This window comes from Paenibacillus sp. FSL R10-2736, assembly GCF_038000245.1.
In the GTDB taxonomy this organism is placed as follows: Bacteria; Bacillota; Bacilli; order Paenibacillales; family Paenibacillaceae; genus Paenibacillus_AQ; species Paenibacillus_AQ phytohabitans.
In genome coordinates this window covers 1,092,986-1,148,559 of record NZ_JBBOBN010000002.1, presented here as the reverse complement: position 1 = coordinate 1,148,559, position 55,574 = coordinate 1,092,986, and the positions used below count along the sequence as shown (strand labels likewise).

The window sequence follows — 55,574 nt, the reverse complement described above, 5'->3', positions numbered from 1 at the left end:
CTCCAAATGCCCTCCCACCAACCAATTTAAAGGGATTTTTCCCTCTATCTCCCCAAACAGCAAAAAGCACAGGCGAATTTAGCTCGCCTGCACTCGTCTGCATTAACCTGCACCCTTCTCGTGTGCACCTGCCTGCACCCTTCTCGTATGCACCCGCCTGCACTCTTCAATGACCGCCCGCTCTCCACGCTCTCCATGACTCCCGTTACATAGCACGCTTGCTTCAGCGCGCATACCTCTCCCGCAGCACACGCGCCGCCTCCAGCACACGCGGATCGCCGTACTGAAGGTTGAAGCCGGTCTCCTGCTGCAGGCGGTCCGCCGGCTTCAGCAGGGTGCCCCGGCGGGCAACCGCCTCCCGTATGCCTGCGGTGAAGACTGCTACCGAATCCGGGCCGCCAAGCTCCCCGAGCGCGGCGATCGTCTCCGGACGCACGCGGGGATAATCCAGCGATTCGTCCCCGTCCGCTGCCGCTGCATAGAAGCTGCGGATGAGTTCTCCGCGTGCAAGCCCGGAGCCGGACACGACAACAAACGCGTGGACGAAATACGCGTTGCTCTGTCTCCGCTGGGCGATGCCGCAGAACTTGCGGCCGCCGATGGCCAGATCGAAGTCACCGGGGCAATACGACCCGGTGACTTCTTCGGCACGGATCAGCGCCGCCGCCTGCGGATGGCTCACAGCTACGGCTTCGGCAATCAGCGAAGCCAGCAGCCGGAAATCATCGTGAAAGTCCAGCTTGCCCGGACTTTTGGGCAGCAGCAGGGACACGTTGACAATTCCGGCATCCAGCGGCACCGCAGCGCCGCCTGAATGCCGGACCGCCGTGCGGATTCCCTGCTCCTCAAGCGCCTGCATCGCCGCCCCCGCACGGGGCAGCTTGCTGTCCCGCAGCCCCAGCGCCACACCGCCCGGGTGGCTCCAAAGATGAAGTACCGGCGGAACCGCTCCGCTTCCGACATCACGGCACAGCATTTCTTCGAAGGCAAACGGAAGCAGCATATCCTGCCCGGATTCTTTTCCCTCCGCATCCCCGCTCAAATGCGTGAAGAGCACCATCTCTTCAGGCAGCCTGCCCGCCACTCCATTTTCCAGCACATCATAAGGTTCACTTCTCATTCGGATTGCCTGCGAGTCCCACTGACTACCTCTTTCCCGGATACGGCAGGCCGGACACCGCCCTAATCCCGCAAGTCACGCTGCGTATTCCGCTGTGTTGTAATTACACTTTCTTAATTAGTCCTATTGTAACCGATCTGCACACTGGCCGCGAAGCCTGGAGCCTATAAACTCTGTATTTGAAATGGCGGCTGGAACCCGTTATCCTTAGAGGATAAGAAGATAATCCCAGCCATAAGAATCGCGTTGAAGCTCATGCTATACACAACCCTTAGGAGTGATGCCGCATGACAACCGAACAACTGACAAAGGACAGGCAACTAAGCAAGGCCAGACAATGGGAGCAGGCAATGAACAAGCTGTATATCAACTTCCGGGACTACAGCCAAGATGTGCTGAAGGGCTTCGGAGATGAAGATATTCATCAGGCCAGAGTCAACAGCCGCAAGCTGCTGACGCTCCTGTCCATTCTTGATCCGGGCCATTCGGCTACGGAAGAGTTGTACAGCACATTCAAGCAGGCACAGAAGAAGCTCGGCAAGGTAAGGGACGCAGATGTACTGATTGCATCGTTCAAGGAACGGCGCAAGGCCGCCAAAGAGGCGGGCGATGTCAAAACCGCCGAACTGCTCACAGCAGTAATCAAACACCAGAAGGCCAAGCGGAAGACATTCCGCAAGAAGCTGGAGGATGCGCTTCCCAAGCTGACCGGCAAGGCCCTAGACGCGCAGTGGACCCCTTTTATCGATACACAGCTGGAGCCGCTCGCCGCCAAGAAAGATGCCAATGTGGTCATGCGCGAGCTTGAAGTCGCTTTTGAACAGAAGAAAAAAGCCTGCAAGACTCTGTTCAAGGGGCCTGAGGCTGAATCGAAGGAAGCCTTCGAAGCGCTTCATGAGCTGCGGATTGCCGCCAAGCATCTGCGCTATACCGCTAATGCGGCCGCTTTTGCGCTGAATCAGAAATTCCATGCCCACGAGGCCATCTACAAGGATATTCAAGAGCAGCTCGGGGTGATTAATGATAAGCGCGTGTGGCTCGAAACACTGAATTCCATTGGACGTGAAGAGCTGGATGTCGGTAAAAAAACATGGGCGGCGTTCACCGAAAGTCTGCGCGCAGAGGTACTGGAAGCATTGCACCAGAATGAGGTTGTCCCTGTAGTTCCTGGAGCAGAGAGCACGAAATAGCGGCATTATATATATTCCCGAAAATACAAAGGCAGGACGCTGCATGATCCTCATGCGGCATCCTGCCTTAATTCTTGGGCTGCGAGTGCCAGGAAACGCTGCCTGGGAAGAATCGCGGGCCTGTGCTCCACGATATCCGCGGCAAGCGGCGCTCCCGCCCCTCCCCGTTACAATACCTTAAAGAGTACCGCGTACCACTCCGGCAACTTTGTTTAACACACCCTGATATACGGATTTCGGCCGCAGGCCGACCAGCTTCTCCACAGGTTGGCCTCCGCTGTATACGATCACTGTAGGCATGCTCATCACACCGGCTTCCGATGCAAGCTCCGGCAGTTCATCGCAGTCCACCTTAATCATACTCACGTCTTCCCCGTATTCGGCATTCAGCTCTTCCAGAATCGGCAGCAGGGTTCTGCAAGGCGGACACCAGGACGCACCGTAATCCACCAGCACGGTTCCGCCAGCCTTCAGCTGTTCACGCACAGCTCCGGCGTTATCGGCAATTATCATAGCCATCTCAAGCCCTCCTTCAACTCTCAAATGATTAACCTCAATTATATAAGCTGAACTTAAGATACTAACTTAAAGCTTAGTCGTCACTACGGTGAATATTTGGACTTCCGGCTGCTGTCGCTCCTACAGTTCCAGAATCCCCCTTCGATCCTTATAGCTTCTTGTTATTTTCTTCTATTCATCTTATCGATCCGCCTTATTCAGCTTCATTCTGCTGCTCTTGCAGAATTGAAGCCATCCGGTCCTGCAGGTTCAGCTTGATCTGATTCAGCTCAATCAGCTGGCGTTCAATCTCCTCCAGCTTGCTCCGGTACAGCGGCATTACTTCTGCACAGAACGCCTCTTTATTCTTGAGGACACAGTTCAGGAATCCGGCAATCTCTTCTGTCGACAAGCCAAGATTCAAATACAGCTTAATCGTCTCCACCGTATCCACGGCAAGCGGAGAGTATTCACGGTACCCGTTGTCCTGGCGCAGCGGTTTGATCAGTCCCTGACGCTCATAATATCGCAATGAACGGACGCTTACGCCCGTAAGTGTGGCTAATTCACCTATTTTCATGGCATTCTCCCCGGGGTTCATGAGAAATGGTCTGCACTCAGTATAAACCCTGACACTAGTGTCAGGGTCAAGGTGTTTTTTCAGAACAAACAAAAAAACCAGCCTAAGCATAACTTAAGCTGGTCTCCACATTATCTTACAGCAGTCCCGTTGCCCATAACCCGCCTCTGCGGATCATCTGCCGGAACGGCTCTACCGAGAAGGAAGGCAGATGATGGCCAGGCATCAGGTAGACTACCCGCCCTTGTCCGAATTCATGGCACCAGGCCGCCTGCCGCATAGCCCCTCCATGGGGATATTCTGCGAGAATGGTTGATTCGAAATATGGCAGCTGCTCAAAATAGTACGGCTCATCCTCAATTACAAAGTCATTGATGCCCTGCATAATCGGATGCTCCCGGCTGGGAATCGTCATATGAAGCGCGGTATAGTCCGGATGGTGGGTGAAATGGGCGCCCAGCATTACGCCGAGCTCCTGATTGCGCTGCAGGGAGATCCCGTTATGCACTACGAGCAGACCGCCGCCCCCAGCCACATAAGACAGCAGTGCACCGCTCTGCGCAGCGGATAATTTCTCATCAGAGAATTCAGTATAGGAGACCACCAGCTTGCAGTCCGACAATTGTTCCTTGTTCATCAGCCCGTAATCCTCAGTCGATACGACCTGAAGCTCCGGCTCCAGCAGCTGCTCGATCTCGCGGTCTACTCCCGTGAACGGATGATATTTAACCTCGGTATAGCTGCCAAACGCAAGTGCTTTGAAGGAAGTCATTGCATTCACACCTCTCTTGTGCAAAGTTGATCATCTATTATTGCTTAATCCATTATCCCACAAAAGTCCGCTGCTGTTACCAGGGCCAGAGATTGCCGTCCAGATCGATGTACACCGGTTCCTCACCCAGATATTTCTTATGATCCTGTACGATATTCATGATCTTATACGCTGATTCCTCCGGGGGAATCGGTGCTTCCATATTCTTCTCTCCGCTCATATAAGACTGCAGCCAGCCGGGATGAAAGACCATCACCTGTCCGCCCAGCTTACGCAGATGATTGTGCATCAGCGAGGACTGCATATTCAGCGCCGCCTTCGACATGCAGTAGCCGTACATATTAATTCTTTTGTTCCGGCTGATACTGCCTGCCTCTGAGGAGATGTTAATAATTAGCCGCTGCTTGCCCTGCAGAAGCAATCCCATCAACGCGTTGCTCACCCGGAGTGCGCCGAGCGCATTCACATTATAGAGCTGCGCCATAGCCTCATCATCCATATCCACGAGCATTGTAGCATTGTCCGCCTGGTGGATAATACCGGCATTGTTGATAATAATATCGATGTGTCCTGTACTGCCGGCAATACTCCGCGCTGCCTCTTTCACGCTCTCTGCGCTGCCGATATCAAGAGGGACCAGCATCAGCGTGTCCTGGTATTGCGCTTTCAAAGCCTCCAGTGCCTCCACTTCCGGTAAATACCGGCCGGCAAACACTGTGTATTTATTCTCAAGAAGAAAGCGTACCAGATAAAACCCGAGCCCGCGGTCGGCACCGGTTACAAAAGCGACCCTTTTCATGAATTGCACACCCCCTCATACCTGCTTATTTATGCGCAGAGCGTTGCTGCATCACTCTCACATTAGCATGGCAATAGGGCTTAATCAACATCCCGTAAGGGAGGGGGATAAGCCTGCTGAACATTCTTTTGCTTTAATTTTGAACTATGTTACAATCAAGAATAATAGTTGTTAACAACACAATTGTTGACAAGATGCTTTCTAAATTCTATTCCAGGAAGGTGATCCTCTGATGTCTATTCAACAAATCCATACACTGGATGAACTGCAACAATACGTAGGGCAACCCGGCAAAAAATTGCTCTTCAAGCACAGCACCACCTGCCCGATCAGTGCCAAAGCAAATGAGGAGTTCCAGGCCTATACACAGAATTCTGACACGCCTGCCGCCATTGTACATGTCATCGAAGACCGTCCGGTCTCAAATCAGATTGCCGAGGATTTCGGGATTAAGCATGAGTCGCCGCAGATTTTCCTGCTGGAGGATGGTGAGGTCCGCTGGAACACTTCCCACTGGAAAATCACCCGTGGCGCCATCAAGGAAGCTGTGGAGCAATGAGCCAGAACGTAATCATCTATTCCACATCCGGCTGCAGCGACTGCAATCAGGTGAAGCAGCTGCTTGAGAGCAAGGGCATTCCCTTCGAAGTCAGAGATGTGATGACCAGTACCGTCTATCAGGAAGAAGTCGAGAAGCTGGGCTTCATGGGTGTTCCAGTCACCGTATCCGGAGACCGGGCTGTCAAGGGCTTCAATCTTCCTGAGCTTCAGGAGCTTATTGAGGCAGCTGTACAGTAAGGATTCAGTCAGTTATGCAAAATGGTGCCGCCCTCTTTACAGGGCCGGCACCATTTTTGTCGTTCAGATCTGTCAGGCCGGGAATGTAACCCCCGTCATAGCTTCACTCAGCTCCCACAGCGTCAGAGCGTTGCCCGGATCAATCGCCCAGTCCTGCACCCCAGGCTGGTGCGAATCCCCGGACTCCGCTACAGGAGCGATGTCAGCATCCTCGCAATACACGCCGCCCTTGCCGTCGAGCAGCGGACTCACCGCGCACCAGACACTGGTCGCGGCTCCCTGCTGGACCGTCTTCATATGACTTGTACGCCCGGCCGGAATGCGGTTGCCCGCTTCATCCAGCGCCCCCATGCCGCGCAGCTCGTCATCCGACAGATGCCGGGCCAGATCGGTCAGGATGCTGCCGGGATGCACGGAGAATGCCCGGACACCATGTGCTTGCCCGCGTTTGTCCAGTTCAAGGGCGAACAGCACATTGGCGGTCTTCGACTGGCCGTAGGCTGTCCATTTCTCATAGGCTCTACGCTCAAAATTCACGTCTGCGAAATCAACACCGGCAATGCGATGGCCGCGTGAAGATACGGAGACTACCCGCGTGCCTCCGCCCTGCACCAGCGCCGGCCAGAGCCGGGCCGCCAGCTGGAAATGCCCCAAATGGTTGGTCGCGAACTGCGCTTCGTACCCGCGGCTGTCGCGGGCCAGCGGCGAGGCCATGATGCCTGCGCTGTGAATCAGCATATGCAGCGGCCGGCCGGAGTCCAGGAACCGCTGCGCGAAGGCATCCACAGATGCCGGGTCCAGCAAATCCAGCGCCTCCAGCTCGACACCGGGAATCCCGGCAAGGGCAAGCCGGGCCTTCTCCGGTGTCCGAACGGGAACTATCACAGTGGCCCCCGCGGCAGCCAGGACACGTGTGGTCTCCAGGCCCAGGCCGGAGTAGCCGCCGGTCACGACCGCTATTTTACCGCTCAGATTATGGCCTTGGATTACTTGCTCTGCCGTAGTGTCCGGACCATATCCGGAAAGAATCGGTTGCTGCTTAGCTTTCGCGTTATATAACCCGCTGTTCGTCTCTTGATTCATCCCAGTATTCATTCCTCGTTCCTCCTCTGTTCCATTTCCGCGATGAACCTGCCGTCCTTAAGCTCCCGGAAGTTCTTCAGCTTGTATTGCATAAGCTCCAGTGCCGCCGTAAGTTCCGTGAGCTGCTCTTCAATCAACGTTTTATGCCCGTCCAGCACACTGTAGCATTCCTCGTAGTCCTCTTCCGCTGAAGCCCGGATATATTCTTGAATGGTGCGCAGCGGCATATGGGTTCTTTTGAGAATAGCGACGAAGTGCACCCTGTCCAGCTCACGCCTGCTGTATGCCCGCTGGCCGTTCTCCTTGCGGCTTGCCGGGGGGAGCAGCTTGATTTTCTCATAATAGCGGATGGTATCCTGGCTGAGTCCTGTCCGCTCTGCTACCTCGGCAATCGTAAAAGCAGTCTCCATTTGCTGCCGGCCTCCTTCTTAGTCTGGCTTTCAGGCTTGGTACTTTATTGACAGTCTGCCCTTACAGAATCAAATGATAATCCCTGGAGTATGGTCCAAGTCAAGCGTTCGGGAAACGGGGGATTAGGCCCTCCGGGATGTATCGTTTGCAGGGCTAGAACGGAAGCATTTTCGTAGAATCAGGCTCTAATTCAGGGGCAATTTGTAAACCGCCATAATTACCCTAATAACACAATCACGAATCTATTTGCCTTACGGGTAACGCATACAATAACATCGATCTCCCATTATCTCCCGATTACTCACTAATACACCATTTTTCAAAAATCCATTATTGACGGTATTTCCGTCTAACGCATTAATATTTCCGGAGTTCTCCTGCCGCTGCCTCTCAAAAATAAAAAACGGCGATTGAGCGAGATAAACGGATGATAATCGGCCACATATATGGTTTTAGTCTCCAATATTCCTCGCAAAGCAGCAATTTATTGCAAATCCGGCGCAGAAGCACTCTTTTCCATTTTTACAAAGACAACCCTGAAAGGGTATGATTCGTGTTGAAAGTTACCAGTGAAAATGTGAATGCACGCTGAATTTCCGCTAAGCGGAAAACGGGGGAACCATCAGGCCACAGGCCTACTTGGGGTGAATCCGAAGGAGACTTCAATTACGCAGTCTCAAAAGGTAGGGCGACTCTCACCGTCCGAATCCGACAGCTAACCCCGTAAGCGTAAAGAGAGAGATCTTGATCCGCCACGATTTTGCCCCAGGCTTCTTACGCCTGCAACAAAACCGCAGCAGAGGTCCTCCTCTGTCTGCGGTTTTTTGCGCACTTATTCCGGCGGATCAGCATTTCGGCAAACCAATCAGCTACATATCCAAACTATAAATCGCCCACATTCAGGAAGGAACGTGTCCACATGCCAGACCCATTATCGTCCGAAGCAGCTGCCGCTGCCGGATTCACCGGCTATATTGAACAATACAGCGGAACCATCTATGCGCTAAGCTGTCTGCTGCTGGAGAAGGGCGCCCGCGCCGATCAAGCCACAACTGCCACATTCGCGGCACTCTATGAGCCGTGGCTGAAGGGCAGCATCCCATCGGACTTCTCCCTTGCCGCCTACAGGGAATGCATCCGGCAATGCTCGCTGGTTGCTCAAGACCGCGGCCGCTGCTCTTCTGCCCTGCTCACCTGGGAGGATCAGATCGCCAGCGCCTTATGGTACGGCATCCAGCTGCCGCTGCCCGAGATCAGCCTCATCCTGCAGCGAAGCGTCCCTGAGCTGAAAGCGCAGCTCAGAGGGATTCGCGAACAGATGGCTGCTGCGCGGCCAGCTGTCCCGCGTCCGTCGGCGGGATAGGGAGCTGCTGGGTGGGGTCTGACTTATTAAGGCCAGAATGATTACAGTAGCTTGGTTATGGTAGATCGTGGATTCATTTTGGTGGATTGATTAGGATCAATGTGGTTAAGGACGTGTGTTTGCTCCTGCATCAATAGCTTTAATCATGCCACTGCGATCCATGCGGACTGTAGATCCGTTATTTCGCCCAATCAGGCGAATCAGCGATCCATGCGGACTCAGAGGACCTTAACTAACCAGTTTCGCCTCATTTTGAGCTCCCTTGAACAATATAAGCGCTCCTGAGTCCGCAACAGGCAAAAAAGCAGACTTTTTCACAAAATAAGGTCCTCTCAGTCCGCGTAGCAAGCGCTGCATAGAGTAAATCCGCAGACGTCGTACATATTAATAAAAGCCGTAGCATCCGCCACGGCTCTCCATTTGCTATGCTATCCGTTCCAGTGCCAGAAATCAGCGCTTGCCCTTGCCGCCCTTGGCGAACCGCCAAAAAGCCATGCAGCATCCGAGCAGCCCGACGCCCAGCAAGATGGTCTGCAGTGCTCCCAGCCAGGTCGATTTGTCTGACGGGATCAGGCTGCTGATAATGATCAGCAGGATGGAGAGCACGACCAGCACGGGGGTCTGTCTACTTTTTTTCACAAAAAATCACCACTCCTAATTACTAATATTACTAAGGTACACTATCTGCTGGGTTTTAACCAGTTTGGGGTGGTTTGTACTCACTCTATAGAACAGCATTATTCATAAGCCCGTTTCGCGATCAATCATCCGATGCATATTCAATCCACTTATAGATATCATTGAAATCATCCAGATAGCTCACTACCACACTGTTCAGCTCCAGATCATCACTTAGCTTCTGCTGCTTAATCGTTCTAAATCCATCTAACATAATATCCGCCCGCTTCACAAAAGTCTATCTGTTTAGATACGAGGATTAACAATAACATTGCTAATCGGTTTTATTGTAGATATAATGTGTCTGTAATAACTATCTGGTGAAATTAAAGGAGATCGGGCTATGACGGAGTTCTGGGAAGCAAGCTTCATAGAAAAACAAACGATGTGGGGATTTGAACCTTCTGACTCGGCCATCCTAACCAAGGACTTTTTCCTTGAAAAGAATGTTAAAGACATCCTGATTCCCGGCATTGGATATGGCAGAAATGCAAAGGTTTTTACGGACAATGGAATAGACGTTACTGGTATTGAAATTTCGCAAACAGCGATTGACCTGGCGAGGCAGAGCGGACTGAATATGAATGTTTACCACGGCTCGGTAACCGATATGCCATTTGACAACAAACTCTATGACGGTATATTCTGCTATGCCCTGATTCACTTATTGGATCAGCGTGAGCGGGAGAAGTTCATTCAGGATTGTTATAATCAGCTGAAGCCTGGTGGATATATGGTCTTTACAACGGTATCCAAAAAAGTACCAATGTACGGTAAAGGCGTCCAACTGGATACAGACTATTTCGAAATCATGGACCGAGTGAAAATGTTTTTTTATGATGCTGACTCCATTCAACAAGACTTTGCCAACTATGGTCTGGTCGAGATATCAGAAATAGATGAGCCCGGTAAGAATATGAAAAACAAACCTTCCTTAAACTTCTTAATTATAAAATGTAAAAAGGAAGGATAGCGCTCCAAGCGCACTGTCTGCATAAGTAGAAAAAGCCCACCCGCCTCCCCCGGCGAATGGGCTTTGATCTATGTTTACTGGCTGCGCTTCTGATATCTGCCAAAAGCTATGATGGTCACCACCATACCCACAATGCCTATACCCGTTAGCATCCCTTGCGTGAAATCTATCAGGTTGCTTCCGTTAGAATGAATAATCCGGCTCGCTGTTAGTGAAAGAAAAGAAGCTGCAAACAACAATCCGGCGTTTTGCTGATGCTTTTTATCCATAACTCCCACTCCTTAGATCTTATAAGCCTTCATCGCTTTTCTAATCTCCTTGATGCTAGGACGCTTGCCGTACATCAGGACGCCGGTGCGGTAGATCTTGGCGGCGAGCCAGCCGAAGACGAAGGTCGTTGCCAGCAGGATTGCCAGTGAGACCATGATCTCCCAGAAGGCCACATGGCCAACGCCGATCCGCAGCAGCAAGCTGAGTGAAGAGGTGAATGGAACGAAGCTCGCTACCTTAACCAGCAGGGTATCCGGGTTCGAGATGCTGAACAGCGGCAGGTAGAAGCTGACGAAGCCCACCATCATCACAGGCATAACTGCCTGCCCCAGATCCTCTGTCCGGCTGACAATCGAACCTACAGCTGCATACATCAGGGCATACAGGAAGTAACCCAGGATATACAGGATAAATCCATACACCAGAATGCTGGCATTCAGCTGTCCCAGATCCAGGTCGAAATCAGTCAGGATGCCGGAATTGTGCGGCAGCATCAGGTTAACAGCGATGCTGGCAGATATAATGGCGATCTGCAGCAGGCCGACGAGGAAGATCCCGATGACCTTGCCGAACATCTGTGTTAATGGTGATGCGCTGGTGATCAGAATCTCCATGATACGCGAGCTTTTCTCCGAGGTAATCTCAGCGGCGATCATGTTGCCGGTCATCATCACCGACATGAAGAATAGCATCAGCAGGACGTAGACGACAACATAGTTAATGACCGGCTTGGCATCCCCTTCTTCTGAACCCGAGGCTGCTGCATCTGCATTCAGCTGCTCTGTACCAATTGAAACTGGAGCGAATATCGCTGCTACCTGGCTCTCCGTCAGCTTATCGCCGACAATAAGTCCGGTATTCACCTGCTGCAAAGCAGTTTGAAGATAACTCTGCACTTTGTCGCTGATATCCCCGTCTTTACTGTGATACGTTACCGGAGGTACCCCCTCACTGCCCTCTGAAGCAAAGGTGAGATAACCCTCAATCTTCTCGTCCTCCAGCCCTTGCTTCAGCGCAGCATCATCTGCGGAGGTATAAGCTGTGAATTCGACTTGGGCATCTGTTTCAGCCGGTGGTGTATACGCCAGAAGCAGTTCGGCAGGCCGGAAGCCCTGCTCGGCAACCACTCCGATTTGCGTAGCTTCCTTAGCACCGTCTTCTCCCTTAAACACCTTGATCAGATAAGGAATATTCATCCCGATACTCAGCAGGAGCACCAGAATTAATGTTGTAATCATGAAGGACTTGGTTCTTACCTTGTTCTTGAATGTGAAGTTGATAATGCTCCCCATCTTATTCATTAGATTCACCCACCGCTCTGATAAAGATTTGGTTTAGCGTCGGTTCCTTAATCTCGAAATGCTCTACCTCGCCCTGGGCCATGGCCAGCTGCAGAATGCGCTGCGCTGCACCAATCTCGCTGATGGACAGCAGATATCCGCGTTCCTGGCGCTCCACTGCAGTAACTCCGGCAATCTCCGCAAGCCCGTTCACTTCCCCCGCTGTACGCAGGACGACTGCTTCCCGCGGATACCCCTTCTTGATCTCACGGATATCCCCCTGAACTACGGTATTCGAGCGGTCGAGAATCGTAATATTGCGGCATAACTCCTCCACATGCTCCATCCGGTGGGTGGAGAAAAGAATACTCGTGCCCTGATCCCGCATCTCTCTGACTGTATCCTTCAGCAGCTCCACATTCACCGGATCGAGGCCGCTGAAGGCTTCATCCAGAATCAGAATCTTCGGCTTATGGACGACGGCAGCGACGAAGCCCATCTTCTGCTGATTGCCCTTGGACAATTCTTCAATCTTCTTATTGTAGTATTCCGGAACGTCGAACCGGTCCAGCCAGTAACGCAGGCTCTTATCCGCCTCACTTGCCGGCATGCCGCGAAGCCGGGCCAGATAGATAATCTGATCGCTTACTTTGACCTTCGGGTAGAGCCCCCGCTCCTCTGGAAGATAACCCATCAGATGCTGAAGCTCCGTACTATACGGCTTGCCGTTATAAAGAATCCGGCCTTCATCTGGATAGATCAGACCCAGCACCATGCGCATAGTCGTCGTTTTGCCGGCGCCGTTTGCACCCAGCAGACCGTAAATTTCGCCTTGTTCTACCTTCAGACTGATTCCGTTGACTGCTGTCTTATCACCGTACTGCTTCACTACCTGTTCCAAATGCAAAGCTTCCATTCCTTATTCCCCTCTCTTCTGGTCAATCAGAACCGGACGATGTCCCCGGCTCCATAAGCTTAGGATTTCATCAAGCTCCAGGCTGCGGCTCTTGATAACCTTTACGCCCAAATCATGAATGCGTTTCTCATATTGATAGATTTGCTGGGTCAAAAATGAAGCCACTCCCGGCGTCTCCAGCTTAAGCTCCAGCGCCTGTGGCAGCTCTGCTGCCAGTTCCTCCAGCGCCTGTCCGCCTTCTGCCTGAACCCATATTTCACTCCAGGAGCCGAACAAGCTGTCCTTCTCGGCCATTCCCAGCAGCTGCCCCTGATGCATCAGGACAATGTAATCCGCCAGCCGCCGCACCTCTTCCACAATGTGGGTCGAGATCACGATGGTAGCCTCATGCTCATCCATGTACCGCTGGAGAGTCTCAATCATAATCTTCCAGGCAAAAGGGTCAAGGCCGGAAGACGGCTCATCCAGCAGCAGCAGCCGGGGCTTCGCAGCCAGGGCCGCGGCAATCTCGAATTTGCGGCGTTCACCCTTGGACATCTTGCCCAGCCTGGCATTCTCCGGCACCTCCAGCTTCAGGAGCAGCTCCTCGTAATAGCCTTGGTCCCAGGCAGGATACCAGTGTCGGCGGAATCCGGCAGCCTCGCTGGCTGTCCAGAGATTCTCTTCATTCTGCGAGATCTCCGGTACATAAGCGATAGTCTGGCGGAGCTGCAGCGGCAGCCCGTCACGATAGGCTTCCTCAAACCAGCGGATCTCGCCTTCCTCTGGAAAAGTCAGCTGCAGCAGCATGTGCAGCAGCGTGCTTTTGCCGGAGCCGTTCTGGCCCACCAGCGCAGTAATGTATCCCTGCGGCAGATTAACATTCAGCGGCCCTACCGTCTTGCCCCTCCGCTTCTTGCACACATTCCGTAGTTCTATGGCTTGCTGTACCATGAGATCCCCGTCCTTCATTTCTGTTTCCCGTATTTGTCCTGCACAATTTCCTTGAACAGCTGTGTCAGCTCATCTTCACTGCAATGTACGGACAGCCCCACATCCACTGCACTCTCCAGCGCTTTGCGGATGGCGTCCTGCTTATAGCCTGCCATGGTTCCGTCTCCTACATGGGAGACGAAGGTGCCCGTTCCCTGTCTTGTGCGCAGCAGCCCTTCATTCTCCAGATCCTGATAGACCCGCCGGACGGTGATCACACTGCACTTCAGGTCACCCGCAAATTCACGGATGGAAGGAAGCAGGGTGCCCTCCGTGATCGTGCCAGAGATAATCAGCGATTTCAGCTGGGTTTCGATCTGATGATACAGCGGCTCTGCACTGTTCTCATTAATTTGTATGGGTATCCACATGATACGCACCTGCCTTCCACGCTCCGGCATGCCGGACTAACACTTTGCCCCGTTTCATACGAGATCACGGCTCTTCAGCCGGTGAATCGTCCACCTGGAGAACAGCTGCACCGATACAATGCCGAGCAGCAGCGAACCCCACATCAGAGGAGACAACAGCCCCCACTCCTTGGAGACAGCCACACTTGCAATCAGCAGATTCCCTCCGGCCAGATAGACCAGTCCAGCAATACCCATGGACAGAAATATGACGATGATCATAATCAGGAAATATGCTTTGCCGCTGAACGAGAACTCGATAAAAATGTATATTCCGGCAATAACCAGACCGCATCCAATCCAGGTAAGGGCAAATGCGAGATACGCGGTGACCGGCAGTTCGCTGCGTATATTGGCGCCGATCGTATAGATTAAACCAAAGTACAGTGTGCTGTTCAGGATAAAGGCAAACAGCGTATTCAGTTTTCTTTTGCAGAGAATGACCTCAGCAGGTACCGGCAGGGACCGCATATAAGCCAGCATTCGGGTATAGGTATCCTCCGCCAAATACTTCATATTTCTCCGGGAGAAGGTAATACCCAGCATAGAAATAATAGTGACCAGCAAAACATCGCTCAGCAGCCTCCCCTCGCCCCGGTCCATCGCATCATCCAATACCATTCCGGCCAGTGCGGCCATATACCCCATGAATACGACGGCGAACAGCAGTGCCCACAGCAGCTTCAGCCTGTCACCGCGGAAATCGCTGCGCACGATGAACCATGCATTCTTTAATGTTGTCATAACCGTTAACCTCGCTTTGTGATTTCATCATCGGCAGTCGGCAGCAGATTCACACAGTTCAGTGTGCTTCTCTCTGTGCTTACTGTATATATCTATATACACAGTATATGACCTGTATTTTCCAGTGTCAAGGGTTTTCAACAAAAGTAATTGGGCGCATTATTATAGAGCCCGGAAACACGCCTTCCCGGTTCACTGTGCTATTATGGAATAATATGGGCCCGATGCCGCACATGCACCTGCTTCCTGCGGATCAGTAAGAACTCAGCATAATTAACGGATCACCGGGAAATATCGCACAAGGCATGGTGTGGAATTCAAATCCGATAGGGGAATTGGAGCATTGTGGTTAATGTATTGGATGTTTATATATTGGAGGTGCGTATAGTTGGATCTGCATAGATTGGATGATCCTTGGTTTACTGTAGAGTCTATAGATGAAACCACCTTCGCCATCAGCGAATACGGGCATTGGGAGCAGGTACATTCCTTCCTGCTAATCGGGGAAGACCGGGCGGCGCTGATTGATACGGGGCTAGGCATCGGCAATATCCGCAGCATAACCGGCCAGCTGACGAATCTCCCGGTTGATGTGCTTACCACTCATGTGCATACCGACCATATCGGCAGCCATGGGCAATTCGAACGGATCTATGTACATGAAGGTGACCGGGACTGGCTGGTCCACGGTATTCAGGGCTTGACTCTGGAGCAGATCCGGCGGGATATCGGCAGGGACATTACGCGCAAGGTTCCGGAGGGCTTCGATCCGGCGGCCTATACTCCTTATCAGGGGGAACCGGCGGGGCTGCTCAGGGATGGAGATCTGTTTGATTTGGGCGGAGGACGGATAATAACTGTGTATCATACTCCCGGGCACTCACCGGGCCATTTATGCTTCGGGGACGACAGCCGGGGACTCCTGTTCACCGGTGATCTGCTCTACGACACAACACCGGTCTATGCGTTCTATCCTTCGACAAGTCCTGCCGGCCTGGTGCGTTCACTGGCAAGGATTGCACAAATTGACGGCGTCCGCAAAGTGTACGGCTCGCATAATACGCTGGGGCTCAATCCGGAGATTCTCCGGGAAGCCGGGCGGGCGGCCCAATATCTGCAGGAACAGGAGCTGGATCATTTTGGAACGGGGATACATAGGTTTAAGGGGTTCAGCGTGCAGTTCTGAGCCACCGCTCCCCACTCCTGCACCACAAACAAAAAGCCCATACACCCGCCCCGCATAAGCGGAACAGCAGATGTACAGGCTTGTCTTCAATTACAGCTAACCGCCCATAATGACTTTCCAGACCGGCAGCGTATGTCCGCCCGGATAGAAGATGTAGAGCAGCACATAAACGGCAACACCCGTAATAGCGGTGACAAACCAGATGACAGCCGTCACTCTTCCCCACTTGCGGTGTTTGGCATACTTGGCCTTGAAGCCCAGCGTCAGCGTAGTGATGCCGAATACAGCAGCTACGGTAGCCAGCACAATGTGGAAGATCAGGAAGACATGGTACAGCGTCGACAGATCATCCGGTCCGCCCCAGGTCGTATTCCCCACGAATATCGTTCTTGACGAGTACACCAGGAAAAAAAGAATTGCCGCCACAGCAGCTGCAATCATTGTCTTCTTGTGCGCTTCGCGTTTGCCTTGAATGATTTGTCTCCAGCCGATAGCCACCAGCACCGCGCTAATGACGATGAACGATGTACTGATCGTTGGAAACAATGTGAAAATATCCATGATTATCCCCCTCGGCACTTACCAGCCCTTATAGTTCAGACCCTCCTCCGCAAGTTCAGAGGCAGGTGCGGACAACTCCGTGTCCTCTTGTCCGTTCTCTTTTTTATACCAATGATAGAACACATAAGCAAGCATCGAGGCAAAAATAAATTCCTGAATGAACTTCATCACGATGCCGCCGACCTGCTGATCTACCTTGGGGGACAGGGATCCGAAGAAGCCGGGACCGCCAAAAGCCTGCAGCAAAGCAGCCGGACTCTGCGGTACACAGTAGCCCATGGCCATCGCCCAGGTATTGGGGTCACTATACGTAGCATACAGGGGAGAACCGGCAAAAATAATCAGCCCGCAGGCCGGTGTCAGCAGGACCATGTTCAGAAAGATGAACCCCACCTGACCAAGGCCGCCCAGCGCCCGGTATTCCGGCAGGGGATTAATCAGATTCCACCACATGAGCCCTGAAGTCAGGAATAATACGGCGTAATACAGGCGGTGAACCGCGAAATGCAGCATGACATAATCATGAATCGCCGGGATATGGTAGAGCGAGAATAATCCGTTGAAGAGCAGTGCGGCAACGATGGGCTTAGCCAGAAAAGCAAGGCCGCGCAGCGGATTCACCCGGAGCAGCGCACGCCAGCACCAGTCAGGAATCCCCAGCATAATCAGCGGGACTGCGACAAGATAAGACAAGGCCATACTGACCATATGGAACGAAAAAAGGATATGCCCCAGCAGACTGACAGGACCGCCCTGCGCCAGATAGAGGGCCAGCATTCCGCATAAGAACAGCCCCCTCCGCCAGAAGGGGACTGCAGTACTGCCCTCAAACCGGGAGGCCAGCGGACCTATCAGCACAAAATACCCGGCAGTCAGCAGGAGCATCAGGGCCAGAAACAGCGGACTCCACAGTTCAGTAAAGCTGAAGTATTGTAATCCCGGCATCATGGCAAGCCCTCCCCCCGTACAGTCTTAATCCCACCATACCCAGTAGAGCGACATTATAATGCAAGTGCCCGCGATAAAAAATCCGCCCAGCATGAAGATGATCGGCATCATATGCCCTTTGTCCTTCAGATGCATCCAGAAGCCCATCTGCAGAATTACCTGCAGCACAGCCATCACCAGCAGCAGAATAACGGCGAAGGTGGGATTTACCCCTCCGGCAGCTACTGCGGCAAAGGCGATCAGCGTCAGTACAATGGAGAAGACAAAGACTACAATATGCCGCTGCGGTCCTTCCGGGCGGTGACGGTGCTTCACCGGAGAGTCCGGAGAATGCTGCTTCGTCGCCATGGCTTCATCCCACCTTTCCGAGGAGGTATACTACCGTGAAGATAAAGACCCACACCACATCAATGAAATGCCAGTACATCGCCGACACATAGATTTTCGGTGCAGTTACCACCGTCAGCCCCTTATGCATTAACTGGCCGATCAGTACTGATATCCACAGAATACCGAAGGCCACATGGGCACCGTGAAAGCCGACCAGGGTATAAAAAGCCGAGCTGAATGCACTGGTGGTCATTCCGAATTCCTCATGCCTGATGTATACGCTGAATTCGTAAATCTCCAGGACCAGGAAGCATAGTCCGAGCAGTACCGTGACCAGCAGCCAGTTCCGCAGCATGGTGACGCGGCCCCGGTGCATCGCCTGGATCGCGAAGACACTGGTCAGACTGCTGACCAGCAGAAGAAAGGTAGCCGCCGCGACCAGCGGAAGATGAAACAGCTCATTCGCAGACGGGCCTTCATTGGTCTGATTGCGCAGCGCCAGGAAGGTTGCGAAGAGGGTGCCGAAGAGCACCGCTTCCCCACCAAGGAACAGCCAGAAGGCCAGCACCTTGTTGCGTCCTTCGAGTGTTGCTTTTTCCGGTTCATGCGGGAGTGTCCCATTCGCTGCTTCAGCATGTGCTGTAGTCATATCCGCTCACCTTCCTTCCAGCTCTTCGGGTTCAATATGCCAGCCCGGATCATCGAACAGCGACCGCATCAGCATGGACCCGAAGGTAATAAGCAGTCCCAGTGCCGTAACGATATAGTTATTGAACAGAAAGCTCATTATACTGCTGCTGAACTCATCACGGCTGAACATGAAGCCCAGTCCCGCTATGAAAATCCCGACCGACATCAGGAACGGCAGGATCGTTGCCGAAGGCATATGAATCGAGCCCACCGGTTCGGACGGGGTCATCGCCTTGTGTCCGGCCATTTTTTCCTTCCAGAAGGCATCCAGGCCCCGCACCAGCGGCGTCTGCTTAAAGTTATATTCCGGCGGCGGTGAAGGAATCGTCCATTCGAGTGTCCGCCCGTCTTCCCACGGATCATCGGCTGCATCAGCCGGCCGTCTCGAAGTCAGGAAGATATTCGTAAGGAAGATCAGCATGCCGACCCCCATCAGCATCGCACCAATAGTACTGACCAGGTTAAGCAGATCAAACTGCTGATTCGGCAAATAGGTGAATACACGGCGCTGCATGCCCATCAGTCCCAGGAAATGCTGCACGAAGAACGTCAGGTGGAAGCCGATAATGAACGTCCAGAAGGTCCACTTGCCTAACGTCTCGCTGAGCATCCGCCCGAACATTTTCGGCCACCAGTAGTGCAGTCCGGCAAACAGCCCGAGCACCAGACCGCCGACAATAACATAGTGGAAATGCGCCACTACGAAGTAAGTATCATGGAACTGAAAGTCCGCAGGTGCAGAGGCCAGCATGACCCCCGTTACCCCGCCCATGGTGAAGGTTGGGATGAAGCCGGCTGCGAACAGATTAGGGGTGGTGAAGCGTACCTGTCCGCCCCACATGGTGAACAGCCAGTTGAAGATCTTGATCCCGGTCGGAACGGCGATCAGCATGGTGGAGACTGAGAACAACGCATTCGCTACCGGACCGAGGCCGGTGGTGAACATATGATGCGCCCAGACCATGAAGCCCAGGAAGGCGATCAGAATCGTCGCGAACACCATGGAGCTGTACCCGAACAGCCGCTTGCGCGAGAAGGTCGGAATAACCTCAGAGATGACGCCGAAGGCCGGAAGAATCAGAATGTATACTTCGGGATGGCCGAAGATCCAGAAGATATGCTGCCACAGCACCGGATTGCCGCCTCCGGCCACATTGAAGAAGTTGGCTTCCAGTATCCGGTCGAAAGTAAGCAGGACAAGGCCAACAGTAATAGCAGGGAAAGCGAATAGAATAATGGCTGAAGTAATAAAAGTGGTCCATGCGAACATCGGCATCCGCATGAAGGACATCCCCGGTGCACGCATCGTGATGATGGTGGCCAGGAAGTTAATGCCGCCAATCAGTGTGCCAAGGCCTGCAATCTGCAGTCCGATGGTATAAAAGTCCACCCCGTGCGTGGGGCTGTAGCCCGTGCTGGAGAGCGGGGTATATGAGGTCCAGCCCGCATCAGGCGCACCGCCCATTACCCAGCTGAGGTTGAGCAGAATACCGCCGAACAGGAAGGTCCAGAATCCGAGCGCATTGAGAAAAGGAAAGGCTACGTCACGCGCACCGATCTGCAGCGGTATGACTGCATTCATCAGTGCGAAGATGACAGGCATGACGCCAAGAAAGATCATCGTTGTGCCATGCATGGTAATCAGTTCGTTGAAGGTCTGGGCATCCAGAAAGGTATTCATCGGCTTGATCAGCTGAATGCGGATCAGAATTGCTTCCAGTCCGCCGATGCCGAAGAAGATGCCTCCAGCCCACAGGTAGAGAATCGCGATCTTCTTATGATCGACGGTGGTGATCCAGTCCATTAGCCCGGTATGCCGTTTAACGCTGTGGCCATGCTTCAAGGGCTGGGAGGGATGCAAGGATTGCGCTGCTTCGGCCAAGGTACGTACCCCCTTTTTCAAATATGCTGCTTCCGCTTCGGGCTATAGGCTATCCGGCTTCAGTCCAGCGTGTAACCGGCCAGAAACTCGGCAATTCCGTCAATCTCTTCATCGCTTAAGCCCAGATCCTTGGGATCCGGCATCTTGTTGCCCGGCTTCACGCTCTGGGGATCATGCAGCCACGTCTTCAGATTCTCTTCTACCGGTGCCCCGTCCACGCGTGTGTCGTCATTAAGCAGAATGCCGGCCACCGATTCGCGGGAGCCGATTCCGGTCAGATTGGGAGCCTGGGAAAGATCCTGCATACTTCCAGTCGCATGGCAGGTCAGGCACTGGGATTTGAAGGTCTCCGCGAGCGCCGGATCATCCGGCAACACGGAATCAGGAGCCTTCATCGAAGCTAACCACTCCTCAAAGGCCGTACTACTGACTGACTTCACCTTAAACTCCATGAAGCCGTGGGAAGGCCCGCACAGCTCCGCACATTTGCCGCGGTAAACGCCTTCATTCGGCGCACTGAAGCTGAAGCGGTTGACCGTTCCGTCGGGGTTTGTGTCCATTTTGCCGGAGAGCGAAGGTACCCAGAAGGAGTGCAGGACATCCTTGGTGCTTAGCTCAAAAGCGATATCCTTGCCGGCGGGAATCACCAGATCCTGTGCTGTTGTCACCCCGTAATCCGTATATTCAAACTCCCACCAGTATTGATGGCCGGTCACTTTGACCTTAATGGCATCCTTATCATCCGAATGATCATTGCCGGCAGCGAACACCGCCTTCACTGTAGGAACCGCCAGCACAACTACGAGAATAAGCGGGATGACCGTCCACAGCACTTCGAGCTTGAAGCTGCCTTCCACCTGCTTGGGAATCTCGTTCTGATCCGGCTTCCGGCGGAAACGGATCCATACATAAGCTGCAATGGAGAAGACGACCAAAAGCACCACGATCATGATTGAGATCGACAGCTTCATTAGTGCAAACGAGCTTTCCGCTGCGGGTCCCTGCGGTCTGAGTACCGACAAGTCTTCCCGCCCGCATCCGGCAAGAATGAGTCCAAGCGCTGCGGTCATGGGAAGAAGCCGCTTTCCAGCCTGCCACGTTTTCATCATTGATCTACCCCGCTTTTCCCGAATTCGTAGATTAGAGTATTTTCCTGTCAATTATAACAATCACTATTAATATAAGTTCGCCCCACTGTTTTGTCAATCGTTCACAACAATTTCACATAATCATTTTGAAAAAGAAAAAAGCTTGTCCTTACTGATTTTAAAAGCGCTTTCAAAATAAGCTAAAAACTGTTAGACTACTTTTAAAGCGTATTCATATGTATTTGTGTCTATTAATTCATTTGACTAATTATAGGGACCTGTATCCGGTAAACCGGGCATACAAAAAAAACCGATTCCAGCGGCAGCAGGCTGCCCGGGCACGGTTTATGAGAATCCTCATGGATGTTATAGCGCAAAATGTTGTCATCAAAAAGCAGAAGCAGAAGCAGAACAATTCTATCTGTTGTTTAAGAAACGGACGAATTCATTCTTACCAGTTCATGCTCCACAACCATGGTCAGCTCTTCTTCATAGCCTCCCGTGATCCGATACTTCCGGACGTACTCCTTCACAAATTTCTTGGGATCTTTGGGCCGGAAAATGCGTGTCATTTCCCGTAGACTTTCCTTGACTTCGTTATGACCTTTACTTGCCATGATCAGTTCCCTCCCAAAACATTGAAAATGAATGCTCCGTTGTAGAGAATGCATGATGAAAAGTCCGCCGTAACCTTGAAATGCAAGTTAAGAAACCATTACACATACGTGGCTTGCATTATCCGCCTTGACCATCCTTCCGGTATTCCGGAAATCCGCCTTGCCGGTGAAGCAGGTTCGTCGTGATTTGGGCTGAGAGTAAGGATGTCTCAGAGTAAAGACACCTTGACACTTTAGTTACCCGAAGAGCCACTTGCTGAATCACTCCTTTCGGGCCTTATCGTTATATTGTATCATATTCCAGTCCAAGTTCCACCTTTCCTTGTAAAATATGCGAATGGAAATTTTTTATACTTCTTTAGCTTCCACGCTAAGTAAGCTCCTCATTTTCCGCTACAACCGCTACTCCTGACCTGACCTCAGCAACGCGTCCGGCCCCCTGTGGCTAAAATATATAGTATGTCTTCCGCCAGCTTCGGGAACCTGATATTAGTCTACCCAATGCTGCAGAAAATATTGGATATATCCCCTGTGCAGCTCATACTTTAACGTGATTCTTCATAGGCTTGAAGGGAAGAAGGTTGATTATCCGTGCCTTTCTTCTCCAAACCAAGGAGAGTGAGCCCTTTGTCCCCTTTCAGATCTTCCACCGGATTGCCCGATAATATTGCCGCCGCCTTGTGTTACTTCTTCCCGTTCATTGGTGCCATTGTGTTCCTCGCGCTGGAGAAGCGCAGCCGGTTCGTCCTGTTCCACTCGCTGCAATCCCTGATTGCCTTCGGGGCGCTGATGGTAGCCCATGTACTGAGCGGCTTCATCCCTTTTCTCGGTCCTGTCGTGGCCGCCCTTCTCTCCCTGCTGGGCTTCGCCGTATGGCTGCTGATGATCTACCACGCACTGGGCGGAAGATGGTATAAGCTGCCCTGGGCAGGAGCAATTGCCGAGAGTCAGCTGCGGCAGCTGTAACCGGTAAAAAAGATTCCCTTTTGCCTGTCCTCTCCGTACAATGGAATCAGGACATACAGGAATCTTTACAGGCTGGGGGAACAACCATGTATTTATTGATCATAAATTCCCGCTCGGGCGGCGGAGCGGGGCGGCGGACTTGGCATACCGTTGAAGCCATGCTCAAGGCACGCGCCATTGCTCATGAAGCACTGTTCACGCAAAGCGCAGACAGCGCGGAGAATCAGGTGCTGCACGCCCTTGCACGCCGCGAGGACTGGCGAGCCGCCATCGTTATCGGCGGCGACGGCACGATCCACAGCGTGCTGGGCGCACTGCGGCGCAGAGGGGTGCCGCTCGGCGTAATCCCCGCCGGCTCCGGCAACGACACCGCGCGGGGCTTCGGCATCCCGCTCACTCCGGAGGCGGCGCTGGATAACGCGCTGCAGGACCGCTGCCTCGAAGCTGATCTGCTCTCGGGCGCGGACGGGCTCACCCTGACCGCCGTAGCCAGCGGCTTCGATGCCCAGGTGGCCGTCAATGTGAACAACAGCCGCTACAAACGGCTGTGCAATGCCATCGGCGCCGGCCGCCTGGCTTATATCATCGGCATTCTGCATACGCTGATTACCTTCAAGCCCTGCCGGGTCAGCGTGACATGCGACGGCAGGGAGCAGACCTTCGACCGGGCGTGGCTGGTCTCGGTCTGCAACCTGCCCAGCTACGGCGGCGGGCTGCTGATCTGCCCGCAGGCGGAGTCAGGCGACGGCCTGCTCGACGTCTGCGTCGTCCACGGGATCAGCCGCGGGCAGTTGCTGCGGCTGTTCCCGACGGTGGTGAAGGGCAAGCATGTTGCGCTGCCCTACGTCACCATGCTGCGCGGACGCAGCGTAGCCGTCCACTTCGCGCAGCCGCGCCATGCCATCGGCGACGGCGAGGGCCTCGGCACCGCGCCGCTGGCCGTGCGCTGCGAGCCGGGGCGCTGCGCGTGCTCTCGCCGCTGGCGGCTGCCGGCGCGCAGGGCGCGGCCGGGCCGTGCCACGCGAGCGGCTAGGCGGGGCGCGGGCAGCCGCGGCTGTGGGAGCCGGGGCGTAGACGGCGGGAGGCATGGCCGGCTGGCCGAGCACGGGCAGCCGTTAGCTCAACCGGCTGCGCCGGCATAAGCGGCGGGCTGTGGTCTCAATGCTTGCAGCCGGTACCGTCCACAGTCACAGCAGCCAACGCACTCTCTACCGCTTAAGGTTGCTTCCACCAACGACGTTCCGGCGATCTAGCCACTATGTCCCCCCTTGCGGACTGAGAGGACCTTATTCTCTCCGGCAAGGGGGTTTTTAGTTGACTTGCGGACTAAGATTCCGCTATGCCCCACAAATTGATTGATCTGATGCCCCAAATGAACAAACTAAGCGCACTGGAGTCCGCTTGGCAGCAAAAACACGCCAAATTTCCCAAATAAGCGCATTTCAGTCCGCGTAGTATATTGCACATACCTATCCCCCGCCTGAACCCAGTTACTCACAAACCTGCTCGCACATACCCTCCCGCTCCCGCACAACACCTGCATTACTCACACCAGCTTCTACAACGCACACTCCATTCTTACCATCACCCCATGATCCCTTGCTTCCATCATCCACTCTTCTGCCCGCCGTAACACCATGATCCCTCGCTTCCATCATTCACTCTTCATCCCGCCTCAACTCCATCACCCCATGTTCCCATCAATTCACTGTTCCGCCCGCTTCAAGCCCCATGTTACTCACAAACTAGCTCGCTCATCCCTTCAGCTTCAGTCCAGCAGATTCGTCTCAGTCCGGCCCACCATTACTCAGCAGACCAAACCAGCGCCTGACCGAAGCACAGCAGGTGTATGACTGGCCGCACGCTGAAGGCGTTAGCCGTGAGCTTCGTACCTGCTCTCTAAGGCTACAACCCAGCACTCCCCTCAGCCGCACTAACTATGCCCGCCTTCAAACACAAACAGGCAGGCCCACGGATAACCTCCGGGGGCCTGCCTGTTATTTACGTCTGCCGCAAAAGTGCACCCGGCAGTTCTCCTATTCCTCCACGAAGCCAACAACGCCGTCATCCAGCGAAGCGATCCGCACCAGCGACTCCACGCGGTAGCCGGCTTCCTTCAGCAGCCGGTTGCCGGGCTGGAAAGCTTTTTCGATCACAATCCCAATCCCGGCAACACTGCCGCCCGCCTGTTCAACAATCCGCGCCAGCCCGAAGGCCGCTTCACCATTCGCCAGGAAATCATCGACGATCAGCACGCGCTCACCGGGTGCGATGAACTTTCGGGAGACGGTAATTTCATTGGTTTCCTTCTTCGTGAAGGAGTAGACCTTCTCCACATAAATATCTTCCGTCAGCGTCAGCGACTTCTGCTTGCGGGCAAAAATCATCGGGACCTCAAGCTCCAGCGCCGTCATAATGCCGGGGGCAATCCCCGAGGATTCGATGGTCAGCACCTTGGTGATTCCTTCCCCGGCGAAACGGCGGGTAAACTCGCGCCCTACTTCACGCATCAGGAAAGGGTCCATCTGGTGATTCAGAAAAGAATCAACCTTGAGCACACCAGGGCCGAGAACAATACCTTCGTTAATGACCTTTTGTCTCAATAACTCCATCCGTGCTCCTCCTCTATCCTCAAATGGACCCTGCTTCGTCTGCTACAGACCCGTAGGTTTCTGGGGCAGCAGGTTACCGACAATCGACTTCAGCTCGTTATCCTGCTTGCTGTTCTTTTTGCCGTTGTCAAAGCTCGTAATCCGAATCTCTGAATACTTCTCTCCAGGTCCCACAGGTTTGAACACTAACTTCTCCCGGTCCTCAAGCCGGACATTAAAATTCATGTCCTTGAACATGCCGATTAGATCCTGCTCTCCCGGGGTCTTCCCTTCGTCCAAAAACAGCAATCCGCGTAACGGCTTCACGCCTTCCGAATGCTGCACATCAAAATGAACAATACACTCCACGCTTGTCACCTCCCTAGCTTAGTACCCTCTGCATCCCAGGAGCTACTCCGCCTGTTCTTCCCCGGCTTCATCCTGGTCATGCAGTACATATTTGCTGTAAATCCGGCCATAGCGTTCCCCGTACCGCTTCTGCAGCTCAGGCCCCATATCTTCTTCAAGCTCGAACAATACCATTTCCTGTGTAAAATGATTCAGCAGCAGTTCCACGAGCACCGGGTGCTCGGTAACCACCGCCTGCGCGGTTCCGTCCTCATAACGCATGCCGAGCATACACCAGGAACGGTCGATGACAAAAGAAAACTTCCGCCCCCCGCTGCGCTGTGGCTTACCGTCCAGCGGCGGCCATACCGGGTATGGCGCAGAGGCAGCGTTGCCGCCGTCAAAAGCCCACAGCAGCTTCACTCCGCGCAGCTCTGCCTGCTCCAGCTCGCTGCGCAGCAGCGAGGCTTCCTCCCGCCATACATCGACCACGATCTCCTGAGCCGCTAGATTCAGCTGGCGGATCAGCGCTCCCGTTACGTTGCGGTCACCTTCCACGTTATAGAATGAAGGGCTGACCGGGCCTCCGCGCGGCATTTCACTTTCCATATACGCCAGCGACGCCTGTACCCGGCCGGATATCATCGTCGCCAGCTCTTCAGGGTCCAGCACGCTGTAGCGGGCCGGCTCCCCTTCCCCGCAGCGTACGTAGCCTTGTTGCGTCAGGCGCTGAAGCGCCGCGTATACATTCGATCTTGATACTCCTAGCTGCTTTGCCACTTCGTAGCCCGAAGCCTGGCCCTTGGTGGCCAGCTCAACCATAATTTTGGATTCCATCTCTGTGAAACCCAAATTGCGCAGATGCAGCAGCAACTGTTCCATCTATGTTGTCCCCCTAAGCTGTCTGTCTAACCCTGTCTAAATTTGCTCCGACCCGCAGCGCGGGCACCACATTGAGCCTTTCGGCAGATCGGCGCGGCAAATCTGGCATTTCACAATATCCCGTGTACCCGATTCGCTGACGGCAGCCTCTTCTGCAGGCTCACTGGCTTTCCAGTCGCGGATCCGGCGGTCCAGCTCCAGCTGGCGCTCACGTTCACGCTCCAGTTCATCGGCCTCACGGCGGCCCCGTTCTGTATCCGGAAGAACCCGTTCATACTCTTCAGGCTCCGGTTCACCTTCAATTTCCGGCAAGGCTTCGGCGTACTGGACAGGCTGTTCAGGTCTCTTAGCGAGTTCCCGCTCCGCTTCTGTCAATTCTTCCTCACCGTAGTATTGATCTTCCTCATCTTCGTGCTCATGTACGGTATGTACCGTAACGGTAGGCGCCGGGTCCTTGCGCAGCACCGGTTCCTTGCGCAGTGGCAGCTCCTCGAGCTTGCGTCCGCAGTGCGGGCAGAAGTTGGCATCCAGTGCTACGATCTGGCCGCAGGTGCAGAGCCGTTCATTCTTCAGTTCGGCAATTCGTGCGCGAACGCCCTCAATCTGCTCCTGAAGCTTGTTACAGCCGCGCGCCAGCTCGATCATCTGCCCTTCTGCCACCGACATATCTCTGGAACGATATCCTTCGTAGAAAAGCTTTCCCATTTTCAAAAATTCAAGTTGCATCTCATGTTCGATATCAGAAATTTGCCCGTTCAGCTTGCCTACTTCCACCGAGCTTTGCGCTTTTTCACTCACCCGGCTGGCACCGTCTTTAATGCGTTGCAGAAAATTCATTGTAGTTCCTCCTTCTCCAGAGTGAGAATAGGCTGATTCGCAGCCGCAAAATAACCCCATACATCGTTATCGCTCCGTACAGCAGTGGAAACGTGACTCTATCATACCAAAAGTCCCTGACAGATTCATTATTTGTCGTCAGGTGTTAAATACTACATGACGAACATTATCGAATAATGGAGGGATAACATTGCCTGACGATAACCATAAACGATATTTCGTATCCGTGAATCATGGCCTGATTCAGGATGTGCGTAACGACTCGAACGAATTTGAGGTTCTGCTCTCGGATGAAGAGCTTACCGTGCTCCAGGATCTTCTGAAAGGTCTGGCCGGTGAGGACGACTATGCCTTCCGGCGTGCTTTTGTCCCCTATAAATCAGCCGATCATGATGATGCTGCGGAGCAGTTTGACGATGCCACTATTCATCTGTTCCAGTATTTGCATGACCACGGCACAGACGAAACGCGCCGGCTCATTGATGAAATGAATGTTCTGCAGAGGCTCGGAAATACCGGCTATCAGGATGAAGGTTACGGCGGCGGTTCTCCGACTAACAAGTAAAAACGGCTCTGCCGCCCTAATCTGGAACGTAAAGCCCCGTCCCGTCTGACAGATAAGCCTATTGTGAGCTAATACGCTGCTGCGGGAAGAATGTTTCTCTTCTGCTTCATCCGGCTTTGTTTTGCTTCCGGGGCTGTACTTCGGTTAAAATAGAATCACATAAACTGCAGCGCATTATATGCGAACGCCGTAGTCATCCGTTCATGGTCTACAGTCACAAATAACGAATACCGGGAGAGTTTCAGTGGAAGAATACGATAGTACACAGGTTACACTACACAAGTTGCAGGTCCATGTGAAGGATATGCAGAAGTGGCAGGTACACGAGGATTTTGCCAAGCAGGTTGAGAATTTCAAAGCTTTGCCGGCGCTTTACCGACATGCTCTGAATGAGCTTGAGAATAAAATTGATGTCATCCGTACAGAGTGGCAGGTACGCGACGGCTTCAGTCCCATTGAGCATGTGAAGTCACGCATTAAGGAACCGAAGAGCATTGTACAGAAGATGGAACGCAAAGGCCATGATTTCACGCTGGAAAATATGGAGCAGCACATTCACGATATTGCAGGTATGCGGATCGTCTGTGCTTTTGTGAAGGATATTTACCGGCTGGTGGATCACCTGTGCGCGCGCGAGGATATCCGTGTACTGGAAATTAAGGATTACATCGCCCATCCGAAGCCTAACGGTTATCAGAGTCTGCATCTTATCGTCGCCATTCCCCTTGTGCTGCTGGAAGGAACCCGCTGGGTCAAAGCCGAAATTCAGCTCCGTACACTCGCTATGGATTTCTGGGCCAGCATGGAGCATATTCTCTACTATAAATTTGACAAACAGCTGCCGCCGCATGTGGCTGAGGAATTGAAGGAGGCTGCGCGTGCCGCTGATGAACTGGATCAGAAGATGCTCCGCCTGCGCCGGGAGATCCTCGAACTGTCAGAAGCGGAAGGCAGCAGTAATGAGCCCTTAGTATAAGTATATTTGTATACAATCAAGGCAGTACTTTAACAGCTAGGATGTTAAAGTACTGCCTTGATTTGCGTTGTCCGCTTACAATTTATTCAAGCCAGCCGCACGTTTGGCGGCGGCTTCCGATACCCGGCGCATCAGCAGGGCAAGTCCTTCCCGGGCCTTGGGCGTCTGCGGCAGCAGCGCGCTCCAGTCCTCTTCCGGTTCAATGACATCAGGCATAGCCGGAAATGGCCGGGCAGAGATCTCATGAAACAGCGGCCCCGGCTGATGAAGCGAGCCCTCCGCAGCCGCCTCGGCCAGCCATTCTCCCGAGGACACTGCCGGACCTTTACGTTCCAGCCGGGCCAGCTCGGACGCAAGCGTTACAGGCGCAGGCGTCCCTTCTTCGGTAACCCGCTCATTCTCCTGCTCTGCCCAGAGAGCAAACACCCCGGAGAGCAGCTCCTCCTTGGACAGGCCGCGCAGGGCAAAAGCCAGCAGCGGCTCCTTCGCCAGCTGCTGCTTCACCCGAAGCAGCAGCTCCCCAGCGGGCAGCAAGCCTGTGCCCTGTTCATTGGCAGCCTGTTCGAGCTCAGCATCAGCAGGCAGCACCTCCAGGGCAGTAAGCCCGCCTTCCAGGCTGCCCTGGAGGAGATCATACAATTCACCCGGATGCGCTGAGAGCTGTAGCAGCACTTCGTTCTTCCGGGCGGCCGGCCACTCCGGTATGTGCAAAGTGAACACCGCGCGCTGCGCTTGTTCCTCTGCACCTGCGCCGGATTTGCCGCTCCGGCTGCCTACACCTTCCGCAGCAGCGGTTCCCAGGCTCCCGGTGGCTTTGATCTTTCCCGGCAGCACCTCCAGCTTCAACTCCAGCAGTTCACTCATGGATGTTCCCCTCTTTCTGCAATACAGCTATCATTTACATCCAGTCCTGTCCTTGCAGCTCGATAAGCTCCTTCAGCTCATGGTTGGACATTTCGGTCAACCAATTCTCGCCGGAGCCGACAACCTGCTCGGACAGACTTTTTTTACGTTCAATCAGTTCATCGATCCGTTCCTCCAGCGTTCCCTGGCAGATCAGCTTATGCACCTGAACATTCTTGTGCTGCCCGATCCGGAAGGCCCGGTCCGTAGCCTGGTTCTCTACTGCCGGATTCCACCAGCGGTCATAATGCAGCACATGGTTGGCCCTGGTCAGATTGAGGCCTACGCCCCCGGCTTTGAGGGACAGGACGAAGAATGCAGGACCTTCCCCCTCCTGAAAAGCATGCACCATCTCGTCGCGCTCACGCTTCGGAATACCGCCATGCAGGAAGAGCGGTGTCTGCCCGTATCTTCTGGCCAGCCGGCTGACGAGCAGCTCGCCCATCGCCACATACTGCGTGAAGATCAGCGCGGACTCCCCAAGCTCAGAGATGCTGTCCAGCACCTCGAACATCACATCCATTTTGCCGGAAGGCTCACTGCGCAGGCTCCGTCCGTCATCCTTGCGGAACAGCTGCGGATGATCACAGATCTGCTTCAGCTTGGTCAGGGAGGACAGCACCAGCCCCCGCCGGGCCATGCCCGACCGCTCACCGATTACGCCGAGCATCTCATCCACAACGCCCTGATACAGGGCTGCCTGCGTTTCTGTTAGCGGACAATACGACTTCAGCTCGATCTTCTCGGGAAGATCCTTCGAAATATCGGGATCACTCTTCAGGCGCCGCAGCAGGAATGGCGATACGAGTCGGTGAAGCTCACGCAGCCGTTCCCCGCCTTCGCCGGATACATACCGCTGGCGGAAGGAATGATAGGTTCCGAGATACCCCGGATTCAAGAAATGAAAGATCGACCACAGCTCGCCCAGCCGGTTCTCTACCGGGGTACCGGTCATCGCAATCCGGTGCGGTGCGGTCAGCTTCATGACACTCTGCGCCTGTTTGGTGCGGTGGTTCTTAATATACTGCGCCTCATCCAGCACAACGGTTGACCAGTGCACCCCGGCCAGATCCTCACTGTCCCGGCCTGCCAGATGATACGTAGTCAGTACAATCTCATGGCTGGCGGCAAGCTCGGTGAAGCCTTCTCCGCGTACCCGACGGCCGCCATGATGGATATGCACACTAAGCGAAGGTGCAAACCGCTGCAATTCCCGCTGCCAGTTCCCCAGCAGTGAGGTCGGGCAGAGGATAAGCACAGGCTCCTGCTTCTCTCCCGGCGGCGCATTCAGGGCACGGTCCAGCAGGCAGGTGATCACCTGCACGGTTTTGCCAAGCCCCATATCATCGGCCAGACAGACCCCGAAGCCAAGACCGCTAAGCGCCGTAAGCCATTGATACCCCCGCTCCTGATAAGGCCGCAGGGTACCGTTCAGGTCATCCGGCACCGGACGCATGGGCAGCCCGCGCAGCACATCGCCATGCATAAGAGAGGCCAGCAAACCGGAGGTCTCCATGCCCGTGACAGACATGCCCTTCCATAGCCGTTCTTCGCCATCCTCGGCTTCAAGGCGCATCCAGTCTGCTGCCGTCATCTCTCCGCTCTCGTTGCGCTTCATATATCTCAGGACCTGACGGACCTCCTTCGGGTCCACTTCGATCCATTCGCCCCGGAAACGTACAAAAGGCACTCCGGCTTCCACCAGAGCATTCAGTTCGTCCTCGCTGATCTCCGAATCGCCCAGGGAGGCCTCGATGCGGAAGGAGATCAGCTCCTCCATGCCCAGCGCTGCTTGTACAGGGCCATCCACTCCGCCCGGCGGCGGCTGCATCTTCATTCTCATCCCGATCCGCCGCCGTCCCTCGCGGCTCCAGCGTGAAGGCATCTGCACCGTAATTCCCCGTTCACGCAGCTGCTGTACACTCTCCTTCAGGAAGAAATACAGCCGCTCCGGAAGCAGCTCCACTCCGCGCGGCGCCGGTTCGGCCAGCGCACGCTGAATGTCCGGCGAGATCTTGGCTGCCCGCCCCAGCGCAGCAAGCAGCTGCTGCTGAATGTTGCGGTAGCGCTTGCCCCACAGCGTGAATTCCCGTTCCCGGCTGCTCCAGACCGCTTCGGCCGGAATCCAGAATTCACCTTCCTCCCGGCTCTCCGCCCAGAACGTCAGCCGCCACAGCTCACTGTCGTCCGCAGGCGGCTCCAGCCGCAGGCCCAGGCTGAGCTGTCCGCTGCGTGCCTCCTCAGTCTCGAAATGCGGCACCTCGTTGCCTGCCGTCTCACTCACGGCAGCCAGTAGCTCGGTCACTTCAGCCGGAGTCCCCTGAACAGGGATATCCCGGCTGCCGGTCAGCAGACTGTTCCACCACAGCTCAGTAAGCGGCGAGTAGCCGCGGCGGTAGTTCGCTTTGAATGGACTCAGCGCACTCTCGTTGGCCGCGACCACATTCTTAATCTCCGCTGTCATCACAGCCTGCAGGAACGAATAGAGCACGTACCCGCCTGCTTCCTCACGCGAGGACAGATCCCCCTCCTCGGCTACGTGAGTGCCGAGCGCAAGCACCGGCATGGAAGCCGCCATCTGCAGGAAGAATTCCTTATCCGCCTCTTCCCGGAAAGCCGGCGACCAGCATACTGCTGCCGCCTGCTCGCCTCCGCGGCGGCGTGAGCCCACCTTGCGCGGCGGCTGAGCGCCGGGTACAATCCCACCCTTGCCCATCAGCTCCAGCGCAAACCGGGCAGCAGCCGACCAGTAGCGCAGTTCTCCGCCCGGCTCTATGCCCTGGGCGCGGCTTGCCTGCTCATCCCAGGCTAGGAGCAGCTCGAAAGCGTCCTTGGGCGACAGGGCCAGCCCTTCGAGGGTGCGCCCCGGCATTCCGCGCCGCGCCGTCTTCCCTTCCACGGCGGCGGCGGCAGGATACTTCACTTCCGCCAGCCGCAGCGCAGCACCCGCAAAAGGACGCCAGCCGCTCCGGAATTCCAGCCGTTTAATCACACGTGTCCACGCGTCCACCTTCGGCTCAGAAGTTTCACCCGAGAAGCAAAATAATACGTCCCCTAACCATATTGCATACAGATGCTTAATCATTGATGATCTCCATTCTTTTAAGCAAACAGAAAGAGCCAGTCCGTCCCAGCGGGAAGACTGTTTCCTTCTCTGCGAGAAATATATTATGAAGCTGTACTAACAGCAGTAACTGTACAGCCATCCCATTGTGGTTATCACTGCAACTTTTTTCTTCATCCCTTCATCTTATACGAAAAAGTCTATATTTAAAAACTTTTCTGCACGTTTTCTGCAGAAAATCTGCAGATTCTTTTGCAAATCTGCCCATCCGCAGTTCCGTCAGCATCCCGGAGGGGCCTTTCAGACCCAATCGGAGCTGCTTGAAGTCATTTGACTCGCCTCGCTATTGGACTAAGCCCTTGATACCGCCTACGATAATCATTAACCCAATTGTCAGATATCCCACACCATCGGCACAGCAAAACTGGCAGCCGCAAGCATCGGCCTAACGCCAATAGGATTATTGTGCAACCAGTATGTCTTTCGGGGACCTCAACAGCACTGTACGGGACTCGCAGGCAATTCAGGAAACTTAATGGCATATCGGGAACTTCATAGTACCTTGGGAACTCAATAGCACCTTGAGAACTCACTAGCACCTTGAGAACTCCATGGCACCTTGGGAACTCAATGCTCCCTTGGGAACTCACTAGCACCTTCCTCATTTCCCCTCATCCCATACGCCGCAATTAAACTCTGATAGCCGTATTTAAGTATTTAAGACTAATTGTAAACACGCAACCGCTCAATCGGCGGTGGTCAGATCAAATAAATCCAAAATGTTGTATGTATTACAACCTTGATCCCATAATACGAAGGCTTCCGAAAGGAATGTTGTATGAAATGCAAGAATTATCTCCGAACGTCGCTTGAATGAGAGAAAATGCTGCATTCCTTACAACAATTTCCGATTCCGGTAGATTTCATGATAGGAATGTTGTATTTTGTGCAGGATTAAAATTTTCAATCAATTCAAAGCAGTGTTTCAGCAACTTGTTCAAATTTGATCCTTCGCCCGATAGCCCCACACGCAAAGGTAACAGCCAAGGTGCAAACTCATTTTCAGTCCTTACAAAGGACATCAATAGAATATTAAGTGGAATAATGTAACTTAATTCGGCTATTTTAAGCCATTCTCATCAAATAATTGGATAAACGCTACTTAATTTCGTCCATTACTTCTGGCTTGGCTCACATGCAGAAATTTAAGTGCTTTTTTTCCAACTGTTGTTTATCAGGTGGCCCTTCATCTGCCAGCAGGTGGAGAAAATCCAACTACTCCTGTCCTATGCATCACCTGTACCCGGCAAAACTGATTTTATCCAGCCAGCACAAAGAACCGTCCTCCCCTCTATGCGAGGCGAAGCCGGCTCTTTATAGACTAAAAGGGTTACTTGTCCGCCTGAATCCGCAGCTCCCCGCCGTCTGCAGCATCCGCTACCTGTACAATAATCGCACCCTTCTTGCCGTTATAAACCCAGCCCTCTTTGCCTTCCTCCAGCTGTTCCAGGGTGATCTCCTCAAGTCCGTCTACCGCCGCCACGGTGAAGAACGGATAACAGAGCGCAAACCGCAGCATCTCCCGGCGCGGCTTATAATCATGCACGCCATATACCCATTGCAGCACCAAACCGCCTTCAGTCCCCGTAGCCTGCACAGCAAGCTCCGTATATTGCCCTTTACGGTATCCGAAGCTGTGCCCGTCATCCTCATACAGCTTGAAGGCCGCCGAGAATCCTTTGGCTGCTTCCGCCCCGTACAGATGGAAGATGACCGTCTCTTCCGTGTCCTCCAGCGCATACTGCTTCAGCGGACCTTCGGCCGTGAAGCTGCCCGCCTTCACATACATCGGCATAATATGCAGCGGTGCAGCAGCAAGAATATGACGGCCGCCTTCGTGAATCTCCCCATCCCAATAGTCAATCCAGCAGCCTTCGGGCAGGTAGACCGAGCGGTGATCTGTATCCGGGCGGTAGACGGGAGCAATCAGCACATTCTCGCCAAGCAGGAACTGATCGCACAGATTGGTCACATGCGGGTCACGCGGATATTCAAGGATAAGCGGACGGATCACAGGCAGCCCGCACATTTCCGCCTCATGAAACAGATTGTACAAATGCGGCATCCAGCGGTACCTCAGGCCGATGAATTCGCGCAGAATCCCCTCCACTTCTTCCCCGAAGGACCAGGGCTCCTGACGCAGCGTTCCGATGGAGGAATGATTGCGGCAGTATGGGAAAAACACGCCCATTTGCGTCCAGCGCACCAGCAGCTGTGCCGACGTATGGTGGGCGAACCCGCCGATATCCGGCCCGGAGAACGCCAGTCCCGACAGTCCCATATTGAGTACCATCGGCATGGCCATCGCCATATGCTCCCAGAAGCTGCGGTTATCCCCGGTCCATACGGCTGCATACCGCTGAATACCCGCATAACCGGCCCGGGTCAGCACAAAAGGCCGCTCGCCCCCCATATGCTCGGCCAGTCCCTCATACGTGGCTTTGGACATCATCATCCCGTACAGATTGTGGTATTCCTCATGGGTAACCGGGCGGCCGTTGTTGAAATGCATCACATCGAGATCCATCGTCTTGGTCTCATTGAAGACCGCCGGCTCGTTCATATCATTCCAGATCCCCTGGATGCCCAGGTCCGTGTAATACTTGTGCAGGTCGCCCCACCACTCGGCGGTCCGGCTGTCGCTGAAATCGGGAAATGCGCTGATCCCCGGCCAGACTTCGCCGAAGAAGATATCGCCCTCCAGACGGCGGCAGAAATGCTTTTCCAGCACACCTTGCTTGTAGACGTCGTATTTGGGGTCTTTTTTGACTCCGGGATCCACAATGGGCACGATCCGCACACCCAGCTCCCCGAGCTCCGATATCATTTTCTGCGGATCCGGGAAGTTCACGGGGTCAAAGGTAAATACGCGGTACTCATCCATATAATGGATATCCAGATAAATGACGTCGCACGGAATATCCTTCTCACGGAAGGTACGTGCCAGCTGCAGCACCTCCTGCTGGTTCATATAGCTATAGCGCGACTGGTGGTAGCCGATCGCCCATTTGGGAGGAAGCGCAATCCGGCCGGTGAGCGAGGTGTATCTTTTGACCACATCCTTCATCTCGGGCCCGTTGATGAAATAAATGTCGTATTCTCCCGTAGAACAGCCAATGGTAAAAGCAACGCCATGCGAACGCATGTCGAAATCACTCCGGCCCGTATTGTCCAGAAATAATCCGTAGGAGAGATCGCCGTGCATGTGAATGAGCAGCGGAATAGATTCGTAGAGTGCCTCAATCTCCGGCAGATGCGGGGCAAAAACATCGGTATTCCAGTTCGTATAACGCTCCCCGCGTTTATCGAGGAAGCTCGACTTCTCACCCAGTCCGTAAAAATGTGAATCCGGCTGCATATCATACTCCGCATGACTTGCGCCGCGCGGGTTCCAGCTGGTCAGATTCTGCTGCATAATCACCTTGCCCGAGGTATTCTCCACACGGAGAAGAAACGATGTTTTCTCGATAATCAGCCGGATGGCGCTCGTTGTGAAGATCAGCTGCTCCTCCGTCTCATCCACAGGAAACAGATGCGGGATACAGCTCTCATTCATCACCGCCTCCGATGTGGTCAGGTCAGGAACCTCACCATGGAAGACTTTCATCCGGAACATATCATCGCTCAAAAAGATAAAGACAACCCCGGCGCATTCCCCGCGGCAGATATAGACATTCTCCGACCGTTCCCAGGAAACCACGCTTCCCGGAGTGTTCCAGGTCTCCTTCATTACGAGTGGTCCCATCTTCTCGGGGCGTATCGCCTCGCTGCTCTCCATGCCTCTTGTCCCCCTTCGGCTATTGCCTGCTTGATCTTAATCGTTCCCGTATTAGCTCTTCTTCTCTACATATTACCCCGAGCTTACGGAAAGCTATCCGTTAATTTCATGACCTGTTGGTCATTTTTTTGCCGGAGATAGTCTTAATTGATGTTAAAGCGGGTATATTCAATGTAGGCCAAGGATAGGCACGTACTAATAACCTAACTTAGGGAGTGACAAGAACATGAAAAGAAGCAACCCTTATAAGTGGTGGAATCTGCTGCTGTACCTCGGCGTGCTTGCCGTCAATACGCTGTCGGTGACGCTGCCGCTTGGCGGGAACAGTACCGGAGAAATTTCAGACAGATATCATACTTACCTTACACCGGCCGGCTACGCATTCTCCATCTGGTCTCTGATCTACCTGCTGCTTGCCGGGTTCATTATTTATCAGTTCCGCAGTGATACCGGAGGCAGAGATTCCGTGCAGCGTATAGGCATCTGGTTCATGCTCAGCTGTATATTTAATATGGGCTGGCTGTTCCTCTGGCATTATTTGTACATCGAGCTGTCGCTGGTTGTCATGGTGCTAATGCTGGTTTCACTGATCGTAATCTACCGCCGTACCCGCACCATCCCGGACCCCACCTCCGGCGAGAAATGGCTGGTTAGACTGCCCTTCAGCATTTATCTAGGCTGGATCTCTGTAGCTACCATCGTTAATGTCAGCATCGTGCTGGAGAAGAACAACTGGGACGGCTTCGGGCTAAGCGATTCACTCTGGGCTGTAATTATGCTCTGTGTAGGTGCAGTGCTGGCTGTTATTGTAAGCTTCCCTCACCGGGACAGCCTTTATCCGCTCGTCTTCGTCTGGGCCTTCATTGCCATTGCTATCGAACAGAAGGATACAGATAATATTTTCTTCACCGGGCTGATTGCTGCAGGACTTCTGCTGCTCTACAGCATCTGGCTGCTGCTCACCCCGCCGCGTACCCGCAGCAGATATTAACGATATCGGTGAAAAGACCCAAAGCTGCCCCGCTCCTGCAAAGGGACGGGGCAGCCTTTATCATTACCGGCTTACCTGCGGATTTGTTTGTCAGCTCAAATCTGACGGCAGCTGGCGTTCCAGCCAGCTCTCCATATACTCTGCCACCTCTTCCCAGCCCGGCTCGGCAATGATCCAATGGCTGCGGCCGGCAAACTCCTTGTATTCGGTCACCGCTCCCGAGTTCTGATTGTAGAAGCCGAAGTTTTTGCGCACCATCTTCGCAGGAATGATCCGGTCCACCTCTCCTGCAATCATGAGCAGCGGCCCGCGGTCACCGTTGTTGTAATTGACCGCTGCCGGCGTCTTGGCAGAGAATGGTGCGGCGGCGGCCTGGAAGAAGATCCGTGAGGTCTCCGGCACCACATGCTCCCGGTATGCCTGCTCCTGTTCAGCTTTAGGCATATTATGAACGAAGCCGTATTTGAATTCCTTCGGGTTCATGAGGAAGGTTTTCTTCCAGGGGGTCAGGAAGATGCGGGCAATGGTCCGGGTAGTTGTCGGATAAGCCGCCGCGACGATTCCTTTGGTGCCTGCAGAATCAATGGCAATTCCGGCCAGGCCCAGATTCCGGTCCATCAGGAGCTGGGTCAGGGCTCCGCCGAAGGAATGACCGATAATAACCGGCTTCCGGGGCAGGGTGCGGATAATACGGGCATAGTGCTCAACCAGTTCACCGAGGCCGACTCCGCCCAATTGACCGGAAGGATCACTCTTCAGCTTAGCCGCCTTCGTTTCGTGATAAGGCCAGGCCGGTGCAAGCACCGGGAACCCCTGGCTGCTGAAATAGCCCATCAGTGTTTCAAAGCTCTTAGGGGTTACAAACGCACCGTGGATAAAAATAATGGTTGGTTTTGTCATTATAAACATCTCCTTTGTTTTTACCTACTAGTAGGTAGGTTATAGATAAAAAAATATGATCTCACTTTCTTTTCTTAATCTGATTTCCCCATCTACATGTTATGCCTTACGGCTTATATCTTTGTATGAAGCTCGTTCTGCTTTACCCGTCACTCTGCCGCTTCAAGTATATGACGGGTATCTTTAACCGGACTTACTTTGCCGGGTGAATCTGATGCAGCAATCCGCTCTTGATCATCCGGAATTGCCCTACATCATTAAATGTCCGTGCAGCTAGCATTCCGCCGTGAATACCTGCCAGTATTCCATGAGCCATTTCTTCATCCGATACATCAGCAGTTGTATATTGCAGCGGCACCTTGCTCTCCTTAAGCAGCTTCGTGAACCAGTCCGTCAGCTCCTCAAAATGCGCCTTGATCTCACTGCGCACCTCATCCGGAAGAATCGGAATCTCCGACGCCAGCAGTGCGCAGAGACAAATATCTGTTGCCTGTGCCTCCAGGCAGTCCTCCCAATAGTTCAAATATTGTGTCAGCTTCTCCTGCGGATCACCTTCCATCCCGTCCAGCAAAGCCAGATTGGATTTAATCTGCTGCCGGTAACGGCCTACTACACTTTGCACCAGATTAGCCTTGGAAGGAAAGTGGTAGTGGATGCTTGCCTTCTGAATCCCGATCTCCCCGGCAATATCCGCATAGCTGAACGCACTGTACCCCCTCTCAAGAATAAAATGGTTGGCCACATCCATGATTTCATCGGCTCTGCTCATTTCCTTCACCTCTTGATTCGAGTATACCTACTAGTAGGTAGAATGTCAACAACTTCAATAATTTTTTCTATTCCACACCATTCCGCAGCAAAAATCCCACGCACCTGCAAAGAGGTACATGGGATTCGGCCAAGCATTTCGGGTTCTATCTTCAGTAAAGCTTATTTCTTGCGTGCTACCGCTTCGATCTCAACAAGTGCATCCTTCGGCAGGCGCGCAACTTCGACTGCGCTGCGGGCCGGATAAGGCTCAGTAAAGAAAGTGGCGTATACTTCATTAACGGCTGCGAAATCATTCATATCCTTCAGATATACCGTTGTTTTGACTACATGGTCCATAGATGCGCCGGCCTCTTCAAGAATGGCCTTCACATTGCTAAGTGACTGGCGTGCCTGCTCCTGCACATTGTCCGCCAGTGCGGCCGTTTCCGGGTCCATACCAAGCTGGCCGGAGGTGTATACCCAGTTGCCGGCAATAATTGCTTGGCTATACGGTCCGATGGCCCCCGGGGCTTTGCTTGTTGCTACCTGCTTTTTACTCATGTCTCGCTCCTCCTGCTTGCTGTACGCGGCCTGCGGGCCGTTATGTACACATCATTTTATGTCTCATTGTAAGTCCTGAGGTCTGCTTATTGCAAACCCTCTGAAGTTCTAGTGCTTGCCGATCACATGAATTACTTCATTGGTATAAATATGCACACCGCCTGTATCGGCAAGGGCAATATTCCTCATCGCCCGCGCCACCTTGGCAGCGGGGATGGCCCGGTACTTCGCAGCTTTGCCGACCATAGCGAAATCCAGCCCCTTCATGATCACGGAAGCCACACGTTCCCCCAGCCTGAATTCCTCCCGGTCGCCGAGCAGCTGGGACGGCCGGAACAGATGCAGACCGTGGAATCCGGCCGCAATCAGCCCGTCCTCCACCCGGCCCTTGGTACGGGTATAGAAGTTGCGTGATTTCGCGTTCGCGCCTATCGAAGACACCGCCAGGAACTGCTTTACGCCAGACGCTTTGGCAATAGCCGCGGCGGCCAGCGGATACTCCAGATCCACCTTCTCGAATTGCTCCTGTGAACCCGCCTTCTTAATCGTGGTTCCCAGACAGCAGAATACCGCATACACTCCTGCGAACTGCCCCTTATATTGCCCAAGCTGATCCCAGTCGATCTGGATCTGCCGAAGCTTCGCATGCTGCAGCTTCAGCGGCCGGCGGACGAGCACGCGGACCTCATCCCAGTCACCATTCAGTAAATCCTCTGTCAGGGCACTGCCCACCAGCCCCGTAGCTCCCAGTACTAACGCAATTCTTGTCACCCGGCTGCCTCCTTTATTAAGAACATTTCACTATTCATCCCGCAAAATACGCCGGCCCAGCAGCAGCGCCAAAGTGATCATCAGCGTCCCTACCACAAGCTGCATGCCGTACACCTGCGTCCATTCGGGCCAATTCTTAATCCATTCGTAGATGCGGCCGCCCAGCAGCGGACCGAAAAAGGCTGCCAGACCCGTGAGTGCCGCATACATAGCCATATACATCGGCCGTTCCTTCTTCGGTGTATCGCCGATAATGAAGTTGAAGGCCAGCTGGTTGAAGCCCCCCACGCCCATGCCAAATACAATATGCGCGGCAAACAGAACCGGCAGCATCGGCAATACGGACAGCAGGCCCCACATCAGCGAGGAGACCGCGATAATCGGCAGCGTCCAGAGCAGCAGCCGTTTGTTGCTGTACTTGGCGTTCAGATTCCCCCATACATAGAAGCTGCCCATCATGAAGATTGTCTGCGATACATTCAGCAGCGACAGCTTCTCATAATTGATATGAAGCAGCTGCAGCATCACATAGGAATACAGCGGCACGGTCAAATTCTGCAGCAGCAGCCATGCGGCCAGGAACAGCGTGGACTTCATAAACAGCTTATCGTGAAGCGGCTTCTTAAACATTGGCAGAAATTCTGTCTCTTCTGATTTCTCGAACGGAACATCAGGGTAGAAGAAGAACACAATAACATTGGTAAGCGAGAAAATCCACACGATTATATACAGGATAAGGAACCCGTGTCCGCCCGGATAACGGTCCAGAATAATGCCGCCTCCGTACATCACCAGGCTTCCAAGCGCATTCAGCAATGTATTACGGATGCCGAAATACCGGCCTCTGACCCGCGCTGGAACCAGGTCACTAATGACGGAGCTCCACAGCACGCCGCCTGCCGTATTGGCAATGAAAGCGATTGTATACATAACTATGAAAGCGGTAACCCAATACTCTTGCGGAAAAATGAACGGCACAAGACCGGTAGATCCCCAGAGCAGTCTGTGCAGGCCGATAAAAGTAACCATAGCCCATTTACGGCTCGGCAGCTTCTGGATCAGGAAAGCTACACCGATCTGTGCCACATTCACCAGGGTGGTAAGCGCCAGAACGAATCCGATCTGGCTGGAGCTCGCCCCTAAATATAACAGAAAGCCTGTCAGGAACTGCCCTTGCAGCAGCACCTGAAATATTGTGGCTGGTATCCCCTCAAAGGTAGCGATCTGCAGATTCTTACGATGTATCGAGGCCTTGCGGACTTCCTTGGAACGGTTCCGCAACGGCCGGTTTCTCATGATGTTCATGGGGTGATAACACTCCTTTGATGCGGCTTTTGCTTCATTCTACTCCGCATCAATCTCCTGTCAATACACCGATATCACAAATAAAGTTGGAGCCCGGAATCTGCCCATTCTCTGGGGTTAAAGCGGCAAATACAGGGAGAATAAGCTTCCCTGTCCCTCGCGGCTGTGCAAAGTAATGAACCCGCCAAGCAGTCTGGCCAGATCATTGCTGATCGACAAGCCCAGCCCTGTTCCGCCGTACTTGCGGCTGATGTTTGTATCCGCCTGCTCAAATGCCTCGAAGATCAGATCATGCTTCTCCGGCGGAATACCTATCCCGGTATCCTGCACCTCAAAGGCGACCCATTTCCGCGAGGAGAGCCCCTCTTGCCGTTCCACTACGCGGACATTCACCGATACACCGCCTGTCATAGTGAATTTGAAGGCATTTGAGAGCAGATTGCGGAGAATTTGCTGCACCCGCTGGGGATCCGTATGGATAACCCCCGGCATGTCTGTATCCAGTGAAATATCGAAGTCCAGCTGTTTCTGTTTGGCTACCACACTGAACTGCTGAAGGAGCAGATCAGGGATCTCACTGACATTGAAGTCTTCATTAATAATATCCAGCTTCCCGGCTTCTACCTTGGACAAGTCCAGAATATCATTAATAAGCGAGAGAAGGTCTTCACCCGAGCGGTGAATGATCCCGCCGTATTCTGCCAGCTCTTCCACACTCAGTTCATCTTCGCTTTCTTCAATTAGCTGGGACAGGTTAATGATACTGTTAAGCGGTGTTCTCAGCTCATGGGACATATTGGCCAGGAACTCCGACTTGAACTGCGAGGCAAGCATCAGCTGTTTGGCCCTCTCCTCCAGAACGATTTTATTCTTATGAAGCTCCTCCGTCTGCTCTGACAAAAGCTCATTGGCTCTAACAATCTGTCCGGTGCGCATCAGATCCAGCTGGAAGTCGCGGATAATCAGCGCAAACAGCACACTGAGAGCAACGCCTGCCGGGAACGTGACCGGCAGGATATCCGTTATGTATTCCTGCGCCGGGATAACTCCAAATACCGTAATATTCAACGCATTCACTACATTTACCACCAGGACAGCAATCAGTCCCTTTTGGATCACAGAGGCAGAAGAACGCTGCATCCAGAGGCTCAGGCCGGCGCAGACAAAGCCGAGGATAGATAAATTCAGCACGCCTACCACAGCTGCTTCGGTAACCCCGAAGGTCAACCGCGTAAGCCCGGTGCCGACACCAATAATGATAAGAACCAGAGGCTGGGGATAAGCCAGTGTAGAAATAATAAGCGGCACAAACCGCAGGTCAAAAATCACATGCTCGTCCAGCCTGTATCCGAAAATTGTACTTACCCACCCGGCGAAGATCGCGAGCAGGACCCAGCTTACTTTTTTCACAGGTTCAGAAGCATAGGTCACCGTATGTTTGTATATTAAGTTTGCCAGATAAGACAATGTAATCAGCAAAGCGGTATTCACAAAAAATATTTTTACATATTCCATAGCCTCACTCCTGCAGCCAAAAATGATATAACAGCGATTATTATTTATACTATCATAGAGGAATGAAATCATGAAGCCACAGTGCTATGGCATATGTATAAGAGGTAGTCTTTTTAAACGCAGTCTCCCTTGTGCCTGTCCGCAGAAGAAGAGCGCAAATCAGATACGATTTGCGCTCTTCTTCTGCGGCGTGAACCAGGGCATCATTGCCTTCCAGCGCCTTTTGGGTACGGAAGCTCCGCCATTGCCGCCAAGCTGTATAACAGGTGCCTCATCCAGATCAACTTCGGCCGGTGTCCACGTCTCTGCTTCCGGCAGTATATAGTACCGGGGGGGGGAGGTGCTGATGGTATCTCCTTGCTGTGTCAGCACCCGGTCAGCATGTATCTCAATAATCCGGCCTGTAACGACGAGGGAATTATTCATAGACATCCGCCTCTCCCTGCATTTGTGATGATCTGATCTGAGGCCTGGCCATATTCTTCGTTTAGCTGCGGATCGACTGCTCCCAGTTGCGGTATTCCGCCTCTGCATCATCCTTGGAATGCCCGTAACGCTCCTGAAGCTTACCTACCAGTTTATCTTTTTCGCCGTCTATTACATCGAGGTCATCATCCGTCAGTTGGCCCCATTGCTTCTTGGCTTCACCTTTGATCTGCAACCATTTACCTTTTAGCACATTGTTATCCATTACAAGCTCATCTCCTTAGCTGTCGGTTATTGTTGGCACAAGCTAATAATTCTCAGTGAATTATTACCCGTTGGCCCTTTGTGTGAATCCAAACCCCCGGGACAGGCCCCCATAATGGAACTACAGCACAAACCGCAAATAAAGTCATAGTTTGTCACATAATAGTCTTTTAAAAAGCTGTTCATATATTTTAAAATTTGATATACTTCAGAAGTAAATTTATTTATCATTTAAGTGATTATTTTCACATGAGTATTTCCCAGCTTGTGCTAGAATGCCATCGAACAAGAAACGAGATAATTAAATTTTTTCTTATTACTTGCCGATATATGTCGTATGCCTGCTACAAAAAGGGACCTTAGACCGATTCCAAAGTGACAAATGTCATTTATAAAGTGATTTTTATCACTTCCAATTACTATTAAAATGTTTTACATTTTAATATATATATTTTAAACTATTTTCTTGGAGGTCATATCAAAATGAAAAAAGCTTCTGTAATCTTGTCGAGCGCCCTGGTACTTGGCACTTTACTCGCGGGTTGTGGTAACAACAACAATGCGGGCAACGCTGCTGCAACTAATGCACCTGCTGCTGCGACCACTGCTCCTGCTGCTGACGCAACAACTGCTCCTGCTGCTGACGCAACAACTGCTCCTGCAGCTAACGCTGGAACAGAAACAGGCAAATACCAAGACGGCACCTACTACGGAACAGTTGATGTTGATGCAGAAACTGGCTGGCAGACTTTCGTTCTGCTTACTGTAGAAGGCGGCAAAATCACCAAAGCTGACTGGAATGCTTTCAATACCAAAACAGCCGGCGATCTGAAGAAAAAAGTATCTGAAGACGGCAACTACGGTTTGGTTAAAATTGGCGGTGCTCAATCCGAATGGCATGAACAAGCAGCTAAAGCTGAAGCTTTCCTGATTGAAAAACAAGATCCGGCAGCACTCGCTTTCGATGCTGAAGGACATACTGACGCTGTATCCGGCGTATCTGTACATGTTAGTGACTTCGTAGGCGCTGCTCAAGCTGCTCTTGCTGCTGGTCCAGTACAAGTGGGTCCTTACAAAGACGGCGGTTACAAAGCTGAAGGCGAAATGGATGCTGAATCCGGCTGGAAATCCACTGTAGCTGTATCCGTTGCCGGCGGTAACGTTGTAGCTGTTAATTTCAGCGGCGTGAATGCTGCAGGCGATGATAAGAAACAATATTCTGTAGACGGTAAGTATGGAATGAAAGCTGGCGGCGCTTCTGCTGAATGGCACGAAGAAATCGCTCTTGCTGAGAAATACTTCCTTGAAAATAAAGGCGCAGCTCCTACCCTGGATGCTGAAGGCAAAACAGATGCAATTTCCGGCGTATCTATCCACGTTGGCGAATATTTCACACTGGCACAAAAAGCACTTGAAGGCGCGAAATAATTATTCGCTATCCTTTTGCAGCTAATCAGACGAATGAGGTGAGTTTCTCTTGAAGAAAATAGTCATTTTGGGCGGCGGCTACGGCGGCGTACTCACGGCTAAGAAACTGGCAAAGAAATTTAAGAACGACAAAGATGTAGAAATCAAACTGATCGACCGAAATCCATACCACACTCTCTTGACTGAGCTGCATGAGGTTTCTGCGAATCGCGCACCTGAGGATTCGATCAAAATTGACTTGAAGAAAATCTTTGCCGGCCTGAAAGTGGATGTTGTTCTCGACGAAATCAGCAACATTGATTTCAAGAACAAGAAGCTGAAGTCCGACAAAGCTACCTATGCTTATGATTACCTGGTAATCGGCACAGGAAGCAAACCAACCTTCTTCGGAATTCCCGGAGCTGAAGAGAATACCTTCTCCTTCTGGTCTTATGACGATGCAGTTGCCCTGAAGCGTCAAATCCGCGACATGTACACCAAAGCTGCGAAGGAAAAGAATGCGGCAGTACGCCGTTCCATGCTGACCTTCGTAATCATCGGTGCCGGCTTCACTGGTGTCGAGCTGGTTGGTGAAATGGCTGAGCAACGTGAAGAACTGTGTAAGGAATTCTTCATTGATCCTTCTGAAGTAAGATTGATTGTAGCTGATATGGCTCCGAAGATTCTGCCTATCCTTCCAGAGAAGCTGATTCAGAAAGCCGAAGCCCGCCTGCGTAAGATGAATGTAGAAATTGTTACCGGCGCCAAAATCACCGAGGTAGGCACAGGTTCTGTAGCCCTCGGCGAGAAAAACATCGTGGATGCTCAGACCATCGTCTGGACTGCCGGTGTTGAAGGCTCCGAAATCGTTGGCAGTCTTGATGTTCAGCAGCAAGGCCGCAAACGTATTGTTACGAATGAACACCTTGAAAGTGTTGATCATAAGAACGTATACGTTGTAGGGGATAACATCTTCTTCATCCCTGAAGGCGAAGAACGTCCAGTTCCACAAATGGTTGAGAATGCTGAACAAGCTGCACCTGTTATCGCGGGCAATATTACTGCCGATATCAAGGGCACGCCTAAAAAAGCTTACAAACCAGGATTCCATGGCACCATGGTTTCGATCGGCAGCCGCTACGGTGTAGCGAACGTTGGTCTTCCGGGCAAATTCTTCATGCTGACCGGCTTCATGGCTATGCTGTCCAAACATTTCATCAATATGTTCTACCTGTCCCAGGTTGTAGGCTTCAACAAAGTATGGACTTACATGATGCACGAGTTCTTCCATGTTGAGAACCGCAAGAGCTTTGTCGGCGGATACTTCTCCAAGCGCTCGCCGAACTTCTGGCTCGTTCCGCTCCGTATGCTTTTGGGTGGTATGTGGCTATATGAAGGTATAGAGAAGATCAGAAAAATCTGGGTTGATCCCAATAAGATCTTCCTGATTCCTGCAGCTCCTTATGCAGATGCTACTTCTGCAGCCAGCGTGGCTGTGGATGCCGTTAAAGACACCGTAGATGCCCAATCTGCAGCTTCCGCAGTATCCACTGCCAAAGAAGCAGTATCGGCTTTGCCGGTTCCAGGTTTCATCTATGATATTTCTAACTGGTTCATGGATCTTATGTTCTACAACCCGGACGGTTCTTACACCTTCCTGGCTAAATGGTTCCAAATCGGTATGGTTTGTGCCGAAATCCTCTTCGGTGTTATGCTTATCGTTGGTTTGTTCACGGCTATTTCTTCCTTGGCTACTATAGGTATGGCGGTCATGATCTGGACCACCAAGATGGCAGCTACAGAAATGCTCTGGTACGTTGCGGCGGCTATTGCCTGCATCGGCGGATCCGGCAGCGTGTTCGGTCTGGATTACTATGTTCTTCCTTGGCTCAAGAAGCAGTGGAAGAGGATTCCACTCGTCCGGCGCTGGTATCTGTTTACCGACTGACCATACGGGTAACTTCTTAGTAAGTGTATAACTTAAATACAGTAGCGGCGTACGCACATGCTGCGCTGCTGCAAGCTGAATATGATGTTCTTAAGAGTAATGTGTCCCTAGGACACATTACTCTCCTTGTTTAACAAGGGGAAAGCACATATCTGCATAAAGATGTACAGAATGGTTTTGTAGGGATAATCAGGGCTGTGGTTTCTTCCGGCAAAACCGACAAGAAGGAGAGAATCTTGTGAATAAAAAACTCATTGAAGATACATTCCGGATGCTTCAGGCTGAAATGTCCCCGATCGCCGGAATTCAGTTGTATCTCTCTCCGGCAGAATGCGAGCAATTGCTCTCGGTACTGGAACGCCATGATCTGGAATATGACCGCAAAGTCCATTTGCTAGGTATTTATACCATTCTTACCGTGGCTGCACAGCGCCATATGGAATGTGTCCCACATCATCCTGACCTGACCCGCAGCATTTTGGATGGAGATTACCTATACAGCTTTTACCTGCAGTTTGCAGTGAAATGCCGAGAGCTGGATCTGGTTGCATATTTGGCTCCCTCAATCAAAAAAATGCAAATTGGACGGTCAAATGGAGATTTCACGGAACAGGATCCGGCCCAGGGGTTTGATGAATTCCTCATTCAGGAGCGCAGACAGCGAAGCCGCACAAGCAAAGCCATTTGACAGGTGGGAACACAAAAGATGAAGCTGCACGAAGCCTTGCATATTGATCTCAATGAAATTAACCGTGAAATTAAGAATTTGGTGACCCGCGATAAGGATGTTCCCAAAAAGTCGCTGCTGGCGCAGAGTATTCTTGAACTGACCGGCTCCGGCGGCAAACGGCTACGCCCGCTGATGGTCATAGTCGGCAGCCGGTTCGGACGCAAGCCGGCCGGACGCAGAACCCTGCAATTATCCGCAGCCGCTGAATTCATCCACGCCGCCTCATTGATTCATGATGATATTATTGACGATGCCGAACTGCGGCGGGGCGAGCCTGCGCTGCATACCAAGACCGGCATCCTATCCGCTGTGCATATCGGCAATTATATGTCCGCCCGCGTCATCGAGCTGCTAAGCAAGTATTCAGGTGATAAGAACCGTTACGTTCACGATCTGTCTTCTGTGGCCACTGCCCAGTTATGTCTGGGGGAATACCAGCAAATGGAGCATGCCTTTGATTACAACCTGACACTTGAGCAATACCTGGACAAGTCCCGTAACAAAACAGCGCTGCTGATGGCTACCTGCCTGCGGGTAGGTGCACTATCCACAGAAAGCACCGAAGAAGTCGCCGATCTTCTCTATAATTTCGGCGAATCGCTCGGCATGTCATTCCAGATTCAGGATGACATCCTCGACTTCACTCAGTCGGCGGATGTGCTCGGCAAGCCCGCAGGCAGCGACCTGCGCCATGGCCAGGTTACCTTGCCTGTACTTTTCGCCCTGCAGGACCCTGAGCTTGCCCCTGTGATCCGCCGGATTGGCCCCTCTTCTTCTTCCGAAGAGGTTGCGCATGTCTTAGAGCTGATTACAGCCAGCGACGCTCTGGCCCGCACAGAAGCTGTCAGCCAGGACTACCTGTCCCAGGCTGCAGCGATCGTGCAGCAGCTCTCCAGCTTCCCGGCGCATGCCGATCTGGAGATCCTGCTGCAATATTTCGCCGGACGTGACCGGTGAGCCGGAGCTATTGTCTGTGCAGCCAGTTAGCAACTGCACGCCATATCAATTTCTAAGTAAACGAGTCCTTTGGGGCTCGTTTTTTTTGCTTTATGCGAACCCCCGCCTATATCCCAGCGATTTTTATGAAAATCCTGCACAGAATACAACATTTCCCTCATAAACCTGACTCAAATCCAAAATTGTTGTACAAAAGGCAACATTTCTCCTCTTCCGAGCCGTTTAACGGAACAATTGTTGTATTTCATACAGGCGTGTTGATTCCCCATATTATGGAATGAATATAATTCCCAAAATGCTCTTGTTCCTGAGTAGACTCAGTTGAACCTGCCACTCCAGCGGAAGACTAAATATACGCCAATGCTGCATAAATTCCCAAAGGGTCAGTTGAGCAAAGGCAGGCACGTTGGAGTGGATTTCATCATAAACGCGTCTCAGAAGCACATAGACAGCAAGGGCCACAAACAATTGGCTGTATACTGCATTTTCGGTGGTTCCAAATAGACATGGCACGTTCAGATGCTGTTTAATCCAGCGGAAAAAGACTTCAATTTCCCAGCGTGCCTTGTAGATTTCGGCGATTACATGAGCGGACTCTTTTCTCAAATCGGTCACGACCCGTACGACTTCCCCCCGGTCATTTTCAAATTCTACGACCCGGTGGCGCTGAGCGGATTGGCACTTCCCTTGACCGATATAACAAGTCATATCACGAACAATTTTCGTTTCTCCCTCTGCGGGTCGCTGGAGGTTTCTCGGCTTCACCAAATGGAGATTGTCTTTGAGTCGAATCACAAACGACTGGCCCTGGAGCACATATTGATCCAATCTGCTAATTTTTCCATACGCCCGATCCTGTACCAAAATGTAGTCCGTATCTGCCAAAACTTCTCCAAACGGAGCGTCATTGCGCTTCGCAATCGATTCCTCCACGTTCACGGGTAAACGCTGACCTTGCGAAAGAGCGACATGCAGCTTAATGCCCCCTCTAAATTTTTTGTACGAGGCCCAAGGCATTCGGGAATTCGCCGCCGTGACCGTCGTCGAGTCAATCAGCAGAAGATCTTTAGGAAGATTCAGATGCCGCCGGGTTTGTCGGTTACATTTCTTGACGAGCAGTTGAAAGATACGTTTGAAGATTTCGTAAGGGACTTCACCGGCCTTGCCGGAAAGGGTGGAGTAATGAATCTCAGGCAAGTCAAAGTTTGGGCCTAAGCGGGCACTTTGCCGGAAGCCGTCCCATTTGTGGTAGCAGGCTTGGACAAAGTAATCGAGTAGCAACCCGACGGTCATTTTGGTTCCACTATCTACGTAGTCCTTGGTTTGTCCAGTCACCATTTGGACTTCTTCCGGTGTTAATACTTGTTTGAAAACGGCTAAAAATGGGGTATATTTATTCATGAGGTCGCCTCATTTCGGTTTGGTTTGGTCGTACTTACCATTACCCGAAATGGCGGCCTTTTTCGTCCCTTTTTTTGGGAAATCAACACGCCTATATTTCATACAACAATCCGTTCGAACACCCTACTATTAATGAATCAGAGTTGTAATACGTACAACATTATGCCCTTTCAGAGTTACTCAGGTGCTTTATAGAGACCTAAACTATACAAGAACCCAGTAGGGTAGGATTCATTCGTGTTTTTTTGATGGATTATACTGTACGGTGCGCAGCAGAAATAGTTAAGCTGGGCATTAATTCTACCTGTATGATGTTGCTAAACAAGCGAACGCAGCAACGCGAACGTGAGCGTGTTTAGCTTAGTGGTTTTGCTTTTAGGTTTGCTTTTTAGGTTTGCTCTTGGGGGTTGTCTCTTGGGGGTTGTCCTTGTGTGTTTTCTCTCGGGGGTTTATCCTTGTGGGTTGTCCCTTGGGGGTTGTCTCTTGCGGTTGTCTCTTGCGGTTGTCTCTTGCGGTTGTCTCTTGGGGGTTGTCTCACGGAGGCAAAAAGAAAAGCGCGAAGCCTAAGCTTGTCGCGCTCTTTGCCGCCCGCCCCGCTGGGTAGGCTTGTTGTCTTTTTGAAGTTAATCTTGCCTGGGGAGAGGTTAGGACGGAACGGAGAGGAATTTTGGAACTGGAGAAGCGTCAGCGTTCGCCTTTAACTTCGGATTCCTACCGCAAACAGCGGTTCAAATCAGGGAATCCGAAGTTAACAGCGATCGTAAGTCCAAATATTCCGCGCAGTGCAGCATCCCAACCTCACTCTCGCCAGCGCCTACCGCGCCCCCCCGCAAACTAATTAACGTAAAAATAATCAATCAACGTACACAGCAATATCACCATACTGATCACCTGGTTCAAATTATAAGAAGCCACCTTCATCATTTTGCGGTTCGAAGGCTTGATGATCTTATGCTCTGTCATGAGCAGCAGTGTAGCAATCCCGATGCCGACCAGATACATCCAGCCGAGATCACGCCAGAGATACAGGAACAGCAGCAGCATAATCATAATGAAATGCAGACCCTTGGAGATCCGCAGCGCGTTCTCCAGTCCGAAGAAGCTCGGAATGGACCATAAGCCATTTTTCCGGTCGAAATCGATGTCCTGGGTCCCGTAGATGATGTCAAAGCCGGCTATCCAGAGCATGACCACCGTTCCGATAACGAATGGAGTGAAGGCAATATTCCCAGTTACAGCAAACCAGGCACCGATCGGCGCCGAGGCAATCACGAAGCCCAGATACAGATGGCTCAGGAAGGTAAAACGCTTCGTGTACGAATAGCTCGAGATCAGCACGATGGCCACCGGAGACAGCAGCAGGCAGAGCAGATTCAGCATCCCGGATGCGACAATAAACAGGGCATAGTTGATGATGATGAACAGGATGACTTCCTTCTCAGCGATCAGACGCTGCGGCAGATGCCGGTGTGCGGTACGCGGATTATTGCCGTCAAAGGTACGGTCCACCAGGCGGTTGAACGCATTGGCCCCGTTACGCGCGCCGATCAGAGCGATCAGCCCCCACAGCATCATATGGCCGGAAGGCCAGCCTCCCGCCGCCCATACCATCGAGATGATGGCAAAAGGCAGGGAGAAGAGCGTATGGGAGAACATAACCAGCTCGCTGAACATTTTCAATTTAAGTGCCGTATGCTTAAAAGCATTAATGATAACCATAATGTTGTGCCTCTTTCTTCAATGAATCGCTTGCTTGACCAAGGACAGCACTTCATCCAAGGCAGCAAGCATAGCATCAATATTCTCTGCGGTGACGACCAGCGGCGGCTGGAAGGCGAGAACATTGCGGCCTATGCCGTTTTTGCCGATCAGATAGCCGCGGTCCTTCATCTCTTCAAGGACATGGTCTGTCCGCTCAGCCGCCCCCTCAGCGTCGGAGCCGGCAAGCTCGGCCCCCAGCATGAATCCAGTCCCCCGCACATCGGTGATCAGCGCAGGATAACGCTCCTGAAGCCGGAGCAGGCCTTCCTTCAAACGTCCGCCCAGCTCAGCCGCACGTTCCGGCAGGCGTTCACTCTGGATATAATCCAGCACAGCCAGCGCCGTAGCCGCGGATACAGGGTTGCCCCCGAACGTTGAGGCCGAAGGCTTGTTCAGCGATGCGGCAATCTCATCTGTAGTCGAAAATGCGGCGACAGGCACTCCGTTGCCCAGTGCCTTAGCCATGCTGATGATGTCCGGTACTACGCCGAAATGCTCCATCGCAAACATAGCTCCCGTACGGCCATAGCCGGTCTGAATCTCATCGTCGATCAGCAGGACGCCGTACTGCTCCAGCAGCGCCTTCACCTCACGGAAATAAGACAGGGCTGGCATAATCATGCCGCCGTTCCCCTGAATCGGTTCAACGATCATGGCGGCGATAGTATCCCCTTTCTCGGCGAGTACACGCTTCAGGCTCTGAATCGACCGCGCAGCAGCTTCTTCCAGCGTCATCTCCGGATGATACGGACGCTCAATGAACGTCACATCTTCATCCAGGTAAGCGTCTGTCCGCCACATTTGCAGGCCGGTCACACTCATTGTAAGATTGGTCCGGCCATGCAGGCCGGCTTCCAGGGCAATGAACCCTTTGCGTCCGGTATGCATCCGTGCCAGCAGGAGTGCCCCTTCATTCGCTTCCGAGCCGCTGTTAACGAAGAAGGTCCGGCGCAACGCGCCCGGCAGCAGACCCTCCAGACGCTCGGCCAGATCTACATTCGGCTGGGTCAGATAGACGGTCGAGGTATGCTGCAGCTGCTGCAGCTGCGCTATCGTGCGGGAGGTAATCGCCGGATTGCAGTGGCCGCAGGCGACAACCGACACCCCGGCGAAGAAATCCGTATATTCTTTGCCGTTCTCATCGTACACGTACTGCATGCTTCCGCGTACCAGTTGCGGTGCATCCCGGTAAAAATGTGCGGTGCACGGGTAGAAATACTGCTTTCTTTTGGCGGCTACCGCATCTCTTCCAATGATGTTGCTCTGTTCCATGAAGGTTCCCTCGCTTTCAGCTGCTGATGATCCAAGATGATGTCCATGATGTGGATAAAAAGATATGATTCAGGCTTATTAGATTGTGAAAAAAATAACTTATAAATGCGCCGCTTACCGTTATTATACTCACCGTAGCGTTATTTTAAAATTGAATTATTATTAATTAAATTGCAGTGAGCCTAGTGTGTAGCCCGCGTATACCGGCTTAAGTCCGCCCAGCAGATCATCGCCCAGCTTCGGTCCGTTAAGCGCAGCCTGGTAAGCAGCAATAATCGTGCGCAGTTCATCTGTGCTGTAAGTAGCCCCTTCGATCCGGAAGCTCGCAATCCCAAGTCCGTTCATCTCATCCAGCATCGGCAGATAACACAGCTCTTTGGCGAACAGCAGGTGGCAGCGGCCATATTGGTCGCGGTAGACCGGATTCTCACCCTTGTCGGTTTTGAGCACCAGCACATCATTGCTGACAAACTGGTTGTCTTCCTCACCAATCGGCTCCATCACTTCTGTATTCTCGAACAGATCATGCTCCATATACATCAGCGCCGGCGTTCCGTGAACCACAACTTCCAGCGGCAAATCGCTGCGCGAGATGAAGGAGGCAAAGTGCTCCAACGTCATTTCCGGTGAAACTGTAAGCTTCGTAAGGCCGAGTCCGGTATACAGTCCGGCAGACAGGTGGTTGTAAACATTCAGGTTGGCATCGCCAATCATCGGGTAACCGGTCCCACGGTAGCGGCGGATTGCTCCAAGGTTCGTAATCATCAAGCCGTCAATCGGCAGCTTCTCCCCGTTCAGCAAGTGGTCATATTGATCAAAATGCAGCTCCGTCATCATCCGCGGCATTCCGAGGTACAGCTTGGTCCGGCCTTTGATGGCTCCAAGCTCCTTAATATCCTGCTTCGTGAACGGACGGTCCGGCTCAAACACATCACCCGGAATATATAAGCTCTCTACACCCATCTCCAGCACGACGCGCGCCTGTTCCATATTATTCACCCGCACAGCCAGCTCCGGCTTCGTCTGCTTACTGCGTTTATCTTCGGCCATCCGTTCGCGCAGCTGCATTACCCGTGCTTCGGACAGCTCGCGCTCTGCAGTCGGTGTACTGAATACTTTGCCAGTGCTATAGAACTTGCCTGTACCTTCATAGCGGCGGTTGATATTCGTTAGTCCCGGTTTGCCAAAAGCATAGGCGGTGGAGAAGTCACGTTTGCGGTTCTTGTACAGCTCTTTGGAATCCACCGTACGGTCAAAGCCCAGCGGATCATCGATATAGCGGTCAATCGCATCGCCATAGCTGTTGGCCAGGTTCACCATAAATTCCTGGTCGCGCATGCGGCCTTCAATTTTGAAGGAAGTAATACCGGACTCAATCAGCTCCGGAAGATGCTCATACATGAACATATCCTTCACGGCCAGCGGGTATTCCGCAGGGAAGACATAGCCATCACGTTTGATCCGGTAATCCCAGCGGCAAGGCTTC

Annotated in this window: 57 protein-coding genes and 1 riboswitch (1 of these 58 cut by a window edge); of the genes, 15 read left to right on the top strand and 42 right to left on the bottom strand. The window is 52.7% G+C overall.

Annotated elements, in window-relative coordinates; genetic code table 11:
* Window positions 1–223: 223 nt before the first annotated feature.
* Window positions 224–1,120, bottom strand: coding sequence for a lipoate--protein ligase family protein (locus tag NSQ73_RS33130; protein WP_340990421.1), 897 nt, complete (start codon window positions 1,118–1,120; stop codon window positions 224–226).
* Window positions 1,121–1,407: 287 nt separating this feature from the next.
* On the opposite strand from NSQ73_RS33130, the gene NSQ73_RS33125 reads away from it, so the two are divergent.
* Window positions 1,408–2,310 carry a CHAD domain-containing protein gene (locus NSQ73_RS33125; protein ID WP_042133279.1) on the top strand — a complete coding sequence of 301 codons (903 nt, stop codon included), beginning with the start codon at window positions 1,408–1,410 and terminating at the stop codon, window positions 2,308–2,310.
* Window positions 2,311–2,487: 177 nt separating this feature from the next.
* Here NSQ73_RS33125 and NSQ73_RS33120 read toward each other — a convergent pair whose 3' ends face one another.
* The 4 genes from NSQ73_RS33120 to NSQ73_RS33105 form a co-directional block, all read right to left on the bottom strand.
* A complete protein-coding gene (locus NSQ73_RS33120; RefSeq protein ID WP_340990420.1) occupies window positions 2,488–2,829 on the bottom strand; it encodes a thioredoxin family protein in 342 nt (113 codons plus the stop codon).
* A 193-nt stretch (window positions 2,830–3,022) separates the two neighbouring features.
* Entirely contained in the window at window positions 3,023–3,388 is a 366-nt protein-coding gene (locus tag NSQ73_RS33115; protein WP_340990419.1) for a MerR family transcriptional regulator, read from the bottom strand.
* Between the two features lie 136 nt (window positions 3,389–3,524).
* Entirely contained in the window at window positions 3,525–4,160 is a 636-nt protein-coding gene (locus tag NSQ73_RS33110; protein WP_340990418.1) for a ThuA domain-containing protein, read from the bottom strand.
* A gap of 76 nt (window positions 4,161–4,236) precedes the next feature.
* On the bottom strand, window positions 4,237–4,959 hold the full coding sequence (locus NSQ73_RS33105; RefSeq protein ID WP_340990416.1) for an SDR family NAD(P)-dependent oxidoreductase: 723 nt from the start codon (window positions 4,957–4,959) through the stop codon (window positions 4,237–4,239).
* 232 nt (window positions 4,960–5,191) lie between these two features.
* Between NSQ73_RS33105 and ytxJ the strand changes: the two genes are divergently transcribed.
* Window positions 5,192–5,518: a bacillithiol system redox-active protein YtxJ gene (gene ytxJ / locus NSQ73_RS33100; protein ID WP_039306673.1), complete on the top strand. Its 327-nt coding sequence runs from the start codon at window positions 5,192–5,194 to the stop codon at window positions 5,516–5,518.
* The gene (locus NSQ73_RS33095; protein WP_042133269.1) at window positions 5,515–5,757 is read left to right on the top strand and encodes a glutaredoxin family protein; all 243 of its coding nucleotides are present in this window, start codon (window positions 5,515–5,517) and stop codon (window positions 5,755–5,757) included. The genes ytxJ and NSQ73_RS33095 overlap by 4 nt, the downstream gene beginning before the upstream one ends.
* 72 nt (window positions 5,758–5,829) lie before the next feature.
* On the opposite strand, the gene NSQ73_RS33090 is transcribed toward NSQ73_RS33095, so the two are convergent.
* Together NSQ73_RS33090 and NSQ73_RS33085 are read right to left on the bottom strand one after the other, a co-directional pair.
* Window positions 5,830–6,852 (bottom strand): oxidoreductase, encoded by a 1,023-nt coding sequence (locus NSQ73_RS33090; RefSeq protein WP_340990415.1) that lies wholly within the window; start codon window positions 6,850–6,852, stop codon window positions 5,830–5,832.
* Complete coding sequence (locus NSQ73_RS33085) at window positions 6,849–7,250, bottom strand: MerR family transcriptional regulator (protein WP_340990413.1); 402 nt, start codon at window positions 7,248–7,250, stop codon at window positions 6,849–6,851. Before NSQ73_RS33085 ends, NSQ73_RS33090 begins: the two co-directional genes overlap by 4 nt.
* A 577-nt stretch (window positions 7,251–7,827) precedes the next feature.
* Window positions 7,828–7,995: riboswitch (cyclic di-AMP (ydaO/yuaA leader) on the top strand.
* A 175-nt stretch (window positions 7,996–8,170) separates the two neighbouring features.
* Between NSQ73_RS33085 and NSQ73_RS33080 the strand changes: the two genes are divergently transcribed.
* On the top strand, window positions 8,171–8,614 hold the full coding sequence (locus NSQ73_RS33080; RefSeq protein ID WP_340990411.1) for a hypothetical protein: 444 nt from the start codon (window positions 8,171–8,173) through the stop codon (window positions 8,612–8,614).
* A 450-nt stretch (window positions 8,615–9,064) separates the two neighbouring features.
* On the opposite strand, the gene NSQ73_RS33075 is transcribed toward NSQ73_RS33080, so the two are convergent.
* Window positions 9,065–9,253, bottom strand: a complete 189-nt coding sequence (locus NSQ73_RS33075) for a hypothetical protein (RefSeq protein WP_340990409.1) — start codon at window positions 9,251–9,253, stop codon at window positions 9,065–9,067.
* Window positions 9,254–9,374: 121 nt separating this feature from the next.
* Window positions 9,375–9,506, bottom strand: a complete 132-nt coding sequence (locus tag NSQ73_RS33070; protein ID WP_340990408.1) for a hypothetical protein — start codon at window positions 9,504–9,506, stop codon at window positions 9,375–9,377.
* 129 nt (window positions 9,507–9,635) lie between these two features.
* On the opposite strand from NSQ73_RS33070, the gene NSQ73_RS33065 reads away from it, so the two are divergent.
* Entirely contained in the window at window positions 9,636–10,265 is a 630-nt protein-coding gene (locus NSQ73_RS33065) for a class I SAM-dependent methyltransferase (protein ID WP_340990407.1), read from the top strand.
* Window positions 10,266–10,339: 74 nt separating this feature from the next.
* On the opposite strand, the gene NSQ73_RS33060 is transcribed toward NSQ73_RS33065, so the two are convergent.
* Genes NSQ73_RS33060 through NSQ73_RS33035 form a run of 6 tightly spaced genes read right to left on the bottom strand, consistent with a single transcriptional unit; the run spans window position 10,340 to window position 14,857 of the window.
* On the bottom strand, window positions 10,340–10,534 hold the full coding sequence (locus tag NSQ73_RS33060) for a hypothetical protein (RefSeq protein WP_340990405.1): 195 nt from the start codon (window positions 10,532–10,534) through the stop codon (window positions 10,340–10,342).
* Between the two features lie 12 nt (window positions 10,535–10,546).
* Window positions 10,547–11,836, bottom strand: coding sequence for an ABC transporter permease (locus tag NSQ73_RS33055; RefSeq protein WP_340990403.1), 1,290 nt, complete (start codon window positions 11,834–11,836; stop codon window positions 10,547–10,549).
* Window positions 11,829–12,731 carry an ABC transporter ATP-binding protein gene (locus NSQ73_RS33050; protein ID WP_039306699.1) on the bottom strand — a complete coding sequence of 301 codons (903 nt, stop codon included), beginning with the start codon at window positions 12,729–12,731 and terminating at the stop codon, window positions 11,829–11,831. The genes NSQ73_RS33055 and NSQ73_RS33050 overlap by 8 nt, the downstream gene beginning before the upstream one ends.
* A 3-nt stretch (window positions 12,732–12,734) precedes the next feature.
* Window positions 12,735–13,664 carry an ATP-binding cassette domain-containing protein gene (locus NSQ73_RS33045; RefSeq protein ID WP_042140701.1) on the bottom strand — a complete coding sequence of 310 codons (930 nt, stop codon included), beginning with the start codon at window positions 13,662–13,664 and terminating at the stop codon, window positions 12,735–12,737.
* Window positions 13,665–13,678: 14 nt separating this feature from the next.
* Window positions 13,679–14,074 carry a GntR family transcriptional regulator gene (locus tag NSQ73_RS33040; RefSeq protein ID WP_039306744.1) on the bottom strand — a complete coding sequence of 132 codons (396 nt, stop codon included), beginning with the start codon at window positions 14,072–14,074 and terminating at the stop codon, window positions 13,679–13,681.
* A 54-nt stretch (window positions 14,075–14,128) separates the two neighbouring features.
* A complete protein-coding gene (locus tag NSQ73_RS33035; RefSeq protein WP_042133233.1) occupies window positions 14,129–14,857 on the bottom strand; it encodes a hypothetical protein in 729 nt (242 codons plus the stop codon).
* A 388-nt stretch (window positions 14,858–15,245) separates the two neighbouring features.
* Here NSQ73_RS33035 and NSQ73_RS33030 point away from each other — a divergent pair, with 388 nt between their 5' ends.
* Window positions 15,246–16,043: an MBL fold metallo-hydrolase gene (locus tag NSQ73_RS33030; RefSeq protein WP_340990401.1), complete on the top strand. Its 798-nt coding sequence runs from the start codon at window positions 15,246–15,248 to the stop codon at window positions 16,041–16,043.
* A gap of 96 nt (window positions 16,044–16,139) precedes the next feature.
* On the opposite strand, the gene NSQ73_RS33025 is transcribed toward NSQ73_RS33030, so the two are convergent.
* The 7 genes from NSQ73_RS33025 to NSQ73_RS32995 all read right to left on the bottom strand — a co-directional run bounded on the left by NSQ73_RS33025 (window position 16,140) and on the right by NSQ73_RS32995 (window position 22,159).
* Window positions 16,140–16,604, bottom strand: coding sequence for a DUF420 domain-containing protein (locus tag NSQ73_RS33025; RefSeq protein ID WP_340990399.1), 465 nt, complete (start codon window positions 16,602–16,604; stop codon window positions 16,140–16,142).
* 18 nt (window positions 16,605–16,622) lie between these two features.
* Window positions 16,623–17,549, bottom strand: coding sequence for a cytochrome c oxidase assembly factor CtaG (ctaG, locus tag NSQ73_RS33020; RefSeq protein WP_340949016.1), 927 nt, complete (start codon window positions 17,547–17,549; stop codon window positions 16,623–16,625).
* A gap of 27 nt (window positions 17,550–17,576) precedes the next feature.
* Window positions 17,577–17,900: a cytochrome C oxidase subunit IV family protein gene (locus tag NSQ73_RS33015; protein WP_171720225.1), complete on the bottom strand. Its 324-nt coding sequence runs from the start codon at window positions 17,898–17,900 to the stop codon at window positions 17,577–17,579.
* Window positions 17,901–17,904: 4 nt separating this feature from the next.
* Entirely contained in the window at window positions 17,905–18,531 is a 627-nt protein-coding gene (locus NSQ73_RS33010) for a cytochrome (ubi)quinol oxidase subunit III (RefSeq protein WP_039306709.1), read from the bottom strand.
* A 6-nt stretch (window positions 18,532–18,537) separates the two neighbouring features.
* Window positions 18,538–20,376: a cytochrome c oxidase subunit I gene (gene ctaD, locus NSQ73_RS33005; protein ID WP_340990726.1), complete on the bottom strand. Its 1,839-nt coding sequence runs from the start codon at window positions 20,374–20,376 to the stop codon at window positions 18,538–18,540.
* A 137-nt stretch (window positions 20,377–20,513) separates the two neighbouring features.
* Complete coding sequence (gene coxB / locus NSQ73_RS33000) at window positions 20,514–21,563, bottom strand: cytochrome c oxidase subunit II (RefSeq protein WP_039306711.1); 1,050 nt, start codon at window positions 21,561–21,563, stop codon at window positions 20,514–20,516.
* Window positions 21,564–21,970: 407 nt separating this feature from the next.
* Window positions 21,971–22,159, bottom strand: coding sequence for a hypothetical protein (locus NSQ73_RS32995; RefSeq protein WP_019913840.1), 189 nt, complete (start codon window positions 22,157–22,159; stop codon window positions 21,971–21,973).
* A 627-nt stretch (window positions 22,160–22,786) separates the two neighbouring features.
* Here NSQ73_RS32995 and NSQ73_RS32990 point away from each other — a divergent pair.
* Together NSQ73_RS32990 and NSQ73_RS32985 are read left to right on the top strand one after the other, a co-directional pair.
* A complete protein-coding gene (locus NSQ73_RS32990; protein WP_340990395.1) occupies window positions 22,787–23,125 on the top strand; it encodes a DUF4870 domain-containing protein in 339 nt (112 codons plus the stop codon).
* Window positions 23,126–23,211: 86 nt separating this feature from the next.
* Window positions 23,212–24,267: a diacylglycerol/lipid kinase family protein gene (locus NSQ73_RS32985; RefSeq protein ID WP_340990393.1), complete on the top strand. Its 1,056-nt coding sequence runs from the start codon at window positions 23,212–23,214 to the stop codon at window positions 24,265–24,267.
* A 348-nt stretch (window positions 24,268–24,615) separates the two neighbouring features.
* Here NSQ73_RS32985 and NSQ73_RS32980 read toward each other — a convergent pair whose 3' ends face one another.
* The 5 genes from NSQ73_RS32980 to NSQ73_RS32960 form a co-directional block, all read right to left on the bottom strand.
* The gene (locus NSQ73_RS32980) at window positions 24,616–24,783 is read right to left on the bottom strand and encodes a hypothetical protein (protein ID WP_340990392.1); all 168 of its coding nucleotides are present in this window, start codon (window positions 24,781–24,783) and stop codon (window positions 24,616–24,618) included.
* A 378-nt stretch (window positions 24,784–25,161) separates the two neighbouring features.
* A complete protein-coding gene (locus NSQ73_RS32975; RefSeq protein ID WP_042133215.1) occupies window positions 25,162–25,737 on the bottom strand; it encodes a xanthine phosphoribosyltransferase in 576 nt (191 codons plus the stop codon).
* 42 nt (window positions 25,738–25,779) lie between these two features.
* A complete protein-coding gene (locus NSQ73_RS32970) occupies window positions 25,780–26,085 on the bottom strand; it encodes a hypothetical protein (RefSeq protein WP_171720228.1) in 306 nt (101 codons plus the stop codon).
* Between the two features lie 42 nt (window positions 26,086–26,127).
* Window positions 26,128–26,946, bottom strand: coding sequence for a TrmB family transcriptional regulator (locus tag NSQ73_RS32965; RefSeq protein ID WP_039309760.1), 819 nt, complete (start codon window positions 26,944–26,946; stop codon window positions 26,128–26,130).
* A 36-nt stretch (window positions 26,947–26,982) separates the two neighbouring features.
* A complete protein-coding gene (locus tag NSQ73_RS32960; protein ID WP_340990391.1) occupies window positions 26,983–27,783 on the bottom strand; it encodes a zinc ribbon domain-containing protein in 801 nt (266 codons plus the stop codon).
* 190 nt (window positions 27,784–27,973) lie between these two features.
* Here NSQ73_RS32960 and NSQ73_RS32955 point away from each other — a divergent pair, with 190 nt between their 5' ends.
* Both NSQ73_RS32955 and NSQ73_RS32950 read left to right on the top strand, forming a co-directional pair.
* Complete coding sequence (locus NSQ73_RS32955; protein WP_039309768.1) at window positions 27,974–28,348, top strand: hypothetical protein; 375 nt, start codon at window positions 27,974–27,976, stop codon at window positions 28,346–28,348.
* A gap of 304 nt (window positions 28,349–28,652) precedes the next feature.
* Complete coding sequence (locus tag NSQ73_RS32950; RefSeq protein ID WP_042140699.1) at window positions 28,653–29,324, top strand: GTP pyrophosphokinase; 672 nt, start codon at window positions 28,653–28,655, stop codon at window positions 29,322–29,324.
* A 75-nt stretch (window positions 29,325–29,399) separates the two neighbouring features.
* Here the strand turns inward: NSQ73_RS32950 and NSQ73_RS32945 are convergent, their stop codons facing one another.
* The 3 genes from NSQ73_RS32945 to NSQ73_RS32935 form a co-directional block, all read right to left on the bottom strand.
* Window positions 29,400–30,188, bottom strand: a complete 789-nt coding sequence (locus NSQ73_RS32945) for a hypothetical protein (protein WP_340990390.1) — start codon at window positions 30,186–30,188, stop codon at window positions 29,400–29,402.
* Between the two features lie 34 nt (window positions 30,189–30,222).
* Complete coding sequence (locus tag NSQ73_RS32940; protein WP_340990389.1) at window positions 30,223–33,312, bottom strand: DEAD/DEAH box helicase; 3,090 nt, start codon at window positions 33,310–33,312, stop codon at window positions 30,223–30,225.
* A 1,369-nt stretch (window positions 33,313–34,681) separates the two neighbouring features.
* A complete protein-coding gene (locus NSQ73_RS32935; RefSeq protein ID WP_340990388.1) occupies window positions 34,682–37,129 on the bottom strand; it encodes a glycoside hydrolase family 31 protein in 2,448 nt (815 codons plus the stop codon).
* A gap of 226 nt (window positions 37,130–37,355) precedes the next feature.
* Here NSQ73_RS32935 and NSQ73_RS32930 point away from each other — a divergent pair, with 226 nt between their 5' ends.
* A complete protein-coding gene (locus NSQ73_RS32930) occupies window positions 37,356–38,120 on the top strand; it encodes a tryptophan-rich sensory protein (RefSeq protein WP_340990387.1) in 765 nt (254 codons plus the stop codon).
* A gap of 90 nt (window positions 38,121–38,210) precedes the next feature.
* On the opposite strand, the gene NSQ73_RS32925 is transcribed toward NSQ73_RS32930, so the two are convergent.
* The 8 genes from NSQ73_RS32925 to NSQ73_RS32890 form a co-directional block, all read right to left on the bottom strand.
* Window positions 38,211–39,020 (bottom strand): alpha/beta hydrolase, encoded by an 810-nt coding sequence (locus NSQ73_RS32925; RefSeq protein ID WP_171720235.1) that lies wholly within the window; start codon window positions 39,018–39,020, stop codon window positions 38,211–38,213.
* Window positions 39,021–39,213: 193 nt separating this feature from the next.
* Window positions 39,214–39,789, bottom strand: coding sequence for a TetR/AcrR family transcriptional regulator (locus NSQ73_RS32920; protein ID WP_340990384.1), 576 nt, complete (start codon window positions 39,787–39,789; stop codon window positions 39,214–39,216).
* 161 nt (window positions 39,790–39,950) lie between these two features.
* Window positions 39,951–40,331 carry a RidA family protein gene (locus tag NSQ73_RS32915; protein WP_171720237.1) on the bottom strand — a complete coding sequence of 127 codons (381 nt, stop codon included), beginning with the start codon at window positions 40,329–40,331 and terminating at the stop codon, window positions 39,951–39,953.
* A 108-nt stretch (window positions 40,332–40,439) separates the two neighbouring features.
* Complete coding sequence (locus NSQ73_RS32910) at window positions 40,440–41,102, bottom strand: NAD(P)H-binding protein (protein WP_340990381.1); 663 nt, start codon at window positions 41,100–41,102, stop codon at window positions 40,440–40,442.
* A 30-nt stretch (window positions 41,103–41,132) separates the two neighbouring features.
* Complete coding sequence (locus tag NSQ73_RS32905; RefSeq protein WP_445669712.1) at window positions 41,133–42,407, bottom strand: MFS transporter; 1,275 nt, start codon at window positions 42,405–42,407, stop codon at window positions 41,133–41,135.
* Between the two features lie 117 nt (window positions 42,408–42,524).
* A complete protein-coding gene (locus tag NSQ73_RS32900; protein WP_340990380.1) occupies window positions 42,525–43,922 on the bottom strand; it encodes an ATP-binding protein in 1,398 nt (465 codons plus the stop codon).
* 159 nt (window positions 43,923–44,081) lie between these two features.
* Window positions 44,082–44,354 carry a hypothetical protein gene (locus tag NSQ73_RS32895; RefSeq protein ID WP_340990379.1) on the bottom strand — a complete coding sequence of 91 codons (273 nt, stop codon included), beginning with the start codon at window positions 44,352–44,354 and terminating at the stop codon, window positions 44,082–44,084.
* A gap of 55 nt (window positions 44,355–44,409) precedes the next feature.
* On the bottom strand, window positions 44,410–44,613 hold the full coding sequence (locus tag NSQ73_RS32890) for a CsbD family protein (protein ID WP_042133189.1): 204 nt from the start codon (window positions 44,611–44,613) through the stop codon (window positions 44,410–44,412).
* A 482-nt stretch (window positions 44,614–45,095) separates the two neighbouring features.
* On the opposite strand from NSQ73_RS32890, the gene NSQ73_RS32885 reads away from it, so the two are divergent.
* From NSQ73_RS32885 to NSQ73_RS32870, 4 genes are all read left to right on the top strand, one after another.
* Complete coding sequence (locus tag NSQ73_RS32885; protein WP_340990378.1) at window positions 45,096–46,040, top strand: FMN-binding protein; 945 nt, start codon at window positions 45,096–45,098, stop codon at window positions 46,038–46,040.
* A 49-nt stretch (window positions 46,041–46,089) separates the two neighbouring features.
* Window positions 46,090–47,967 carry an FAD-dependent oxidoreductase gene (locus NSQ73_RS32880; protein WP_336103529.1) on the top strand — a complete coding sequence of 626 codons (1,878 nt, stop codon included), beginning with the start codon at window positions 46,090–46,092 and terminating at the stop codon, window positions 47,965–47,967.
* A gap of 238 nt (window positions 47,968–48,205) precedes the next feature.
* The gene (locus tag NSQ73_RS32875; protein ID WP_039309806.1) at window positions 48,206–48,655 is read left to right on the top strand and encodes a hypothetical protein; all 450 of its coding nucleotides are present in this window, start codon (window positions 48,206–48,208) and stop codon (window positions 48,653–48,655) included.
* Between the two features lie 18 nt (window positions 48,656–48,673).
* On the top strand, window positions 48,674–49,654 hold the full coding sequence (locus tag NSQ73_RS32870) for a polyprenyl synthetase family protein (protein ID WP_340990376.1): 981 nt from the start codon (window positions 48,674–48,676) through the stop codon (window positions 49,652–49,654).
* Window positions 49,655–49,924: 270 nt separating this feature from the next.
* Here NSQ73_RS32870 and NSQ73_RS32865 read toward each other — a convergent pair whose 3' ends face one another.
* The 4 genes from NSQ73_RS32865 to NSQ73_RS32850 all read right to left on the bottom strand — a co-directional run.
* A complete protein-coding gene (locus NSQ73_RS32865) occupies window positions 49,925–51,055 on the bottom strand; it encodes an IS4 family transposase (protein ID WP_340986060.1) in 1,131 nt (376 codons plus the stop codon).
* Between the two features lie 834 nt (window positions 51,056–51,889).
* The gene (locus tag NSQ73_RS32860; RefSeq protein WP_042133181.1) at window positions 51,890–52,774 is read right to left on the bottom strand and encodes a UbiA-like polyprenyltransferase; all 885 of its coding nucleotides are present in this window, start codon (window positions 52,772–52,774) and stop codon (window positions 51,890–51,892) included.
* 18 nt (window positions 52,775–52,792) lie between these two features.
* Window positions 52,793–54,088 (bottom strand): aspartate aminotransferase family protein, encoded by a 1,296-nt coding sequence (locus NSQ73_RS32855; protein ID WP_039309808.1) that lies wholly within the window; start codon window positions 54,086–54,088, stop codon window positions 52,793–52,795.
* A 162-nt stretch (window positions 54,089–54,250) separates the two neighbouring features.
* Window positions 54,251–55,574, bottom strand: the 3' portion of a protein-coding gene (locus NSQ73_RS32850; RefSeq protein ID WP_340990372.1) for a peptidase U32 family protein. 602 nt of this gene lie beyond the right edge of the window; the window shows 1,324 of its 1,926 coding nt (coding positions 603–1,926); its start codon lies beyond the right edge, outside the window — the gene reads right to left on this strand; its stop codon occupies window positions 54,251–54,253.

What these genes read in the sequence shown, in the direction of transcription:
- NSQ73_RS33110 (WP_340990418.1), bottom strand. Translation starts at nt 4,160, where the DNA reads ATGACTTCCTTCAAAGCACTTGCGTTTGGCAGCTATACCGAGGTTAAA.
- NSQ73_RS32945 (WP_340990390.1), bottom strand. Translation starts at nt 30,188, where the DNA reads ATGAGTGAACTGCTGGAGTTGAAGCTGGAGGTGCTGCCGGGAAAGATC.
- NSQ73_RS32865 (WP_340986060.1), bottom strand. Translation starts at nt 51,055, where the DNA reads ATGAATAAATATACCCCATTTTTAGCCGTTTTCAAACAAGTATTAACA.
- NSQ73_RS32930 (WP_340990387.1), top strand. Translation starts at nt 37,356, where the DNA reads ATGAAAAGAAGCAACCCTTATAAGTGGTGGAATCTGCTGCTGTACCTC.
- NSQ73_RS33055 (WP_340990403.1), bottom strand. Translation starts at nt 11,836, where the DNA reads ATGAATAAGATGGGGAGCATTATCAACTTCACATTCAAGAACAAGGTA.
- NSQ73_RS33080 (WP_340990411.1), top strand. Translation starts at nt 8,171, where the DNA reads ATGCCAGACCCATTATCGTCCGAAGCAGCTGCCGCTGCCGGATTCACC.
- ctaD (WP_340990726.1), bottom strand. Translation starts at nt 20,376, where the DNA reads ATGGACTGGATCACCACCGTCGATCATAAGAAGATCGCGATTCTCTAC.
- NSQ73_RS33115 (WP_340990419.1), bottom strand. Translation starts at nt 3,388, where the DNA reads ATGAAAATAGGTGAATTAGCCACACTTACGGGCGTAAGCGTCCGTTCA.
- ctaG (WP_340949016.1), bottom strand. Translation starts at nt 17,549, where the DNA reads ATGCCGGGATTACAATACTTCAGCTTTACTGAACTGTGGAGTCCGCTG.
- NSQ73_RS33105 (WP_340990416.1), bottom strand. Translation starts at nt 4,959, where the DNA reads ATGAAAAGGGTCGCTTTTGTAACCGGTGCCGACCGCGGGCTCGGGTTT.
- NSQ73_RS33090 (WP_340990415.1), bottom strand. Translation starts at nt 6,852, where the DNA reads ATGAATACTGGGATGAATCAAGAGACGAACAGCGGGTTATATAACGCG.
- NSQ73_RS32885 (WP_340990378.1), top strand. Translation starts at nt 45,096, where the DNA reads ATGAAAAAAGCTTCTGTAATCTTGTCGAGCGCCCTGGTACTTGGCACT.
- NSQ73_RS32960 (WP_340990391.1), bottom strand. Translation starts at nt 27,783, where the DNA reads ATGAATTTTCTGCAACGCATTAAAGACGGTGCCAGCCGGGTGAGTGAA.
- NSQ73_RS33040 (WP_039306744.1), bottom strand. Translation starts at nt 14,074, where the DNA reads ATGTGGATACCCATACAAATTAATGAGAACAGTGCAGAGCCGCTGTAT.
- NSQ73_RS32935 (WP_340990388.1), bottom strand. Translation starts at nt 37,129, where the DNA reads ATGGAGAGCAGCGAGGCGATACGCCCCGAGAAGATGGGACCACTCGTA.
- NSQ73_RS33015 (WP_171720225.1), bottom strand. Translation starts at nt 17,900, where the DNA reads ATGGCGACGAAGCAGCATTCTCCGGACTCTCCGGTGAAGCACCGTCAC.
- NSQ73_RS32980 (WP_340990392.1), bottom strand. Translation starts at nt 24,783, where the DNA reads ATGATGGAAGCGAGGGATCATGGTGTTACGGCGGGCAGAAGAGTGGAT.
- coxB (WP_039306711.1), bottom strand. Translation starts at nt 21,563, where the DNA reads ATGATGAAAACGTGGCAGGCTGGAAAGCGGCTTCTTCCCATGACCGCA.
- NSQ73_RS32965 (WP_039309760.1), bottom strand. Translation starts at nt 26,946, where the DNA reads ATGGAACAGTTGCTGCTGCATCTGCGCAATTTGGGTTTCACAGAGATG.
- NSQ73_RS33085 (WP_340990413.1), bottom strand. Translation starts at nt 7,250, where the DNA reads ATGGAGACTGCTTTTACGATTGCCGAGGTAGCAGAGCGGACAGGACTC.
- NSQ73_RS32985 (WP_340990393.1), top strand. Translation starts at nt 23,212, where the DNA reads ATGTATTTATTGATCATAAATTCCCGCTCGGGCGGCGGAGCGGGGCGG.
- NSQ73_RS33035 (WP_042133233.1), bottom strand. Translation starts at nt 14,857, where the DNA reads ATGACAACATTAAAGAATGCATGGTTCATCGTGCGCAGCGATTTCCGC.
- NSQ73_RS33060 (WP_340990405.1), bottom strand. Translation starts at nt 10,534, where the DNA reads ATGGATAAAAAGCATCAGCAAAACGCCGGATTGTTGTTTGCAGCTTCT.
- NSQ73_RS32925 (WP_171720235.1), bottom strand. Translation starts at nt 39,020, where the DNA reads ATGACAAAACCAACCATTATTTTTATCCACGGTGCGTTTGTAACCCCT.
- NSQ73_RS32860 (WP_042133181.1), bottom strand. Translation starts at nt 52,774, where the DNA reads ATGGTTATCATTAATGCTTTTAAGCATACGGCACTTAAATTGAAAATG.
- NSQ73_RS32975 (WP_042133215.1), bottom strand. Translation starts at nt 25,737, where the DNA reads ATGGAGTTATTGAGACAAAAGGTCATTAACGAAGGTATTGTTCTCGGC.
- NSQ73_RS33125 (WP_042133279.1), top strand. Translation starts at nt 1,408, where the DNA reads ATGACAACCGAACAACTGACAAAGGACAGGCAACTAAGCAAGGCCAGA.
- NSQ73_RS32870 (WP_340990376.1), top strand. Translation starts at nt 48,674, where the DNA reads ATGAAGCTGCACGAAGCCTTGCATATTGATCTCAATGAAATTAACCGT.
- NSQ73_RS32855 (WP_039309808.1), bottom strand. Translation starts at nt 54,088, where the DNA reads ATGGAACAGAGCAACATCATTGGAAGAGATGCGGTAGCCGCCAAAAGA.
- ytxJ (WP_039306673.1), top strand. Translation starts at nt 5,192, where the DNA reads ATGTCTATTCAACAAATCCATACACTGGATGAACTGCAACAATACGTA.
- NSQ73_RS33050 (WP_039306699.1), bottom strand. Translation starts at nt 12,731, where the DNA reads ATGGAAGCTTTGCATTTGGAACAGGTAGTGAAGCAGTACGGTGATAAG.
- NSQ73_RS32905 (WP_445669712.1), bottom strand. Translation starts at nt 42,407, where the DNA reads ATGAACATCATGAGAAACCGGCCGTTGCGGAACCGTTCCAAGGAAGTC.
- NSQ73_RS33045 (WP_042140701.1), bottom strand. Translation starts at nt 13,664, where the DNA reads ATGGTACAGCAAGCCATAGAACTACGGAATGTGTGCAAGAAGCGGAGG.
- NSQ73_RS33010 (WP_039306709.1), bottom strand. Translation starts at nt 18,531, where the DNA reads ATGACTACAGCACATGCTGAAGCAGCGAATGGGACACTCCCGCATGAA.
- NSQ73_RS32895 (WP_340990379.1), bottom strand. Translation starts at nt 44,354, where the DNA reads ATGTCTATGAATAATTCCCTCGTCGTTACAGGCCGGATTATTGAGATA.
- NSQ73_RS32900 (WP_340990380.1), bottom strand. Translation starts at nt 43,922, where the DNA reads ATGGAATATGTAAAAATATTTTTTGTGAATACCGCTTTGCTGATTACA.
- NSQ73_RS33130 (WP_340990421.1), bottom strand. Translation starts at nt 1,120, where the DNA reads ATGAGAAGTGAACCTTATGATGTGCTGGAAAATGGAGTGGCGGGCAGG.
- NSQ73_RS32995 (WP_019913840.1), bottom strand. Translation starts at nt 22,159, where the DNA reads ATGGCAAGTAAAGGTCATAACGAAGTCAAGGAAAGTCTACGGGAAATG.
- NSQ73_RS32920 (WP_340990384.1), bottom strand. Translation starts at nt 39,789, where the DNA reads ATGAGCAGAGCCGATGAAATCATGGATGTGGCCAACCATTTTATTCTT.
- NSQ73_RS33065 (WP_340990407.1), top strand. Translation starts at nt 9,636, where the DNA reads ATGACGGAGTTCTGGGAAGCAAGCTTCATAGAAAAACAAACGATGTGG.
- NSQ73_RS32950 (WP_042140699.1), top strand. Translation starts at nt 28,653, where the DNA reads ATGCAGAAGTGGCAGGTACACGAGGATTTTGCCAAGCAGGTTGAGAAT.
- NSQ73_RS33070 (WP_340990408.1), bottom strand. Translation starts at nt 9,506, where the DNA reads ATGTTAGATGGATTTAGAACGATTAAGCAGCAGAAGCTAAGTGATGAT.
- NSQ73_RS32940 (WP_340990389.1), bottom strand. Translation starts at nt 33,312, where the DNA reads ATGATTAAGCATCTGTATGCAATATGGTTAGGGGACGTATTATTTTGC.
- NSQ73_RS33025 (WP_340990399.1), bottom strand. Translation starts at nt 16,604, where the DNA reads ATGGATATTTTCACATTGTTTCCAACGATCAGTACATCGTTCATCGTC.
- NSQ73_RS32915 (WP_171720237.1), bottom strand. Translation starts at nt 40,331, where the DNA reads ATGAGTAAAAAGCAGGTAGCAACAAGCAAAGCCCCGGGGGCCATCGGA.
- NSQ73_RS32890 (WP_042133189.1), bottom strand. Translation starts at nt 44,613, where the DNA reads ATGGATAACAATGTGCTAAAAGGTAAATGGTTGCAGATCAAAGGTGAA.
- NSQ73_RS33120 (WP_340990420.1), bottom strand. Translation starts at nt 2,829, where the DNA reads ATGGCTATGATAATTGCCGATAACGCCGGAGCTGTGCGTGAACAGCTG.
- NSQ73_RS33095 (WP_042133269.1), top strand. Translation starts at nt 5,515, where the DNA reads ATGAGCCAGAACGTAATCATCTATTCCACATCCGGCTGCAGCGACTGC.